The sequence below is a fragment of the Candidatus Kapaibacterium sp. genome (assembly GCA_023957315.1).
Lineage (GTDB): Bacteria > Bacteroidota > Ignavibacteria > Kapaibacteriales > UBA2268 > PGYU01.
The window spans coordinates 173,015-230,685 of record JAMLHE010000004.1; the positions used below are offsets into that span (position 1 = coordinate 173,015).

The window sequence follows — 57,671 nt, forward strand, 5'->3', positions numbered from 1 at the left end:
AACGTTTTCCAAGCTGTCACTCGGATGATTTTGGATTATCCGAACGGAATCCGCAAAATCACCGTGAATGGGCGCCCAACCTACGATTTCCAGCTTTTCCGCAAACCCGGAAAGCATATCGTCGGGATGTACGACGAAATTAACAGCTTGGTGTCCTTTGTCAAAGATGCGGCTGATGGCGGTTCTTCAGCCGAAATGGCGTTTGTGCTAATCGGCGAGCCCGGCAATGGCAAAACCTTCCTTGTGGATTACCTCAACCGCTGCTACCGCGAGTTTTGCTCCGAAGAGCCTAATAGGCGCTACACTTTTAAGCTGAAGAATCTCGACAAAATCGGCGGCTACGGCAAAATCACGTCTATCGAATCTCAAACTTTCGAAGACCCGCTGATACTGGCAATGAATCTCTTTGAAGACCGCGACAAGAATATCGAGTATTTCGAGAAAATGGGTGCAGACGAGGAACAAATCATGTCCTATTTCAAAAAGTTCAGACCTCTCGGGGCTTGCTCCGACTACATTTTCCACCAAATTCGCAACTATTGCGACGGCGACATCGAAAAGATGAAAGCCTTCGTCGAAATCATCCCGATTCCGATTAGCGAAACTCGTGGCACTCTGACCGGAAAATATGCCGCAAAGGACAAAATCACCTCGTCCGCAGTGGATTTGCTGGGCGATGAATCAATTTCACGCTTACTGCACATCACCGACACAAATAATCCATACAGATTCGACCTGCGTCGCGGAGCATTGGCACGTGTTGCAGGTGGCGGGATTCATTTCGCGGATGAAATTTTCAAAAACAAGCGCGACCTCGTCCAAGTCTATCTCGGCGTCATCCAAAATCGTTCAATCGAAATCGAAGGCTTCAAGTGGCCCCTCGACACTTTAATCATTGCAACAAGTAATAACGCGGAATTCCAAAGATTTTTAGAAGAAAAAGAACAAGCTCCAATCGTTGACCGTTGCCGTTTGTGTTACATGGCTCACAACACTAACTATCAATTGCAAAAGGAACTTACACGGCTTTCCATCGGTAGTCTCGAAAAAACTACTTTCGCGGGCGAAAAGCTGCACATTGACCCGAATTTGAATTACGCACTTTCGATTTCCTTCATTTTATCGCGTATGCCACATACGGACAAGTTGACTTCCATCGAGATGATGAAGCTCTCCGCAGGCGAAGTTGCGGGCGAAAAGAGCGTCAAAACTCTGTCGGAAGTGATTGACCAACTTAACCGCGAAACCGACATCACGAAGCGATTTGGGCAAAAGGGCATGGGGCACCGTAATTTGGGGCGTGCAATCCAAATTTTGCTCGAAAAATCCGAGACTCAAGAAGGCAAATGTATGTACGCCGGCGACGTGTTCCCCGCGATTGAAGCCGTGATTCTGGACTACGTGCAAGACCCCAACGACCGCGCCAAATACCTGAACGATTTGAAAATCGCGAAATCCTTGCACCGCGAAAATATCATGACCTCAATTTTCAACGCCTACATGGACGAGCCCGATGCCATCCAAAAGGACGTGCTGAATTACGTCAACATGATTATCGGGATTGATGCCAAAAACCTCAGCCCAAACAAGGTCTGGACTTATCGCGACCCGCAAACAGGCAAAATTATTTCGCTCAAAATTGACGAAAACTTCATTGACAGCGTCGAATCGCGGCTCGGGCTGAAAAGCAAAGAGCAGAAGCAGTCGTACCGCACCACGATTTCCAAAATCTACGGGCAGAAGATGATTCAAGACCCCAACTACGATTTCATGGACAACAACGATTTGGTCAAAGCGGTCACTGACGTCAGGCTCAAATCCGACATTGCCGGAGCAGGAAGCCTCGTAGGGGCGCTCTCCAACCGTACTAACGACGAAAACCAAAACCTTTACAATCGGATGATAAAAACGATGATTGAAAAGCTCGGCTACGACGTCACTTGCGCCGAAAAAACTATCGAATACTTCTGCACTCCGGAGGACGCTTCGTAGAGCCACTTAATATTTAATAAATGACGGGATGGGTAGTAAATAAACTTGTCCCGTCATTGTTAGAGAGAGGGGAAGGATTAAAATGAAAATTGAATCTGATATAAAATGGAATTAAAATGCTAGCAGTTAGTAATTATATAGTCTATTGGATAATGATTGTTATTAACCTTCTACATTTCATATTTTTCATAACTACCTGTCTTAGTGCATTAAGCTATTTCGGTTGGTATAATAAGGACTTCAATATTGATACAAATCATTTATTTTTCAACATAGGTAGATATTTCCTTATGATTACAATTATTGTTTTGATTATAAATATTTTATCGATATACTTTTCAAAGCATTCAAAATATATTTCAGTTTTTGGTTTCAATAAGATATTTAAAACATACATGTTATATTTTCCAATTTTAACGATAATTACTTGGGTTGCTTTTCTCATTTTAATGTTTGAGCCATAATTTAATATACTTGGAGATTCAACAATGAAAATGCGTTTAATTAAAATCATAAAACTATTTTGCTTGTACTCGATATTTTTGCTTCTTGTAATTCTGAGGAGTCAATTAAGTGAAACTATTAATGTTAATACTGGTATTCTTTCTACTTAAAGGTTGCAGTACTCAAGTCGAATTGATAGATTTTAAAGTTGTGAAAATTGGAATTCAAAAGGTTGATTACAACGGAACATATTGGAATTCTTTAAAGGTTATTGAAACTGAAGAAACGATACTCGCTGTGATTGAAACAATTAACGAAGCTGATGAATTCAAGAGGGATAGACTAACTAAGTATCCACCGGCTTTATACAAAGTCATTCTTAATGATAGTTTAGAATTGGGCTTTTTGCCCGATCAACGTATATTTTTTATCAAAAATGATTTTTATCAACTACGAAAACCACTGAAAATATTGGAAAACTTTAGTGCGGATGTAGTACTTGAAGAAATGATAGATTATAAGGAAAAATAAATGATAAGCAATACAAAAATGAAATATTTTATATTATATTTAATTACATTATCACTCTCATTTGTTGAAAATTATCCAAATGATAGAATTAGAGTTATAGAAGATGTAAAAGAATCTTCTATTAGTAGGACTGATAAATGCTATTTTGTCAATTCTTCAGCTTTTGATACAAATAATATTCATGGAATCGCAATTTCAAATCATGTAGATTTGAGAAGTGTTCCCAAATTTAAAAAATTAAAACTATATGCTGAAGAAGTGAGTAAAAATCATCCGTATTACTTAATAATTAATAAGGTAGCAGATAAGCCTACAACGATTTTTGGTGAGTTGAACAATGATTCGATTAAGATATTTGCGGAATATTGTTTTTTTATAATTGATACAATTGAAAAATGGAATCAACATCCAACTATTAAATTGATATATTACGATCAAACTGATTCAATTCAAATGGATACAACAACAGATACGAAATTGATGATAAAAATAATCAACAATGATGATCTAATTATTCAAATTGATGAAATTAAGCCGAATTTTATGTTCGATGTAAGTTTGATTCAAATTGAACCAGATAACGAAAAGTTGGTTTTTGATTTATCAAAATATTGGAGGTTTAAAGCAGAATGTGAATACATGGATATTGACTATTTATTTTATGAACATGATGCTTATTTCATTTTCGATTTTTTGAGGGAACTTGCAAGATATGAAATTTTCACACAAAAATTTGGACAGACAGATTACGATTATCCGTAATTGTAAATAAATTATTGATAATAATTTATTTACAAATAAGTAATAAAGGACACAAAAATGAAATATTTAATAATAATATTGTCCTTGGTTGTAATATATAACGCAGAGTCGAGTGATTATCGTTACAACATCCAAGATACAACTTACATACAAGAAATGAGAAGTTTACGATTCGTTGCACCTGGCTATTATATCATTATTAATATCAAAGATTCAAATGGACTTGCCAAATACACTATACCATATGGTCGCGTTTTAGTTACCGTAAGAGAAGAAGGACTTATAGTTGATGACTCGTGGGACAACAAATTTTTTCATTTATTAACTGACATATTAGTCAACAATGATACATTAGTCTTGATGAAAACAGCTATGAATAATTCGAAACCCTATTTCGAGCTTGATGATAAATACATTCAGGTAGTGGACAGCATTGCCCATTATGGTGTTAAACATTTTCTGGAATACTTTTTTTTGAATCATGAGAGATATGGAGACCAATACTTTAGCGGTAGTTACAAACTTCATATAAGTGGAAAAGAGCCTGAAACCATCCTTTTACGCAATGCTGTTATCGCAAAGCTAATATCTTGGAGGTTTTTTGTATTTCACGGTGGTGAGGGTGTTTTATTTTATCGAAAGAGTACTCCAAATCCTGAATAATTCCTTTCACCTCTTCTTCTTAAATGTGTAGGGTGCGCTTTCGTCGAGTACTAATGCTTCTTCGACGATTAAAGCGATTAGAGGCAGGTCTATTTTGTCGGGTTCGGTCATCATTATTCCGCCGACTTGGACTCTCTTGCCGAAAGTTAAATATTTTTTCGAGTACTCGAGTTCCTTTGCTCTCACAAAACATAATTCGACAGCCTTGCTTTTGATTGGGTTCATGTAGCAAATCCAGGTCTTGCGGTAATAAAAGGGAACTTTAAACCGTATTTTGGGGTCAATTCCGGGTATTTCAATCATTAAATTGTGAATTATTTGCATCACTTCTCGCTGATTGCCATCATAACTTTCTATAAATTCTTCTATTTCCATTTTTTTCTATTTTTAATTATTAGTGTTTACATTGCAAATATAATAAACTGAAATCATCAAGCAAAAATTATGAAGATAATTTAATTATTTTTCCGAATCAAGTACAATTTACAAGATAATTTCGTAAATTTGCACCTTGTTTTATGAATAAAATTGTAGATATTATGAAATATTTGTTATTGTTTTGCTTGTTCGTATTTGTAAATGCTGTCGGATTGAGGGCTTCATTAGATTCTGTCCGCACTGATGAAATCGTTGTGACAGCCAACAGAGCGCCTTCGCTATACTCCGAAAATGCCCGTATCATCCAAACCATAAGCAGGGCGGATATTGAGTCTGCACCTGTGCAAAGTTTGTCTGATTTGCTCGAATACACAGCGTCGGTTGATGTTAGGCAACGCGGCAATATTGGCGTTCAGGCTGATATCGGCATCAGGGGCGGTACTTATGACCAAGCTCTGATTTTGCTCAATGGAATTCCTGTAAATGACCCTCAGACCGGGCATCATAATATGAATTTGCCGATAGATATTTACGATATTGAAAGAATCGAAATTTTGGAAGGTCCCGGTGCACGTGTTCTCGGTGTGAATGCTTTTACGGGGGCAATTAATATTATCACAACAAATGCAGAAAATAATAATTTCCGTGTTAATTTGAATGGTGGCGAATTTGGCTTCTATCGCGTTTTCTCATCGGTAGCATTTAATATCAATAAATTAAAAAGTTATTTCTCTGTCTCAAAATCCGCATCAGACGGCTATATTGATAATACGGATTTTAAAAATTTAAATATATTTTCTCAACAAAGTCTTAATACTGATATTGCTGATTTTAACCTTCAAATTGGCTACAATGACAAAGAATTTGGTGCAAACAGCTTTTATACAGCGGCTTTTCCTAATCAATTTGAAGCGGTGCGGGGGCTTTTTGGTGCATTATCATTCAGCAGTGGTCACGATATTAATCTCACCGGAAATATTTATGCTCGCCAGCACACTGATAGATTCGAGCTTTTCAGGGATAATCCCGCAGAGTGGTATTCGGGACATAATTATCACAAAACAAATATTTATGGTGGTTTGCTCAAACTGAATATTAAGTGGAGTCCCGGGATTACAAGCATTGGTACTGATATTAGGCAAGAGGGCATTCTGAGCAACGTTTTGGGCGATTTAATGGATGAACCTGTTGCAGTAAGTGGCGCAAGCGATGAATTCTACACACGCGAGGCAAACAGGAATAATATTGGATTTTTTGTGGACCATACTTTGAGTTATAATAAATTTACTGCTTCGGCAGGTATCTTTATGAACTGGAACTCAGATTGGGATTGGAATACTTATTATGGAATAGATTTGAATTATAAAATTAATCCAAATTTAGCAGTATTCGGAAATATTAATCAATCAACGCGTTTGCCGAATTTTACCGATTTATATTACGAAGGTCCGACAAACAGAGGCAATCCCTCGCTAATACCAGAAAATGCAAATACTTATGAAGTTGGAGCAAAGTATTTTAATGACTATATGCGATTTAGTGCTTCCGTCTTTGCAAGATTTGGGGAAAATCTAATTGATTGGACTCGTCTATCTGATACACTGCTATGGCAAACAATGAATGTATCCGAAGTCAATACCAAAGGATTATCAATATCGACAAATATTTATCCGCATCATATTAATGAGTTTCCAAAGTTTTGGACAGGCATTAATTTAAGCTATCAATATTTACATTCGGAAAAATCAAGTGGTGAATATTTATCATTTTATAATCTTGACCATCTGAAGCACAAATTTGCAATTAGTTCGCAATTTAATTTTATTGAAAATTTATTTATGGACATCAGATTGAGCTATCAAAGCAGAGTCGGTACATTTTATAATTATAAACTCGAGCAAGAAGTGCCTTACGAGGACATTACTTTACTTGATTTCAAGATGTATTATAATTGGAATAAAATTAGAATATTTACAGAAGTATCAAATATTATGAATCAAATTTATCAGGATTTGGGAAATGTTTATTTGCCGGGTCGCTGGTTGAGATTTGGTGTAGAATTCAGAACGGGCTTTTAGTCAGCAAAATAAACTTTTGCTTTGGTGTCCATAACTTAGTTTGTTTGATAAGGAGTTGTGAAAAATGCTTGAAGTTAAGTACATAACGAACGATAAAGGCGAACGAACAGATGTCGTGATGCCTTTGTCCGATTACATTGAAATCCTTCAAGAAATCGAGGATCTTCGTGTGATTGCCGAGCGGAAAGGTGAAGAACTGTTCACCCATTCGGAAGTAGAAAAATTGCTCAAATCTGCCATAGCCGGTGTGCAGTAATCTTCGTAATGGCGCTCTCGAACCGCACAAACGACGAAAACTAAAACCTTTCCAATAATTTGTATATTTTTATATTTCAGTAATAAAATATATCTACTATTCTGTCTGTATCCTCAGACGAAAAAGTAAAATATATTTTGGATGTACCCGAAATATAATTATAATTTATAATAGATAAATCTTTTTTCGATATAAAAAGCAAATCCTCGGAATTTTCTAACCACAATGGTAGTATAGGCTCTGAACCAGCCTTAGACCATGCTTCTATAAGCTTTCCGGATTCGATGTTTAATATCATTAATTGGTTTGGCTTCTCATGGTCAAGAATAGGGTCAAGAACAAAAGCAATTTTTTTTCCATCCGGTGATAAAACGATATGATATATACCAGATAATTCAGAAGTTAATTTAGTGTTAACCATATCACCGAAACTGTATTTGTATAAATTGAAGTCGAAACTACTACTATATCCGGCTTGATAGACAAGAATTGAATTATCCTTAGAAAAGTGGAAGCGCCTTCTGTAAGAGTATGTTATAAGGGCAGAATCAGACACAAGTATTTTATCTGAACCATCAATATTTTGAGCATATAGATAATATCTATGCTCCCCCCCTTCAGGTTTATTCAAATTCATAATTGCGTAAGCTATTTTGCTACCATCATAGGAAAGCTCAATATCGCTAATCATATCGTCATTGCCGAGGTAGATCTTAGTTGCTGTTTTCGAGGCAACATCGAATAAATACGTTTCGTTTGTTTTATGATAGTAAATAATTCCCTTTGTCCCGCTTTTTGCAAGACGAAAGATAGAAACGTCTGTAGTGAATTTCAGTGAATTGAGAGTATCTATATCGTCAAGCCTTGTAATATAAAATTCATGCTTGTCCATAGAATTGTTATAGCTTTTCATCATATCGAAGAATAGCAGTCCATTATCTGTTACTTCAAACAAACGGGCTTTTTTATCTATGAATTTTTTTAATATGCTACCGTCGGTCGAATATATTCCATTACCACCAGACTTTTCTATTTTCCATATAAATACAGAGTTAGTCTTGTTAGGAGGATCCTTTGGGATTGGATTAGTAGAATTATCTCCACAAGAAACAATGAGAAAAACTAAAATTGTTATTGTTTGTATTATTTTAAATTTCATCGCCCCCAATCCTTATAAAATATTAATTAATTTCAAAAAATTTCTTACAAGTGCTTAATTAAATATTAAAAATCACATTTCAAAAAAGCAAATTTCCAGAGTACTTTCCGACACTTACTAACATAAAAAGACTTTTCGACATTTCCAAAAATATTTTTCAAAAAAAAAGGCAATTCATAATTAAATGAACTGCCTTTGTAAAATTTGATTTGGCTATTTACCAAGTTTCGGGATTTTTCAAGTATTCGTCAATTGCTTTGGCGGCAGTTCTGCCGGCACCCATTGCGAGAATCACCGTTGCACCACCCGTTACAATATCCCCACCTGCGAATATGCCCTTCATATTTGTTTTCATATTCGATTCATCAACCAAAATATTTCCCCATTTATTTACAATGAGTTCCGGGGTTGTTTGGCTAATAATTGGATTTGAGCCATTGCCGATAGCGATTACTACTGCATCAACCGGAATTTCTTCGATAGCATCTTTGATAGGCACGGGACGGCGACGCCCTGAACTGTCCGGCTCGCCAAGTTCCATTTGTTGCAATTTGATGGCTCTGAGTACGCCATTGTCATCGCCCAAAAGCTCCAAGGGCGCCACAAGCAGCATGAATTCTATGCCCTCTTCTTTGGCGTGTTTGATTTCCTCCACTCTGGCTGGCATTTCCTTTTCGGTTCGGCGATAACAAATCATCGCACGTTTAGCACCCATCCGCTTCGATGTTCTGACAGCATCCATCGCAGTGTTGCCACCACCAAAAACTGCCACATTTTTATCTTTCAAATCATAAATTGGAGTAACATTATTCGGGAAATCATATGCTTTCATCAAATTAACGCGTGTCAAAAATTCGTTGGACGAGTAAACACCGTTCAAATGCTCACCCGGAACATTTAGGAAATATGGCAAACCTGCACCGACACCGATAAATATTGCATCGAAACGGGCTTGAAGCTCTTCGATAGTTTCGGTCAACCCGATTACGTAATTAGTGACAAACTCGACACCAAGCTGGTGCAAAGCATCAACTTCGGCGCGTACAATCTCCTTTGGCAATCTGAATTCCGGAATTCCATAAACAAGCACACCGCCAATTTCGTGGAGCGCTTCGAAAACTGTGACGTCGTGTCCCATTTGGATTAAATCTCCGGCACAACTGAGTCCTGCCGGACCACCACCCACGATTGCGACTTTCTTTCCGGTTTTTTCTTGAACGTGAACATGTTTCAAATTTGAGTGGTTACGTTGCCAATCTGCCGCAAAGCGTTCCAAATATCCAATGGCAACGGGTTTGCCCTTTTTAGCAAGCACGCAAACGGCTTCGCATTGTTCTTCTTGGGGACAAACGCGACCGCAAACCGCAGGAAGTGCGTTATCGGTTTTCAAAATTTCAGCAGCTTCGTCAAATTTGCCATCGGCAATCATTTTGATGAATTCGGGAATATTGACCGAAACCGGGCATCCATCAATACATACAGGATTCTTGCATCTGATACACCTTTCGGCTTCTTCCATGGCGATTTCAATTGAATAGCCCAAATTCACTTCTTCAAAATTCGTCGCTCTCTCGTGTGGTTCTTGCTCAGGCATGTCATGCCTGGGAATTTGCATTCTCTCTTTAGTTTTCAATTCAGCCATTTATATAGACTCCGCTATTTTTTTATTTTTTAATTCTTCGTTATAAACTACATCAATATTACACATATGCGCTTCCAGAGCGGCTTGTTCTTGGATACCGTAAGTTCTGTTGCGTTGCTGCAAAATTTTGAAATCAACTTGGTGTGCGTCAAATTCGGGACCATCAACGCAGACAAAAACTTGTTTGCCGTCAACGTAAGCTCTGCAACCACCGCACATTCCGGTGCCATCAACCATAACCGGATTGAGGCTCACAACTGTTTTAATTCCATGTGGGCGAGTAACTTCAGCCACCGCCGACATCATCGGGATAGGTCCAATCGCGAGAACGAAGTCAATTTTTTCGCCGCTATCAAGCAATTGTTGCAATTTTTGGGTTACAAATCCATGGAAACCGTACGAACCGTCATCGGTGCAAGGATAAACCTCATCTGATGTCGCAGCAAGCTCATTTTCAAGTATCACGTGCTGTTTGCTTCTGCCGCCGATTATTGAAATGACCTTATTACCGGCTACTTTGAGAGCCTTTGCAGTTGGATAAGCAATCGCTGTTCCAACGCCACCGCCGATACTAACAGCCGTTCCAAAGTTTTCAATGTGCGAGGCTTGTCCGAGAGGACCAACGAGGTCGCGGACAAAATCACCCGCTTCGAGTTGGTTTAACGCCTTTGTTGTAGCGCCAATTCCTTGGACGATTAATGTAATCCAGCCTTCAGTTTTGTCTGAATCAGCAATGGTAAGGGGGATTCGTTCGCCATTTTCGGCTATCCTGAGAATAATGAATTGCCCGGCTTTCTGCTTGAGGGCAATCTTTGGAGCATCAATTTTGAATAATTTGATGTCCGGTCCTATAAATTTCGCTTCTAAAATTTTGTTCATATTGTTACTATGCAATGTTTATGTAATTCATTTAACACTACTAAATTACGACTTTTTTCGCTAATAAAAAAAGACGGCACGAAACAAAATGATTATGACACAAAATTCATAATTCCAATGCTTTTGCGAGAAAAGTTTCACAACATATTGGCATTTCTGCCCATTATAAACATGATAATCAGGCAGGGGAGAGAAGATTAATTGTTTTATTGTCCAAACTAATACATTTAACCGCAAAGAACAACGGAATAGGATTATCTAGTCCTGTCAGTTGTTACTAAGACGTGATAAAGCATAAAAAAAGCTCCCGAAGCTTTGGAATTTTCGGAAGCTTTAATGTTTTATAGTTATTTCGTCCTGTCAGTTGTAACAACTGACAGCCTCAACATTTAACCACTTCGTGGTAAAACCCCACGACCCAAACCCCACCCTTCGACAAGCTCAGGGAGCGAATGTCACGACCCTCAAAAAAAAAATCCTCTTCCAAATGTGACAAAATCAATTTTGACTTGTTATTATAAATATAGTAATGACAAATTTAAAAATTGTTTTTGAAAATATGGAGAGCATCATGAAAAAAATTTACTTGTTATTTATTGCTTTAACGTCGATATTCATTTGTAACGTAGCTGTTGCAATCATGCCTAACGAGATTTCCGAAGAAATGGAAATGAACGACACATTAGCACCCTTTGTGAAATATACTTTTACATCCGATTGTGATGTTGATGGGGTCGCTCTTGATGAGCCCTGGAATGACCCCGAAAATCGCTCAAACATGAGCTCCTTAATGATGGATATTTCACAAAGCTATAATTACACATTCCAAGTTGAAGCTTTTGAAAAGGGCGTTGATTCTATAGTCAATTGGTCGTTGAGAAGACGCGACTATACTTTAAATGCCAGAGCTGTTTTAATGTTTTTCGATGTTGCGGGTAACCGTCGAGATATTATAATAAATTGTCTCTCTACGGCATCAGTTGATGATTTGGAACTTTCAAATTCTATTAACTTATTCAATGATAACTACACTCTACATTTCTACTCAGATAATGATTACATAGTTGATGAAATTATGATTTACAATTTGACAGGGGAACTTGTACTTTCTGAAAAAGTTAATCAAGCAATCAATATGTTTTCCGTCAAGATTGCTGATTTGAATCGTGGTGTATATTTAATTAAATTATTCATAAATGGAACATGGATAAACAAGAAAATTATAATTTAATAATATTTACAGCTCAGAATGTTTCCGAAGCCGTGCCTGCTCTTCTCAAGAGGGGGTTAGGGGGTGTTACGACAATTTATTTTAGGACAAAGCATGGTTATAATTGGATTTTTAATATAGTCAAATTAATACATTTTAACCGCAAAGGACGCAAAGAAGATGCAAAGAACGCAAAGAGTAGTATCTGTCATTCTGAGCCGCAGGCGAAGAATCAAGTTTTAAAATACATGGATTCCTCACTTCGTTCAGAATGACGCATGTTTTTCATAACAACTGACGAGACAGGGATTTTAAATAAAATTTAATATCAGCCGTTTCTCAACTTACCTCTTTAACATTGGGGATTTAAAGTATATGGATGACATTAGCATTTTCCCGCATAAAGATTCTGAACCAACAGATGCAGAATTAAAAGTAGCATTGGGTGATTCGTACGATATTTGGATTCGTTTGAATGATTTCGTATTGGATAGGTATCCCAAAGGGCTCGTTGATTGGAACTATCCCGGCAAAAAGTATGGCTGGAGCTACCGAATCAAAGACAAAAAAAGAACGATTATTTACTTCCTGCCTCGAGAAAATTATTTCAAAGTCGCACTCGTGTTTGGGCAAAAGGCATATGATATGATTATGGATAGCGATATTTCGGCTGAAATAAAAAATGATTTGCAACAAGCTACAAAATATGCCGAAGGACGAGGAATCAGGGTCGAAGTCAAAAACGACAGCATTCTACCTGAAATTATGAAACTTGTTGAAATCAAATTACTCAACTGATTTTTTTATAATTCAAATATAATAATCACTGTCGTTGTACTGTTGTTTTCATTTAGCAATTTCCAAATGATGTTATTCTTCTTAATCAACGATTGATGCAAAATATTTGATTGAATCAAATTTGCTTTCAAATTTGGAGTTTATCATTTTTTTGCATAATTTTGGTGAAATTGCTTTATAAACAATAGCCAAAGGAGGCAAATTATGGAAGAGAAGAAACTCACAAGCGTATCGGGAGCACCGATTGCCGATAACCAAAATGTCATGACAGCCGGAAAACGAGGTCCGATGTTGCTTCAAGATGTCTGGTATCTGGAAAAATTAGCTCATTTCGACAGAGAAGTTATCCCTGAACGTAGAATGCACGCCAAAGGTTCCGGTGCATTTGGCACCTTTACCGTTACTCACGATATAACAAAATATACAAAAGCGAAAATATTTTCGCAAATTGGCAAAAAGACTGATATGTTTGCGCGCTTTTCGACTGTAGCCGGTGAAAGAGGAGCCGCAGATGCCGAAAGAGATATCAGGGGATTTGCGATGAAATTTTATACTGAAGAAGGGAATTGGGATTTGGTGGGCAATAACACACCTGTTTTTTTCCTACGCGACCCGCTCAAATTCCCTGATTTGAACCATGCCATTAAACGCGACCCAAAGACAAATCTCCGAAGTGCGCAAAATAACTGGGACTTCTGGACACTTTTACCGGAAGCACTTCACCAGGTGACTATCACGATGAGCGAACGTGGTATTCCATATTCATTTCGCCATATGCACGGTTTTGGTAGCCATGCTTTCAGCATGATAAACGCTCAAAATGAAAGAATTTGGGTGAAATTCCATCTAGTTACTCAACAAGGAATCAAAAACCTATCTGACGCCGAAGCTGAAGCAATCGTTGGTAAAGACAGAGAAAACAATCAAAGAGACTTGTTTGAAAGCATCGAAAGAGGCGATTTCCCAAAATGGGACATGAAAATACAAGTTATGACCGAAGAGCAAGCAAGCAAATTAGATTATAATCCATTTGACCTCACAAAAGTTTGGTATAAAAAGGACTTTCCGCTGATTGATGTCGGAGTCATGGAGCTAAATCGCAATCCCGAGAATTATTTTGTCGATGTTGAACAAGCGGCTTTCAATCCTGCGAATATAGTTCCGGGAATTGGCTTTTCGCCCGATAAAATGCTTCATGGTAGATTGTTCTCCTATGGCGATGCACAACGTTATAGGCTTGGTGTCAATCACAATCTCATACCCGTTAATAAGGCGAAATGCCCTGTGACAGGCTATCATCGTGACGGACAAATGAGAGTGGACGATAATTACGGCTCTACTATCGGTTACGAGCCAAACAGTTATGGTGCTTGGCAAGAACAAACCGAGCATCGCGAACCACCTCTGAAAATCGAGGGTGATGCTTATCATTTCGACTTTAGAGAAGATGACGACGATTATTACACTCAACCCGGAAAACTTTTCAGATTGATGAACCCTGAGCAGCAAAAAGTATTGTTCGAGAATACCGCTCGAGCTATGGGAGATGCTCCACGGGAAATTAAGCTGAGACATATTTCAAATTGCATGAAAGCTGATACCAATTATGGAAATGGAGTAGCTGAGGCTTTGGGACTGAACACCAACGAAGCATAATTATTTTTCTGATTACCAAGCAGACTTTCGGGTTTGCTTGGTAATCAATTTCTTTTGAATATATTATTTATTTCACGTTCTGTCTTCTAGTGCTGTCAGTTGTAACAACTGACGAGACAGGTATTTAACCACTTCGTGGTTTAAGTGGGTGCGTGTGTTTGTTTCCCCGCATTTCATACGGGGTTATTCACATTTAACCACTTCGTGGTTTAAGTGTGTGCGTGTGTTTGTTTCCCCGCATTTCATACGGGGTTATTCATATTCAACCACTTCGTGGTTTAAGTGTGTGCGTGTGTTTGTTTCCCCGCATTTCATACGGGGTTATTTCTATTTAACCACTTCGTGGTTTAAGTGGGTGCGTGTGTTTGTTTCCCCGCATTTCATACGGGGTTATTCATATTCAATCACTTCGTGGTTTAAGTGTGTGCGTGTGTTTGTTTCCCCGCATTTCATACGGGGTTATTCATATTCAACCACTTCGTGGTTAAACCCCAAACCCCGAGCTCCAAACCCCGAGCCCCAAACCCCAAACCCCAAACCTCAAACCAATTATCCCCGACATTATGAAACTTGTTGAAATTAAATTACTGAACTGATTTCTTATGCGAAACTATTTTATTTTCGCATCGTATAAGATTCTATGCAGAAAGCAAATCAAAATTGAATTTTGTGCCTTAACGTTGAACTGTATTGGTTTTTCTGCTTTTTTTAAGAAGGATTTACTTAATTTTAAATTGGAGTTTTCATGAAATTTTCATTGAAGTTTTTGTTGGTGTTAGTTCTTGTAGTTTTTTTGATAAGCCCTGTTGTGGCTGCTGATATCAAAGATGATGGTCCTGAATTGCAAATCATCGGCGGAGTAAACGCTGATATTGAGGATTATCCCTGGCAAATAGCCATTTTTACTGTGGATGCTGATGGAAATTTGGAAGAGCAAATGTGTGGCGGCTCTATAATTGACCCATTTTGGATACTAACAGCAGCACATTGCGTTCTAGAAGATGCTCATAAAACGCAAAAGATTGTTGCTCATATCACTCGACGCTCTCAACCCGACCAAGGGCAAGTTATTGAAATTTCGGATTACATTATTCACGAGGGTTTCGATACCGAAATTATTCAAAATGATGTAGCATTGCTCAGACTTGCTTACCCTATTGACACATCAAAATTTGGTTCAAAACCTATCCGACTTCTTTCGCCTGATGAAGAACAAAATGGATTAATTTCTCCCGGAACGATGGCTACAACTACAGGATGGGGAATGACAACCTACGGAGGGGATGCATCAGAATGGCTCCAAGTCACATCCTTGCCGATTATTTCTTTAGAAACTGCAAATCAATGGTTCTCAGAAACTAATGTGCCAATTGAAGTAACCACAGATATGTTACCTTGCGGATACGAGGAAGGCGGGAAAAGTAGCTGCCATGGCGATAGTGGTGGTCCATTATTTGTCAAAGATAATACAGATACTTGGGCACTTGCCGGCATCACTTCTTGGGGTGCAATTTGTGCGGGAGTAAAGCAACCTGCTGTTTATACCCGAGTTCCTTATTTTTATGATTGGATTATTTCTCACTCCAAACTTGGCATTGATGATGTGCCAACCGAAAACGATTACGTCGAAAATGTTAGAATGATTATTCCAAAAAATGTTTACTCGTGCGATGATTACACAAATTTTGGAGATGTTCTTATCAGAAATATGGGTTTGAATGATTTATCAAGTTTTGAAATAATTGTCAAAACCGGCAGCTCACCTGATAATATTACAAAAACCGAAAGTCAAGTTATTACTTTGGAAAAAAGTTTACCTCCGATGGGTTCTAAAAGAATTCCACTCCCAAATATTCATCCTGACGATGTAGGTAGAAACTATATCGAAGTCGAACTCAGTAAACCTAATGGTAATAATGTTGTCCCAAATTCTTCTAAAGGTCAATATTTTAATTATTCCGGAATCACCCCCCTTGTACTTAGTATTGATTTGGAAGAAGTATCACAGTTGGAAATTCAGGTGTTTTCTCTTGACAATGAGTCATCGAAAAGTCTTGCAACATTTATGTCTGATGATGCCGGTAAAAAGCACCAATTTGATAATTGTCTTCCTGAAGGTGAGTATCATTTATTTATAGACGGTGATGCAAAAGGCTCCTTTGAAATGAAGATAAATCACGAAGGAACTGACTATTTAATTGGAGAATCTTTTTTAACTGATTATTTACAATTTAATTTAACTTTACCTTTCGTTCCGTCTTATGATATTGTTGTCGAAATCCCTACTGATTTAGAAAACGACACAACTTTCGTTTGTGACATCAATGAATTTAATAATGTCGAATACTTATTATTGTATAATATTGGTTCGCTGCCCAATCAAAACATTACCATTAGGACTACCATCAACGGTGTTGTGTCTGATTCGCTACTTGACGGAAAACTTTTCTATCAAAAATACATAGGAATACCATTAGATAAAAGTAAATGGCGAATTGGCGAAAACACTATAAGATTTGAAGTTGTTGATTATGATAACATAGAAAGTGATTTAAATCCGGAAAATAATTTTGCTGAAAGGAAATTTCATATCGTCGAAACTCCACAAATAGCAACTATTGAATGGAAAGGCGACGACTATCACTGGAGTAAAAGTTTTTATATTCTAAACTCTAAAGGGGAAATAGTCATGATGCAAGATGAGTTACCCGAAGATAGTTTTGATTATACAGTTTGTCTTCCGGACGGTTGCTATACATTTATTCCAATAGATTATTTTGAAGAGGAAGCTACTAATGAAACGGCTTTAGTCATGAAAAGAATGGATGGTTCCATCATTTTCGAGATTAGCGGGCAGGATTTTGTCACAGGTAAAATAGTTGATTTCTGTACCTCGCCAACAAGCGTGGAAGATTATTCGCCCGAAAAATTATTAATATACCCCAATCCGGCATCGGAGTATATAGAAATTAATGCTACTATCAACCCTACGGTTAACCGTAGGGATGATGAATCTTTTGACATCAATATTTTCACCACACTTGGCGAAATTGTAATGACAGCCCCTTCGACAGTGAACTATAATGGCTCAGGGAATCAAAGTGTGAGAATTGATATATCTCATCTGCCAACGGGATTGTATTTCGTTAGGATAGGCGACCGTTTTGAAAAGTTTGTGAAGTATTGATATTAATGTGCTGTCTTTGTTACAAAGGCAGCACGGCAGGAAACGCAAAGTTCGTAAATAGTTCTATTCGTCATTCTGAACCGAAGGTGAAGAATCAAGTTTTAAAATACATGGATTCCTCACTTCGTTCAGAATGACGAGTAAGTATTTTCGTCTTTGTAACAACTGACCTGACAGGGACAGGAAGTTAGATTGCTCATTAGCAAAGAGGTGATTTGATGTTGAGAATAAGTTTGCTTACTTTAATTATTTTAGTGGCATTGAACGGGTGCTATTCTCCCAAGCCTGTTTATCGCTTGCAAGTCGCTGACCAAGAGCATATCAGCTGGAGATACGGCTCGGAATACCTTACGATGAATTATAACAGATTGCATCTCGAAGCTGCCTATATCGAATCCTACGACGGTTTTCATGTTTTCTTTGTTACTGTAAGTAACGAATCAGGCTTGAAAGCCGTTGTTGACCCTGCAAATTTCTTTTATGTAGTTGATAAAATTGACCCTTACCTTGAAAAGAAACCGGATATTCAAGAGGGCGATATTGTTTTGGCAGACTCGCCGGAAGAAAGACTGTTAAAAATCGAAATGGATTTGTCGAATCAAATTGCATCGGACAAAAACATTGTTGCTCGCCAAATACTTACCGGCATAGTTAGCTCTGTAGCCGATGCCGCTATAGCAAATGCTGTTGGGGGCGATGATGAAGACATAGAAGAGACCCTCAGTGAGCGACAAGCCCAAAGAATGGAAACCTACAGAGTGGATAGAGAGAACAGCAAATTGCTCATAGTTTCTATGGCGGAAAGGAAGCAATTTTGGGCTACCGAAGTTCTCCGAAAAACAACTTTATTTCCCGGTTACGAGGTCGGTGGCTATGTCTTTTTCAAACATTATGATGAAATTGAACGAATGACAATCAATTTCAAAATCGAGGGAATCAGCTACCCGATTACATATTTGCAAGTGGTATATAAACCGTAATAGACGCTAAAAGAAGATTCTCAGCATATTAGATTTTCTCAATTTCAGTGCTGTCAGTTGTTACAACTGACAGCATTGAAATATTTCGTCTTTGTAACAACTGACGAGACAGGGAGTTCGTAAATAATTCTATTCGTCATTCTGAACCGCAGGTGAAGAATCAAGTTTTAAAATACATGGATTCCTCACTTCATTCAGGATGACGTATGATTCTTTTTTTATCAAAATCTTTTGTCAATCTATTTCATGATAAAAACGTCATGTATTTATGAAACTATTTGTCAAAAATATGGTTTGCAATCGTTGCATAATGGTTGTCAAAAACGAACTTGATGCAATCGGCATTATGCCATTAAATGTTGAGTTAGGTGTTGTGAATTTTGACAGAGATTTGACAAATTCGGAGAAACAATTAGCGAGTGAAACTCTGTATAGATTCGGTTTTGAAATTATTGACGATAAAAAAAGTCGTTTGATTGAGCATATCAAAACCTTGGTAATTGAATTGGTACACTACAAAGACAACGATTTGAAAACCAATTTGTCGGAATATTTGAGCCGTCACCTCAATCATGATTATAATTATATAAGCAATTTGTTTTCGGAAGTCGAAGGCAAAACTATCGAAAAATATTTCATAGCCCAAAAAATCGAAAGAGTCAAAGAATTGATTGTATATGATGAATTGTCATTGAGCGAGATTGCATTTCGGATGAATTATTCAAGCGTTGCATACTTGAGCAATCAATTTAAGAAAGTAACAGGGCTAACTCCAAGCCATTTCAAAAATATTAAAACCATAAAACGTAGTCCTTTGGACAAAGTGTAAATCTTACAAATCTTTCAACTAAAATTGTAACATATTTAGCTCTCTATGAGGCTAAATTTGTATCAAGATTAAAATCAATTTTAATATTTACATTTTTCAAAGGCACGAAAATGGGAACAAATCAAAATAAATCGTTTTTTATTCCATTGGAACAAGTTGAGAGCGAACATTGCGCACTCATTGTTGACAAAGGGTTAGATCAACTAAAGGGCATTGAAAGCCACAAAGTTGAACTGAACAATCGCAGAGCCGTTATTGAAACCGGTGACGGAAGCGAAGCTCTAAAAAAAGCCGTTAGCAAAATACGGGACTTGGGCTATGAAGTCACAACGGTTAAGCATACATTCCCTGTGTTGGATATGACTTGTGCCTCATGTGCAATTAGTGTCGAGAGCATGCTCAAATCGCAAGACGGTGTGATTGACGCATCCGTTAATTATGCTACGCAAACTGTTGCCGTAGAATATCTCCCTAATATCATCACAACAAACGAACTCCGCAAAACCGTTCAATCTATCGGATATGATTTGATTGTCGAATCTGATGATGAATTTTCCGAGTCTGTGGAGGAAATTCAAGAAATGAAATTCGAGGCATTGAAACGGAAAACCATCTGGGCTATTGCCTTGTCTATACCAATTGCCGTGATTGGCATGTTTTTTATGAATATTCCTTATGCAAACGAAATCATGTGGGTACTTTCTACACCCGTTATCTTTTGGTTTGGTAAGAATTTCTTCACCAACGCATGGAAACAAGCAAAACACCGCTCGGTGAACATGGACACATTAGTAGCTTTGAGCACCGGTGTTGCTTATGTGTTCAGCGTTTTTAATACGCTATTTGCCGAATTCTGGATTGAGCGGGGTTTAGAAAGCCATGTTTATTTCGAAGTTGCTTCGGTGATTATAGCATTCATATTATTAGGGAAAATGCTCGAAGAAAAAGCAAAGGGAAACACTTCCACTGCAATTAAGCAATTAATGGGTTTGCAACCCAAAACTGTAACAATCATCGAAAGCACCGGCAATCAAGTTCAAAAGCCAATTGAAAATGTGAACAAAGGTGATGTTATTTTGGTCAAACCGGGCGAGAAAATTGCGGTTGACGGCGTTGTGCTTAATGGTAGCTCATATGTGGACGAAAGTATGTTGAGCGGCGAGCCTGTCGCAGTCCTTAAACAAGAAAAAGAAAAAGTTTTCGCCGGTACAATCAACCAAAAAGGTGTATTTCAGTTCAAAGCCGAAAAAGTTGGGTCTGAAACAATGCTTTCGCAAATCATCAAAATGGTACAAGATGCGCAAGGTAGCAAAGCTCCGGTACAAAAATTAGTTGACAAAATTGCAGGCATTTTTGTACCGATTGTTATTCTTATTGCATTGCTTGCATTTGGTGCATGGGTAATTTGGGGTGGAGAGGATGGATTCACACACGGTTTATTAGCATTCGTAACTGTGCTCGTGATAGCTTGCCCTTGTGCATTAGGATTGGCAACTCCTACGGCAATTATGGTCGGCGTCGGCAAAGGTGCAGCTCAAGGCATACTAATTAAAGATGCAGAAAGCCTCGAACTTGCCAGAAATATCAATGCAATCGTTTTAGATAAGACCGGAACTATAACCGAAGGAAAACCGGAAGTCACTGATATTCATTGGCTTAAAGGTGACAATAGCAGGCAATCTGCATTGTTAAGCATTGAAAAATTATCCGAGCATCCATTAGCCGATGCAATTTCGAAGCACTTACAAGACACTGATTTGCAAGATGTTAAAGATTTCGAGAGCATTACCGGGCAGGGAGTCAAAGCAAAAGTTGGCGACAATTTCTATTATGTAGGCAATAAACAATTAATTACCGAAAACAATATTCCTATTAATTCAGATTTGTCTCAAAAAGCAGAAGAATTGAGCAAAGAGTCTAAGACCGTGATTTTCTTTGCAGATAAAGAGAATACTCTGGCAATAGTTGCAATTGCGGACAAAATCAAGAGTACATCAATTAATGCAATAAAAAATTTACAAGAATTGGACATCGAAGTTCATATGCTGACCGGAGATAATGAATCAACAGCGAATGCAATCGCCAATTCGACCGGCATAAAAAATTATAAATCTGAAGTTATGCCCCAACAAAAAGCTGAATATGTCAAACGCCTACAAGAGCAAGGCAAAATTGTCGCTATGGTTGGTGACGGCATTAACGACAGCACAGCTTTGGCACAAGCTGATGTCAGCATAGCTATGGGCAAAGGCAGCGATATTGCAATGGATGTAGCTAAGATGACCATCATATCATCGGATTTGAATAAAATACCTCTTGCAATAAAGCTCTCAAAGCAAACCGTTGTCACTATCAAGCAGAATCTATTTTGGGCTTTTATTTATAATATAATCGGAATTCCGATTGCAGCGGGTTTGCTTTATCCGATTAGCGGATTTCTGCTCAATCCTATGTTAGCCGGAGCAGCCATGGCACTAAGTAGTATCAGTGTAGTGAGCAACAGTTTGAGATTGAAATGGAAGAAATAGTACAGTAAAACTTACAACTTAATCAATGAATTATGTAATTTATTGGTTAATCATTTAAGTATTTTTGTTATAAGAGTTTAGTTCTTTTTAATATTTATTTACCAACAATAAGGGATGTATTATGATATATTCAATTTTAATAAGCGTAGCAATGTTCTTTTTCGGAAGTATAATTGCCCATACACATGATGGTGACCATACGCAAAAAACAGAGTTTATGGTATATGGGAACTGCGGTATGTGCGAAGCCAGAATTGAAAAAGCTGCAAAAATAGAAGGCGTCAAGTCTGCTGATTGGGACCAAAGCACTAAGATGCTTACCGTCGAATATGATACCGAGATTGTCGAACTCAAGACAATTCATGAAAGCATTGCGGCAGTAGGACACGATACAGAGCTTGCGAAGGCTTCCGATAGTGTTTATGCAAAACTACACAAGTGCTGCAAATACGACCGACCCGAGTAAAATCAACTTGAATAATTGACTCTGCAATCATGCAGAGTCTTTTTTTTGCCACTTCGCTATTAAGCATTCATTTCAACACACTTACAATATAATAACAACATATACTTTAATGTATGACTTGTTACTACATAATATAAAAGTTAGAAAATTCTGATGAATAAACAAAATTTACGCAATATAGCGATTATTGCTCACGTTGACCACGGCAAGACTACCTTAGTGGACGGCATGTTGAACCAAAGCGGTACATTCCGTGCTAATCAGCATGTGGACGAGCGAGTCATGGATTCGATGGATTTGGAACGCGAACGCGGCATTACCATTATGGCAAAAAATACTGCCATTTGGTATCACGACATTAAAATCAACATCATTGATACTCCCGGTCACGCCGATTTTGGCGGCGAAGTGGAACGTAGTCTTAGTTTGGTGGATGGTGCAATTCTTTTGGTAGATGCCAGCGAAGGTCCTTTGCCTCAAACCCGTTTCGTAGTCAAGAAAGCTTTGGCAAAGAAATTACCCATTATTGTGGTAATCAACAAGATTGACCGCTCTGATGCAAGGATTCAAGCTGTGACAAATGAAATTTACGACTTGTTTATCGACCTCGATGCCTCTGACCAACAAATTGAATTCAAAATTTTATATACTATTGCCAGAGATGGGATTGCTCATTACGAAATTGGCGACGATTGTACTGATTTGCAACCTCTCTTCGATACTATTGTCGAACAAATCCCCGGTCCAAAGTCAGTTGATGACCACGAACCACAATTTTTGATTACAAATCTTGATTATGATTCATACGTCGGGCAAATTGCAATTGGCAGGCTCGAAAACGGCGTTCTTGAAATGAACAAGCAATACACACTTTGTGCCGAACATGGCAACCGCAACAATCTCAAACTTTCTGCTCTATATACTTTTATGGGCTTGAAGAAAAAAATGGTTGATAGAGTCGAATCAGGAGATATTATAGCAATTGCAGGTATTGACGGTATTAGCATCGGTGATACTCTTACAGATAATGATAACCCAAAACCCTTACCGAGAATAACAATTGATGCTCCAACTGTTTCGATGATATTTTATATAAACAACAGTCCATTTGCAGGGACTGAAGGCAAATTCTTGACTACTCGCCATTTGAAAGCGCGTTTGGAAAAGGAAATGCTCCGCAATGTATCGCTCGAAGTAGAACCAATCGCTGACCGTGCAGACGCTTTCGAAGTTAAAGGTCGCGGAGAATTACAAATGGCGATTTTAATTGAAACTATGCGTCGCGAAGGCTTTGAATTCATGGTTTCAAGACCAAGTGTAATTACAAAAGAAGTAGACGGCAAGCTACACGAACCTGTCGAAAGAGTTTACCTGGACGTTCTGGAACAACATGTTGGTGTCATTACCGAAAAGCTTTCAACACGCAAAGGTGTTATGCAAAATTTGATGAATACCGGACACGGACGCGTTAATATGGAATTTTTGATTCCATCTCGCGGTCTAATCGGTTTCAGAAGTCAGTTCCTAACTGATACAAAAGGTTCCGGCGTAATGAATACTTTGTTCGAAGGTTATTCAGAATCCTTTGGCACTATCCCGCAACGCAGTTCCGGTGCTTTAGTTGCTGATAGGTCAGGCAGAACTACAGGTTATGCAAGTTTGGCTATGGAAGATAGGGGAGAGCTCTTCATCGAACCGGGTACCAAAGTATATATAGGAATGATTATCGGCGAACGCAACAAAACTACCGATTTACAGGTAAACATTACAAAAGAGAAGAAATTATCAAATATGAGAGCGTCGGGTTCGGATAATACAATTCCATTACGTCCACCCCGCAAATTATCGCTCGAACAATCAATTGAATTCATTGCCGATGACGAAGTAGTAGAAATTACTCCCGAATCAATCAGATTGCGTAAAATGGAGTTAGACCCCAATAAACGCAAATCTTCAATGAGAGACGAACTTTAATCTTTCAGATTTAAGTCCCAATACCCTTATACAAAATTCCTGCCTTGATAATATTTTCTTTGTCAAGGCAGTTTTTGCCATCTATAACGATTCTGATATTATATTTCAACAAGAATTCAGGCGTTAATTTTTCTTTGAATAAATTATGGTCTGTTGCCAACACTACTGCATATGAATTTTCAAGAGCCATTTCGAGCGAATCAACATTAGAATGCTCGGGGAAATACGGGTCATATACAAATGTGGCAGCTTGCTTTTCGTGCAAAATGCTCTTCAAAATCACCGATGGAGATTCCCTCAAATCACCCACATTTGCTTTGTAGCTCAATCCCAATAATGCAATTGGAGTATTTTTGATTGGTCGCTCTAAAATATTTAGAGCATCTGTCAACTTCTCAACTGTGTATTCGGGCATCGAATTATTGATTTCGCGAGCTAATTTGAGTAATTTATGGTCGAAACCACTTTGCCTAGCTCTTTCAATCAAATAATATGGGTCAACCGGAATACAATGTCCGCCGACTCCGCATCCGGGAAAATGTGGCAAAAATGCAAAGGGTTTGTTGGACGCACCTTTTATCACAGCCATCAAATCAATATTCAACACATCAAATGATTTTGCCAATTCATTTACAAATGCAATATTAATATCTCGGAAAGTATTTTCGATAATTTTTGTAGCTTCGACAGTCTTGAGATTTGGCATTTCATTAATTTCGCCCGATATAAAACTTCTATAAAAATCGGCTAAAACTTTAGTCGCTTCAGGGCGAGTAGAACCGATATTTCGCGGAATATTATATACATTCCAAAATGGGTCACCGGGATTGATTCTCTCAGGGCAATGTGCAACATCAAAGTCAATTCCTGCTTTCAAATCTATGCTATCTTCAATCATCGGGATAACGATTTCATCGCAAACTCCGGGATTAATAGTTGATTCGACCACTACATAGCAGCCTTTTTTGATATATGGCAAAACGGCTTCAACACCTGATTTCAGCGGCGTCAAATCCGGTGTATAATCGTTTAACACAGGTGTAGGCACACAAATGATAAATATATCCGAATCCGTCATTATATCAGCTTGGTCAGAAACAAGAAATTTCGTTATTTTCAAATCTTCACTACATTGGACATCATCAATCGGGCATTGTCTGTTGCGAATTTTATTGACTTTTTTTGATTGGTAATCATAGCCTACAACTTCGTGAGACGTTTTCAAATCAATAGCACATGCTAAGGGGAGCCCCACATATCCCAATCCGATAATCGCTATTTTCATAATTTTTCTCCTATTACTCTACGGTAACGCTTTTTGCTAAATTTCTGGGTTTATCTATGTCGCAATCCAGCTCTAATGCTGTATAATAAGCTAATAACTGAAAAGGAATGACGGACAAAATCGGGGTCAGCATCGGCAATGTTTCGGGTATGTATATCACGTTGTCTGCGACAGATTCAATCCTTGTGTCGCCTTCGGTAGCAATAGCAATGATTTTACCTTTGCGAGCCTTGACTTCCTCTATGTTCGATATTATTTTTTCGTATATTTCATCTTGAGTGGCGATAAATACAACAGGCATATTCTCATCAATCAATGCAATCGGTCCATGCTTCATTTCTGCTGCCGGATAACCTTCTGCATGGATGTAGGAAATTTCCTTCAATTTCAAAGCACCTTCGAGAGCTACGGGGAAGTTATATCCGCGACCAAGGTAAAGGAAATTTTTGGCTTTTGCATGTTGCTTGGCTATCTCTTGAATTTTGTCGGCTGACTCGAATATTTTATTGATTTTATCTGGAATTTTGAGCAATTCCTTGGCGATTTTTATACCTTCATATTTGCTCAAAGTATTCATCCTGCCTAACATAATCGCAATGAGGGTCAATACAGTTAGTTGCGATGTGAAAGCTTTGGTCGAGGCTACTCCGATTTCCGGTCCGGCATGAGTATAGACCCCGGCTGATGTGTAGCGAGCGATTGAACTGCCCACAACATTGACGATGCCCAAGACAGTTGCACCTTTTTGCTTTGCTTCACGAACTGCTGCCATTGTATCGGCAGTTTCGCCACTTTGCGAAATTGCAAGCACAATATCATTTTTCTTAATTACAGGGTTTCGATAGCGAAATTCTGACGCATATTCGACTTCTACGGGTATATTTGCCAAATGTTCAATAATGTATTCGCCTACAAGCCCTGCGTGCCATGAAGTGCCACAGGCTGTGATTATAATCCGTTCTGCTGAACGAAGCTGCTCATGAATATGTCGCAAGCCGCCAAGTTTTACATCGCCTTCATCAACAAGCAAACGCCCGCGGAATGCATTTTGAATCGTTTCCGGTTGCTCGAAAATCTCCTTAAGCATAAAATGCTCGAATCCACCTTTTTCAATTTGCTCCAAATCGAATTCGATTTGCTCAATTTTCGAAATCGTCTCAACGTTGGAAATTGTCTTTGTATGATAGCCATCGCGAGTGATTACGGCGATTTCATTATCATTAAGATATATTACTTGCTTGGTGTATTGGATAACAGCTGCAGCGTCAGATGCTGCCACAAATTCATCGTCGCCGATTCCAATCAGCAATGGGCTACCACGACGTGCAGCAATCAACATATCGGGATGGTCTGCTGAAAGCACAAGCATTCCAAAAGTGCCGTCCACCTCCGAGAGGGCAAATCTCACTGCATATTCCAAATCGCCGAATCGCTCGTACAATGCACCTATGAACACTGCCAAAACTTCAGTATCAGTTTCCGATTTGAACTTATATCCGTCTAAAGTCAATTTTGTCTTAATCGCAGTGTAATTTTCGATTATACCATTATGCACAATCGTTATCTTATTTGCTTGGTCGGAATGCGGGTGAGCATTGATGTCGTTCGGGAACCCGTGAGTTGCCCAACGAGTATGTGCAATGCCGATTGTGGAGCTTTCTTTGCTCAAATCTACCATTCTTTCAAGCTCCGACACCTTACCTTTTTTCTTCGTCGTTTTGATGATACCATCGTTCAGCACTGCAATTCCGGCTGAATCATATCCGCGATATTCCATCCTTTTTAAGCCGTTGATAAGTATGTTCGCAGCCGAACTTTTTCCTAAATATCCTACAATTCCACACATAATACTCTTTTTTAATTTTAATTTAACAACAAATATAATTAATAATCAGTAAATCTCGGACATTAATCATCTCTTTAACTTAAGTGCTTTATTTCAATCGTCATATTTTTCGTATTTTTGTATGTTATACTATAAATGAATAAGACGAATATGTACGAAAAAATAAAATCAATCATCGAGAGATTCGAAAAAATTGAGGAAAGCCTGAACAATCCTGACATTATGAATGATGTCAATCGTTACAAGCAAATTTCTCGCGAACGTAAGCAACTCAAAGTTCTTGCTGATATTGGCACGCGTTATATCAAAATGAGTGACGAATTGCAATCCAACAAGGAATTGACCCAAGAGAAAGCCCTTGACCCCGAAATTCGCGAAATGGCTTACGAAGAAATAGAGATGTTGACCGCAGAAATCGAAAAACTTGACGATGAACTCAGATTTTTGCTCATTCCCAAAGACCCGAACGATTTGAAAAACTGTATCGTCGAAATGAGAGCCGGCACAGGTGGTGACGAAGCGGGAATTTTTGTCGGAGATTTGTTCAAAATGTATCAATACTATGCCGACAAAGTTGGTTTCAAACTCGAAGTAATTGATTTCAACGAAAGTGAAAAGGGCGGATTTAAGGAAATTATCTTCTCTATGTCCGGCGACGACGTTTTCGGCACACTCAAATTCGAGAGCGGTGTGCATCGCGTCCAAAGAGTACCCGAAACTGAAGCAAGTGGTCGAGTTCATACTTCCGCAGCAACTGTTGCAATACTCCCCGAAGCTGAAGAAATTGATGTTGAGATTCGCGAAGAGGACGTCCGGATTGACATCTTCAGAGCAGGTGGCAAAGGCGGACAGAATGTGAACAAAGTCGAAACAGCCGTGAGATTGGTCCACAATCCCACCGGAATCGTTGTCCAATGCCAGGAAGAGCGTTCGCAGTTGAAAAATCGCGAAAGAGCTATGAAAGTACTTCGCTCGCGAATCTACGAACTTGAACTCTCGAAGCAACAAGCTGAAATGTCCTCATCGCGAAAAATGATGGTCAAATCCGGAGACCGTTCGGAGAAAATTCGCACTTATAATTACCCTCAAAATCGGGTGACAGACCACCGTTTGGAAGGCGACGCCAAAAATTATTCGCTTCATTCAATTATGAACGGCGACCTCGACGTCATTATCTCGAATCTGAAAGTAGCCGAAAAAGCCGAATTGCTCAACCAGGGCGTTTCACAACTTTAATTTGAACTTATTGCACCTTTTTGTTATATTGTATATTATTTACTAATAAATTTCAAAAAATGATTGACGAAATAAGAAACTTGCGAAACCAAATTGCCACCGAAATCGGCGAAATTACAAGCAAAGAATTGCTCGATAACTTCCGTATGAAATACCTCGTGAAAAAAGGCGAAATTCAATCCTATTTCGAGAAAATGAAAACAGCCGCTCCGGACATTAAGCCAATCATTGGCAAAGAGCTCAACGAATTGCGGCAATTTGCAGAGCGTGAATTCAAGGAGCTGCAAGAAAAATTCACAACAGCGACCGAAACAACTGTTGACATAGATATGACTTTGCCCGGGCGACGCAACTTCAACGGCACATTCCACCCCGTTTTGCAGACTTTGGAGGACATCACAGAAATTTTCAGGTCAATGGGTTTCACCGTTGCCGAAGGACCCGACATCGAGGACGGCTACCACAACTTTGACGCGCTAAACTTCGCTCCGGACCATCCTGCACGCGATATGCAGGACACTTTTTTTGTCAAATCCGATAGGGAACTTTTACTCAGAACCCATACTTCGCCTGTGCAAATTCGAGTAATGCAATCTCAGCAACCTCCAATCCGCTCAATCATGCCCGGACGCGTTTATAGGAACGAATCTATCAACTCCCGCTCGCTCGCAGAATTTCACCAAGTGGAAGGGCTTTACATAGACAAAAACGTCTCCTTAGCCGAGCTCAAAGCCACAATCATGGCATTTGCAAAGCGCATGTATGGCGAAAAATCAAAATTCAGATTCCGTCCCTCATACTTCCCATTCACCGAACCATCGGCAGAAGTTGACATAAGCTGCTACCTATGTGGCGGAACCGGATGCCGCATTTGCAAATATTCAGGTTGGCTTGAAATCGCAGGATGTGGAATGGTGCATCCAAACGTGCTACGCGCCGGCGGAATTGACCCCGAAATTTACAGCGGATATGCATTCGGATTCGGCATCGAGCGAGTCACACTACTACGTACCGGCATAGACGACATCCGATTGCTCTACGAAAACGATTTGAGGGTACTCCGACAATTCTAAGAAATTTTGCATTTTTCGCTAAAAAAGATTTTGTCAATTCAGAAAAAAGTGTTACTTTTGAATTCTTTGTGAATCCGACGGTCCCATCGACTAACGGTTAGGTCACCAGCCTTTCACGCTGGCAGTAGGGGTTCGAATCCCCTTGGGATCACAGAAAATATTTTTTTGCGACTTGAAACCCTGATTATGTCAGGGTTTTTCTTTTTTGCACAAAATAAACGTGTCTAATATGTGTGCTATTTTGGATAAATTTGTCATTTATTGACAAGTTTTTCAATCACTTTTCCGCCCAGAGCCGTTACATAATGTTCACGCTGAACAACTTGGGTATGCCCTAACAATTCGGCTACAATATGCGGAGCTATGCCAACCTCTTTGATTAGATGATTCTCTCGCCAAGCTCGAATCGGGTGGAAGCCCTTTTCCACCTCAATACCTAATACTTTTTTGGCAGTTTTCAAATGTTCATGCGGATGCACACTCGCAATCCATGGAAACATCTTTCCCGTCGTTTTATCCATACAAGTGTCTCTAATTCCCTCTACGATGTCAAATAACTCTGGAAAAATTGACATAGGGAATTCCCGTGACATTATTTTCATATTGGCAGTACCTTTGCCATGGATTGTAATAATGTCGTTATTTATATCTTTATTAAAGAAACGAAGGATTCTATAAGTCTTACGCCTGTTGTGGCGTGATAGCGAACCAAATAGTACATGTCATACTTCTGCTTTTGCCTTGAAATAATCTATTATCGCTAAAACGTGCTCTGTCGTGTAACTAATCTTTTTCGATTTTACCACTTCCGGGATGCTATCCAACAACACCGGATTATATTTAATCATTCCCCTGCTATGAGCATATTTGAAAATCCTTGATAAATTGCTTGTTAGCTTGCGAATGTAATTGGGATGATATTGCCGTTTTATATCTGCTAATTTATTCTCAATATGATTCCGGATTGCATCAATATCATCCAAATAGAAATCTGAATCCGAAAAGAAGTATTTGAGAGTTCTATCGGTCAAGTATTTGGTAACTTTCGGAAATTCATGATAAAACAGCTTATAATATCTATCTACCAGGTCACTTAACATCACAGGTTCAGTTGAACCGTCGTTCGGTCCGTTAACAGTTTTGACTGTAAAATGAGTATGTATTGCTTTTTCAAGCTCGGTTAATGCGTAATCTTTATTGCCGGCACTCCAAGGAATACCCAAACTAAAGCGTAATCGAGTTGGATTCAATGCAGATTTGACAATATCCAAGTGTACACGGTCATTGCGACGGTAACAGCAACCAAAGTTGTAGTATATGTGACCCTTGCGAAGATACCAACGGTCACTTGTTTTAGTTCTTGGACGTGACATTGCTCATTTGGCTTGTTTGATAGATAACTATACCTGCATTGTTGAAAGCATACATTCCATTTTCACCACTTAATAACCAATCGAGTGAACAGCCTGTATTGTAGATTTTAACCAAATCTTGCAATGTTGGCTCGGTAACACCATCGAACCAAGATTTCAGGTCAGATAAAGGAATCCCGGACTTCACTGCATAAGTGTTGAAGTCTGTGTAATTCGCTTCTATAAAGTTCAAAAGTCTATCAATCATGACAATTCCAATAAAAATACTGCAAAAAATAAATAAAAAATCTATGCAAATTTATATATTTTTAAGCATAGATTAATAAATTTTCTATATTATTTTAGATTATAATGTCAGAAAAGCAGAGTTTACCCCGGGAACATTGTATCTTGATTGACAGGATGGTAACGGCTGAGTACCGGTAATGGATTTTTATTAAGTAGCTTTGCACTAAGCAACTCATCTATCATTTTGCGTAATGTAGATTCTGCAAGTCGAGTTTCCATTACCAATTTTTGCAGAAGATGTGTAGTGTCAACGCATTCATTGATGCGTTTGATGACATAAGGTCGTACCAGCTTTGGATTATCCAAGCGTGGCACGTAAACAGTTAGTCCCGGTATGCCTATAATTAGTTGTTTGACTGCTTGAAGTCCTGCATTATCGGCAACAAATTTCAGGTTGTCCGGTAGGTCTTCGTAAGTTATTAAATTGACAATTTCATCTTCTTTCATGCTGATAATCTCTGTTGTGGTTTTGCAAATATAGTAAAAATAGTTTAGTATGCAAATTGAACTCTTATCGGAAATAGTATTTAATACAAACACTCGCTAAATAGCATATCATTAACTACTCTGTATTCATCAATGATTTGATTGTTCTTTTTAGCGATTTGATATGCTTCTTTTCTGTCAACAAATCTGCCGAAACTTGTTAAGAACCCCTGATGATGGAGCTTCCTTGATACTGATTTTGATTGCCATAGAATATTACAGTGCCTTAATCCGCAGTAAATCAATGGCTGACCTGCCAAATCTTTTTCGTCAGGATTACGTATTGCAGCACAAAGTATTCTTTCAGGCAAGTTTTGTAATTTTACTTCAGGTGGAAGTATGATATTTTTCATTTATGTCCATCATTAATTGATTTAGCATTATCCATGCTTCCGGTTTGTCTAAATCCAAATCATGTGCCGTTTCGGACTCTGTTGTGATTTGGATTGCATAGAATTCCGCTTTTTTGGTGGGAATCTCGACTTTTAGAGATACTTCGTAATCGTTTACACTCCACTCAAATTGAATGTTGCCTTCCGGAGTTGGAAATGTGGCGGGCAAAGGGAGCGCCTCGCTATTGTAATTAGTTTCAAATGCTTCTATTAGCCATTCCAGACCATCTTTATCAATAGCATTGCCTATTTCACCATCAAGCCAACCCGACTTCAAAAACGACAATTCAGTAAGACGAGATGATAAATCTAACGGTTTCTCGCTTTTATGAGTCAGCATAATGCTTTCAACTATCGCTTTAGCCTCCGACAAGCTCCGAACAAAGGGGAAATTAACATCGTTTATTTGCTCATCTTTATAAAAAACGGCATACCACCACTCATTATCATCCATTTGCTCAACTCTTAAATGGTAATCGCCTATTTTGATACAGAAATCATCTTGCTCTGAAGTGGTGGTTTCCCAATTGATAGCGTTGCTCATTTTGTTTGATTTCCATTTTTTCATTTTCGATATCTTCGATTCGCTCTAACGAACCTTTGTTTTTAATAAAATCGTAAGCTTGCCTTTTTGCATTTTCCGAACTATCAATAGAGCTGAAAGAAATGCAGTTTAAGCAATCATCATTTGTTTTCGGGTCAAATGGCAGGAAAGTCCTTATGTCTATATAAATAAGCCAAGTTCGTCTTAAAATCGGTCTGTTGTGATAGCGAACTCTACAGCCATAGTCATACTCTGACGATACAGAGCATCTAAATTTTTTAGAAAACTCTTCGAATGTCATTCTACAGTTTCCGGGATTGGCTTATTAAAATCTTCAATATGCCCGAGAGCGAATGTCCGAGCTTCTTTTTCGGATTCGCACCAATGAGAAACTTCGACATCACCGCAAAATGCTTTGTAGCCTGTGCTGATTTTTGCGTCGCCAACTTTCGAGTCCTTGTTTAAAAATGTTTGGCTCTTAATAACCAAATCATTGCTTTTGAGATAATTATATTTTGCTTGATTGGACATTTCGTCCCATGTTTTTTGAGTAAGGCTCATTTTAATTCTCCAAAATAGTTAATGAATCTAAATTGACATTTTATTGTCAATCGAGGTTTAAATTTTTAAAATACTCTATTTGTTCTTTGCAATAATCGACGGAATATCTTTTTTTTTCCGACCAATGGTATATCCCGTTCATTCTATCAGTCCAGCTTGAAATGGCGTTTTGTTTCGCCATTTCGCCACTTCTTTTGTTTTCCTGTTTCAAAGCCTCTCTTCTTTTTCGTTGCTCTTCAAAAGACTCTTGGTCCCGAAGCTTTCTTTCCTGAATAGTTGTTCTTTTAGTCATTATGATACCTTTAAATTATATTTGGAAATTTCTAAACTATATTTGGAAGTTTCTAAATTGCTTATTTATCAGACTCTGTGATATGTTTGTAAGTCCTCTCTAAATGAACTGTAGCGAAGTCTTTTGAATTGTAATTACTATGCTTTGTAAAAAAATCCGGCAAGTCCTTATTGGCTTTTATATCGTAATACACCCCGTTTTTACAAGAGTAGGCAATAGAACAACTTTCCAATTCAATGCCGTATTTAGTAGCCAAGTAACGTTTCAGTAAAGATTTGAACTTCTTTTTCGCCGTCGCAACATCGAAATAAGTATCATCCGCTACTTTTTGTTGAATTAAGTCGTAGTAATGCTTCGAATAAAATTCATATTTTTCTGAGGCTAATTGGATATGATTCATCCTGCCGTCAATTCTCATCAAAGTTTCATCGTCAATCGGTTCCCCCGATTCAATCAAATCATCATACCATTGCTCGAATTCTTTGGCATTTTTCATTATTTTGAAATTCTCTTTTAATCTGTTTTCGAGATATGAAAGGCTGGATAATTCTTTTTGCGTGGCGGAGATGTTGAGTTTCCTCGCTTTTTCCTTAAAGTATTCAGCTTTATTGATTTCTGCGTAACCTTTCTCATGCCTTGCAACTACTCTATCTCTTTGTTTTGCGAATGCTCTTCCGCTCGAAGTGTTGACATTAGGTTGAGTAATCCAAGCCCAATCTTTGCGTAACTTGTTAAATTCCGACTGCAAACTCTCGGCTCTTTTTTTGGCATTTTCCGAGTATCCGGAGTACTTATCAGCTTTTCGCTCGGCTCTCTGGATTTTCGCTTCCAATTGCTCTTCGAATGAATTAAGCTCCTCTTTGCCTTGATATTTGATTTTATATTTGCTCATCGAATAAGGTACATATCCGCCTTTGCTTCGAGATACCCACGCCCCTGAATAATTACTCCACAAGAAACCTCTTTTGATGTCGGATTTCACTTCGTTAGGGAGCTTTTGATAAAATTCTTTTCCGGGTAAATGTAATTCTACTTTGTTATTGGCATTCAATTCGTAATAAGCACCCTCGAATAATGGGTCATATTCTGAAATCGGATCGGATTTTGGATTGGCGATTGTTTCAATATCGCTATTTTCGGTGATTTGATTTTCAGGCATTTAATTTAACTCCACCCTGAAATAACCTTTCTCTAACAAGTGTTCGCATTGCCTCCATCCGGATAAATATTCTTTTGCAGATGCCGCGAAAGCTTCATTATCTGCTTCGGGCGGATGAACGCACCAAATATCATAACGACCCTCGTCAGTCATTTTATAAGCATTCTCCGGAACACTATCAACTTTTTCAAAAGAATGAAAGCTGAATGTATGGAATGGGACAATACATTTTTCCTTTTCCAAATATTGAACTTGGACATAGAATTTGAAGTCTTTCCCGTCTGATATTTTGACATAATCACCGAGATTCAACTTATTTCCTATTCTGTCGAACAATTCTAATCTAAACATTGCTTTCTCCTGTATCGGTGATGGAGTGTGTTGTGTTTGGCAGGTTTTGAGGAATCGTAAATACGTTCATCTTGGGTCCCGGATTGGAGTCGGGGTTTAACCTTTGATTCAATCTTTCAATTTTTCTATCAATGCTCAACTGAATTATCTCTTTATTCAAGAGTATTTTTAGTTGATTAAGCATTATTTCTACATCAGCAACTTCACTACAGAGGTTGTGATATGCTAAAGCCGAATCGGTTTTCATATTGGAATTTGGTTTCTCAATCTCCGAGATTCCAATCAAATCCGACCGTTTGACTTTGTTTAAGGCTTGAATCAATTCGGCGCATTCTTCAATTGCCATATCAAATTGGTTCGCTATGCCATAAAATTGTATTGCTTGTTGCAATACAGCGATTTGTTTTTCATTCATCATTTGCTACTCCGTTTATATTAATTTTTGTCTGGTCTTCCCAGGATGGTGAATCTTTATCGTCGAATCCTGATTGCTCTCTTGATGCTTCAATTTGGCTGAAGCTGAGGGCTCGTTTTTTTATTGCAGTAGATACGTTGTTGGTGTGTACGTTAGAAGTGGGTGTAGGCGAAATGCCGTTATCAGCAAGCCCTGATTGCGCCCTTGATGCCTCGAGGTCGCTGAGCTTTAGCCCTCGTTTTCCTTTCGCCGTTGGTCCTTTGGGGGATTCGATTATTATTTCGTCATTCCAAGATTGATTTCGTAGGTATGTTTCCGGGTTCTTGCGGAACTTTTTATCAGGTGTGCTTTCAACGTATTTCGGAACATGGTCAAGAAGCTTAGGCAATTCGTTTTCGGGAATCTTCGAGAATAGCTCCATGCTCTTTTCTTTGCCGGTCTTTTTGTCGTATAAATTCCAAAATTGCTCAAATAATTCTTTTGCGTGTTGATAATCCGCTGTATTATATTCTTCTTTTATTCTTTCATTCTTATATTCTTTAGTTGTTGTCCTTTGTTTGACTTTTGTTTGTCCTTTGCTTGACCTTTGTTTGTCCTTTTTTTCTGTTTCAATTTGATAAGTGTCGTAATTTGAAACACTTATAACGGTATATTTGTTTGTCGTTTTTATAGAAATTTCACCCGTTTTTGATAGACAATTTAAGGCACGCCTAACTTGTTTTACAGTTAAGTTTACATCGTCGGATAACTTTAACAAAGAAGTAATAAAACTCCCTCTTTTTACAATGACATCGCGCCAAACCTTCTCGGTATGATTCGCAACTAAAACACAGTGAAAGAATACCCTGAAAACATTATTATCGTGATACCATTGCCACTCTAAAATGCTTCTGTAAATTTTAATCCAACCTATGCTCATTTTCAAGCCATTATTTGTGAATCAAGCAGTTTTTTCCATTCCAAAAGTCTTGGAGACCAAAAATACTCGCCGTCAGTATCAAACAATCTTTGCTCAATACAAAGCGAAACAATACCGTCAAAAGTGTCATTAGGACAGCCCAACGATGCCGCGATACCCTCAGTTTTGTCATGCCTTAAATGAGTTTCTTTTGACTCCAACATCATCTCTAACAGGCAATAATAAGTGCCATACCCTTCCATCCGGTATTCAGCACGTAACATCAAAATTTTATCATCACTCCGGGCGTATTCATCGTGGGGGAAATAGCGTTTCTCTCCAATCATGATTTTGCCCTTATATTAGATTATTTGATTTTGACTTAGATTCATTGTCGAAGTATTTTGCGATACTCATCTCAAGAACATGAGAAACTTTCGGCACGTAATCAGGGTATTTCGCCTGGAGCTCTTCCAAACTGTCTCTGAACTTCTTAGTGAATGAGAAAAAATTACTCTTTTTCTTATATTTCTTGAAGTCATCTTCTGTAAGCTCCTTCAATCCTTCTGTGGCGATTATTTCTACCATTGTAGGAAAAGGTACGCTCGGGAGCTTGTTTATCCGCGTGTCCTCTATCATTTCGAGCAATTTGGTAGGCAATAAATAAGTTGAAGTTACTTTAGGGATTGTTGTTGTTTCTGAATTTTTCATATATTTGTCCTTATATATTTTGTAAAATAATATAAATAATTTGTTAAATTTCTAAAGCAAATATATAAGTTTTTTATATAATATCCAAGAATAATATTAGTTTTCTATATTTTTTTTAAATAATATGAAAAATAAAATGATTAAAGACAAAAACACGCTCAGCAAAGAGTTTGGAGAGCGGTTAGAAGACTGGATGAGACCAAATTGGGAAAGGCAGAAAGATTTTGCAACTTACATCACAGAGACTTACGACAAACATTATTCGCCCGCTACGATTAACAGTTACTGCAAGGGCAGGTCATTTCCCGACCAAGTGTTTCTATACATAATACATGACCTTGGAGCAGACCTCAATGCTATGATTACTGGAAAAAATGTCGAACCGACTTACCATTCAAGCTCAATGCCGCATGTCCAACGCTTGAATCGCTGGATTGCCAAGTATTGCGGAACATATGATGATTTGTTTAACATGCACAAAACTCTAATTGACAGAATGCAATTAGATACGGCGGATATTTTCGCATACGCCTATGGCACACTTTCATATTCTCCTAAGGTATCGGATTTCTTTAAGGCTATTGGCTGCAATATGCATTGGGTAATGACAGGCACAGGAACTGAGCTTGTATCATCTCAATCTAAAACCGAACCTGGGAAGCCCCTTGCTTCGAACCCTAATCCAGAAAGCCCCCTTGATTCTGACGCCATAATAGATGCTGCAGCAGACAAGATACTTTCAGACCCTGAACTTTCTGATAAATTATCGAAACAAATTTTAGAGAAGCTCGTATCAAATCTGTCGAAAAAGGACAAATGAGCCGTCAATCTGCTATCTTCTCCTCAGAAGCAAAATGTAAAAAACTTATATATTTCAAAAAAATATACAAGTAATATATAAATTTCTTATATTTGTTTTGTGAATTTCAACAATAAAAATATTAAAAATTTAAATCTACATGGAAAACTTATGTATGATAAAATCTTAAAATTAAAACTCGCCGTATTGGTATTGATGCTTTCAATAAACCATGATTGCCACAGCAAAGATTACAGCAAAGCGATTCAAGAACAGCTTGAATACAACAACTATGACAAAGCCTTCCAGCTTGTCTCAACTCAAAAAAAACAAGCCAAAGCAACCGCAGATACAATCGAGCTTATCAAGGCTAATAATTCACAAGGATTGATTTACAAACACATGTTATCGTACGAATTGTCAATTCCCTTTTTCGTTGAGGTTGTTCAATTATCGGAAATAGTAAATTACTACAAAGGCGAATATTCAGGGCGTATGAATTTAGGCTATTCATATTCTCTTATTGGCAAGTATGATGACGCAATTGAGCATACAATTATAGCCTATGATTTAGCTGTCGCAAACCATGATACTTCTGCTATGGCACGTGCTAAAATGGCAATTGGCAACATTAATTATAATATGGATGATTACGAACAGGCTGACCGTTATTTTAGTGAAGCTTTCGCTTTAGCTATTGATGATACGGTTTTCAAGGTCAAGTTATTAGTCAATACGTCTGTTAATGCTATTGAATTAGGCGAATATGATAAAGCGAGCAACCTGCTTGATATAGCGGAAAGTGCTTGCATATTGCCGATGGACAGGATTGATGTTAAGTTGGCGCAAGGCGAACTTGGGTATAAAAAGGGCGATATCCAAGTTTCTATATTGAGATTTCAAGAAGCATTGAAACTCGCCAAAACCTTAAAAGACAAAGACAGAGAAGCTATATCGCTTTACGGTCTCGGTAGAGTACTTATGAATACTGATTTCTACAAATCAGAGTCGTATTTGAAAACTGCCTATTCTATGTTTGAATCAGTTAACAGAGCCCTTGAAATGGTGAAGGTAGGGGATGCTCTTTTCTCGCTCTATATGGATAATAAAAAATACGACGAAGCAACTGCAACAATGGAGTTGCTGACCGAGATAATCATAAAGCCTAAAGAGTTGGCGCCTGGAATGTCTATCTTGCTAAATCAAACCGCGAATTTGCATGAAATCAAAATTGAACTTGAAAATTCACTGGCGGAGGAAAAGCTTCGAACACAATCGAATATGTATATTTCGGCAATTATAATCATTGTGCTTTTGTTCATATTCGCATTCGTTTTCATGTACTATCGGCGTGAAATCAAAGCAAATTTAAAGCATACTTCAAGTGTTTGCGAATCTCGCAGAAAACTTAAAAAAGACTTGGATCATATCCGGAGCAAATCGAATCAAGTCAAATCCAAGGCAATTGAAATCAATGCTTTTGCAGACCTAAAAACCACTCAGCATTTGCCACGAATCAAAAAGAATTCTATCGAAATTCTTCAAATTCTGGACGATAACAGTTAATGTCTGCATTAGCGCATAGTAACTTATAATAATTTATCATTAAGGGGGATTTATGCAATTAAGCTATAACAGCACAAGCAAGAAACTTGAATGGACGCCCGGAGAGGGTGAAATTCACTTCCAAATCGAATTGAAAGTAAACGACGGAGATTATGCCGTTGTTTATGAAGGTCCGGCTACTGAATATCAATTAGAATTTCCAAATCCATGCACCGTAAGGGCAAAAGGCAAGGGAAGTGGGACCACCACCGGGCACGATGAATGGCTTCTTATTGAATCTGTTCCATGCTCTACAGACCCAATCCACTACATGCCGTTATAATACACCTTCCATTATAACTCAGAGGGCTTGCCATTTTCATTGGCGAGCCTTTGTTGTTTCATCCCGGCTTGAACTACTCAAACGCTATCAATCGAACACCGGAACAGCCAAAAAATATTTTTTTTGTTATAACAAATTGGTATTATATTTGCAAATCAATATGATGCATTTATTAAATCGTTTAAATTATCACATACACTATATAATAATGATTTCGATACGTCCTTAGTTATATTACATATTTATAAATTGAAACATCATGGACCAAATTTGCTATAAGAAAAATTTCATAACAGCCGCTATTGCAAGAATTGATTTCCTAAACCCGATTGACGAAATTGACAACAAGTTGCCGAAAGCATTTATAGATTCTTTAAAAAACAATTTTCCAATTGCCGAATCAAATCCTATCAAAACAGATACATTTGCTATAAGCCACATTGAAACGAAGCAAAGTACCGAAAGCATGATTGAATGGAAATTTTGGAACAAAGAAAGAAATCGGCTCATTGTTTTGACAAAGTTTTCGCTTGCACTTTCACAAAATTATTATTCAACATTCGAAGAATTCACATATGAATTTGAAACCGCCTTAACGTCAATTTGCAGTGTATATAACAACCCAGAAATTAGAAGATTTGGTTTGAGATATGTGAATGAAATTAATATTTCTGAAGATAAGCCATTGAAATGGACCAACTATATCAACAAAAATTTAATCGCCACTATTAATTTCCCTAAAGAAAAGGAAAAAATAAGTAGGACTTTCCACAATCTTATCATGAATTATGATGAATTTGAATTGAAATTTAATTTCGGCATGCACAATGCGGACTACCCCGCTCCAATTAAGCAGAAAAATTTCATATTAGACTTTGATGCGACACATCACGGCATTTTAACTCGAAACGGTGTTTTGGAATTACTGCCCAAGTTCCATGCTAAAATACAGGATTTATTTGAAGATTCTATTTTAGACAAATTGAGGGATAAATATTTGAATCATGACTAATGACCAAGGATACACCAAAAGCTTAGATGATTTTTCAACTATTGATGATGATTCTAAATCTTATATTGCAACAATAGTTTCGACAAAACAAAAAGGGGGTATTGATTATGGCGGGAATAAAGAAGCGTGGCTTGAACGAATACCGGCAATTGAAATCGGCGAATACGGTTCTGGTAAGCCTGAACGCATCGAAACCATAATAACCTTTAGAGTCAAAGATGATTAAAGCCGATGTTAGTAATAAAATTGCAAGACTATGCCAAGGCGACATCATCAGGGATGTTGAGCTTATTGAAAAAGCTGAAATCCTGGATACCGGGCTTTATATTTCTAAAATCGTTTTCCCATATATTATAGTTCTTACTCAAGATTGTGATTTAGAACAAGATTATAACAATCGCACTTCCAAAGAAGTAAAAAACCAAGATAAACACATTCTTTCGGTAATAGTTGCCCCTTTGTATAACTTGGCGCATGTTTATAATGGAGAGCATCTCTCTGAATTAAAGCTCGTAATGCATAATTTCAACGATAATTCAAAAACTCACAAAGGATTCTTGGAACAAAACAACAACCCAAGGTACCACTATATGGAATTTGCCCAAAGCGTCCGGATTGTAAATTCCGTGATTGATTTCAAGCATTATTTTACTGTCAATAATGAGGGATTGAAAGAGAAAAAAGCAAGTAATTTTGTATGCAAAGTGAGCGAACTATACAGGGAGCAAATCTCTTTACGCTTTGCAAACTATTTATCCAGGATAGGTCTACCATAGAATTCTGATCTAAACAAAAAGAGCCTGCTATAAACAGGCTCTTTTCTTATATTGGATTTTACTTAGTTGCGATGTAGTATTGCCCGTTTTCTCAATTCGATTCGCTTCTCAGCGCATAGCGTAATTAAAGCATCTTTCATTTTCAAGAATGCCGGGACGGGAGCCAAAATACAAATATCATCAATCATTTTATCCGTAAGGTAATAACTATATAGAGATTCTTTTATATCTCCGGAAATTGATGCCAACACTGAGCGTTCGTAAAGGATGTAGATGATGATATCGGGGTCAAAGGCGATGTAGCAAGTGTAGCTTTTGCCATCCTCGAACTTGCCGTGTTCGACAAATCCCATTTCCGCCAGCCACTTTTGAGTAGATTCGAGTTTCAAATCTTTGTTATTCGGTTCTGTGGTTATCGTCACCACTTTTTTAACTTCATCGTAAGAAATCAGCTTTTCGCTTTCTAATTGTTTCACCAATTCTTTTACTTCCACTTCTTTTAAGTTCGAATAATACATCATATCTCGATAAGAGATTTGATAACTTCCGTCTTTTATTTGTTGAGCTTTCCGGTTCGTCTTTAGCATCAGAAGGAAAGCACCCGCTTTGAATGCGTGCTTCTTCTTGTCTTTAAAGAAGTATTCCCAGAAACGTATATCAATTTTGTTTTTCATAAATAATTCCTTATTTTTGTACTTCAATGGTGTTTAGTTGTTTTGGACTCAGCCCCCTGCCAGGGGCTTTTTCCTTTTGTACCTTTTTTGTATGTTGAATGTTTGTCATAAGCAAGAAAGCTCCGTTCTTCTGTCTCTAAATTTTCGCTTTACCGGCGCAATATCAAGCAAACCATCAATCACCTCGACATTTTTATTGGAATAATCGCCTAATATTGTCAAATTTCCGATAGTTCTATCCAGCACAATTGTATAGTCAGCTATTTTGTACAAAGTGTCGAGTTCTAATACTAGATTATTCCCTTCCTGCTGTTCTTTTGCTATTTGAACGAGTATATTTTTGTAGTCTTGCACGAGCTCAATAAGGTCTTTTTTTGACCATTTCATCATATTCTTATGATGCTCGTCCTCAGAGAGCACGGCAAGGTTTTCAGCTTTTAATAAATTTTGAAGAATTATTTTGGTGTTCATTGTTTTTTCTCCGATGTTAAAAATTTTGTTATATTTGTTAGTTGATTTTGTTAGTTTTATTGTTATGTTCTCTGATAACCAGTTCGAATGTGCGTTTATCGTCCTTGAACATCGCGTGTCCGGCAAGCATGCAGTATTGAGCAGCAACGCTTAAATGAGGAAGCAGATAGAGTTTTTGCACTTCTTCCATCTTTGTTTTTAAGGCAGAATCAATCGCTAAGGTCGTTCCGCCTCTTGTAGCCGGAGAAGGTCTCCGAGTCGAGTTTTGATTTTTGTTATTAGACATATGTAAAACCTTTAATAAGTTGATAAAAAATATTGTTTATTATAAATTGTAAATAAACACAGTTCAAATATAACAAAGATTTTATTATAAACAAGTAAAAATTTTATTATTTTATAATTTTTTTGAAAAAAATGTTAGATACACCACAAAAGCGTCTTGAACACTATATAAAAACACAGTATGGTACCAAAGTAGCCTTCGCGAAGGCAATAGGCATCTTACCTACAAGTGTTACTAAGTATGCCGGTACAAAAGCCAAATCTATTTTCGGGCATGAATACCAAGTCAAATTGAATTCTCTTGGTCTTAATATCGCATGGTATTTGACAGGTCAAGGCGAGATGTTAGAAAGCGAGAAGGAATCTGAAGTAGTAAAGTTAACTCGATTAGATGAAATGACAATATCCCAGATGAGATCCGTTTTGAATTGGATTGATGCAAATTACGAAACAATGAAATCTATTGTTAGCAGTTTAGATGATAAATAATTTTGAATATACCTGGAGCTTTAAATGAGAAAGTTTTTGTTAACCTTTGCTATTTTTTTGTTATATTCACTTACGATATTCGCCAAGGATGGGCTCGATTACACCTATGTCGATTTTGTAGGTAAAAAGAAAGCGCAAGTCCGTGAAAGCATACTCAAAACCGAGTCACAAGAGTTGCTTGATACGCTGGATAAGATAATTGAAGGTATCATCCTTGTGAAAAAGCAGGATAAATTCAAAAAGAAAAAACTTAATGCCATACTCAAGGAATACCGTGAAAGATTTGAAATAAACAAACTTTACTTTGAGGTAGCCGTTGAAAGTTTGAAAAAAAAACATTTTAATCAAGAGGTGACACGCAGGCTTTTAGATAAAGAGCAGAGACGCTTGATACTACCTATTTTAACGATTGAGGATAATTCTACAATCCTTATTACGACACAGAAAGACGTTGAAACATTAATATATAAAGACCCAAAATACAAGTTAGTTGTGTTTTTATTCTGGGAAATGATAGGTGATGTTAAGACTGAAAGCGTATATGTTAGCGACGTGTCGCCGGATTCAACGGGTAAATTCGTAGAAACGTTCGGCTACATCGATAATTAATTACAACTCCTCAAAACACAGGTTCTTCCAAAGCTACTTATACAGGTAGCTTTTTTTTTGCCAAATCCTTGCTTCAAAGAGGGGGTGTCGCGTTTCACGATACCCTTGACCCTTGACCCTTGAATCATTTTATTGCCTTTTGTTCTTGACCTGCTATCGGTAATACCGATACTATTTTTTTACACAAAAAACACTTAACACTTTAGACACTTTAGAGATGATTTCAGGTAGGCAGTTTGATTTGATTACATCTGTAAAGATAGTATGGGACTATCTCGCTTATTTGTACTACAAACAAAAGACAAACAGTATCACCTAACACAACTTGTATTCATCGGCATATCAAGATGTGTGATGTTAAAAAAGGACAAACAAAAAACATTGGAAAATATGAATTTTTTCAAAAAATCGGAAAAAGGACAAACAAAAAACGCTTGATGTAGCTTTTATTCATGCATGATTTCAATGTTTTGATGTTTAAAAAGGACAAACAAAGGACAAACAAAAGACAAAGAAAGGGCAAACAAAGGACAAACAAAATAAGCCTGAAAACTCGCTATTAGCATAGTGTTTCAGGTTTGCACTTAGCAAAAAGGACAAACAAAAAGCGATAAAAATTGAAAATTTGATAGCTATTTTGATTTTTTTGGTGTGGATTTTTCACAACGCAAGGACAAACAAAATAAGCCTGAAAACTCGCTATTGATAAGTGATTTCAGTTTGTAAAATTTACATTAGGACAAACGAAGGACAAACAAAAAACGGCTGAAACTTGGCTATTGGTAGGTGTTTTCAGGTTCGCACCTTGCAAAAAGGACAACAACTAAAGAATAATATAATACAAAGAATTAAAGAAATAAGAAGGGAATTTTTGCTGATGCAAAAAAGTGATTATACTTTTTTCTTATTGGAAATTGTGTTGTTATAAAAACCTTATAAATGCCCCTAATTTCAATTTTTACACAAAAGGCGTAAAAACATACCTTTTTAGGAGTAGAAATTCAACCTACCCGACAAAAAATCGGAAATTTATTCAATTTTTGGGCTGTAAAATATGCAATTTTCAAACCTTATTTTGACAAAGTATCAATAGTTTTCTTTCCAAGAACATCCAATACTAAATATAACTCTTCTTCACCGATTACAATATAAGGTCGTGCCGGGATGTGTATTTTGTGCGGTCCGGTTTTGCCAAGTACCTTATAACCTCGTCCCTTTTTCAAGAACTGTATTTTGCGGTCTTTCATATCCTTTTTGAATTTGTAACCGTATTCAGTCCCCCCGGGATGGTCTATTGTGCCACCCCATTGATGAATTGCACCATACGGTGAGTTGACAGAAATAAACACTTTACCACTTCGACCAAAAACGTCAATTGAAGCCCTTAGGTTCTTGTTTCGGTTCAATGTTGCTTCCTGAGAATAGCCCAAAGTTTTATATCGTGCTTTGGTATTATCTGCCAATGGCGCCCATTTCTTTTCACCTCCGGAAAACAGACCAATATCACTTTCTTTGCCGTCCCAACGTCCACCCATATCAAAGTTTTTGGCTATTGATATTTCGATGATATCGGCAACATCAGTCAATATCTCTTTGTCAATCGGTGGTTTTAACCGACCCAAACGTTGATTAATAGCTTTTAGAATATCTTTGAATGACTTGTTGCTCATGCTTTTACTACCTTTTTCTTATTTAAAACAGCCTTTACAACTTCTTTCCTTAGCTCAGGGCTATACTTTCCCATATCAGGTTTATAAACCTTTCCCGGCTCGAAGTCAAATGCTTCACGTTCGGCTTTGAGAGTAGCTAATTTCGGATCACTTAATATTTTGTCAGATGTTGATAGCTCGTAACCACCTTTTTGAAACTCAGCTTCTGTCATCGGAACAGCTGAGCAATCACAACCAAATCCAACAGGCGGAAACAGTTTAGCATCTTCTACCTTAAACACTTTGCCGTCCAATTCGCTATGTTCATGCCGTTTAGTGTTTCGTTGAATTTGACTCCAACGCCAATACGGATGAGTGTCTTTTCGACGATTTAAAGTCTCGTAAAAGCCTTGTGAATGGGCTACTTTCATATTTGTGTCAAGAGTAACCTTAAAGCGATTGCCAGACCCCGTCCACCCTCTTTTTTGTAGCTTTTCAGTTAACATAGCATTCGCCTGAGCAAGCGGAATTCCCTGCTCTTTCATTTCAACAACTGCATTGAAAATATCTTGCAGAAAATCTGCTCTTACAATCCCTGCCACAGTAAAAGCCGTATCATGAGAAGCATTTCTAATCTTTAGCCATTCATCGGCAGTAACCAGATTACGCCCTCTAAGCAACAAATACTTTAATGCTTTTTCAGGTTTACTTTTCAACAGTTGAAATAACAATTTTTTATTTAACATTTCCACCGCCTTCAACCCTGCCCAAACCCTCACTAACAAATAACAGATGCTCTAACATCTTGACTAATTTATCATTTTCCAAGTCAGGATATAATTTAAACAGCTTACTTTCAACTTCTTCATAGCTATTTGTCCCCTCAAACACTTCAGAAACAACTTTTAACATTTCTTCACCTATTACACCCAATTCCTCAGCTTGCTCATCATGTTCGTTAAAAGCGGGTGTTTCTTGCTTAATTTCAGGTGCTTTTGGTTCTTCCGGAATATAAAACTCATCTTCTTTCAAACCGTATTTTTTGTAATGTTCCTTAGTGAAAACAATCTTACCTGTACTAAGCAATTTCGAATCCCTTTCGGCTAATGCCAAATTTACATCGTCTTCCTCGTACATCCCGAAATATGGCATACGCTCAACATTTTCAAAGTTATAATCAATTAGCCATTGAATAAGCGTATTAAAAGTTTGTTCAATCAAACGCATATCACTTTCAACAATTTCTTGCCTTACGTCCATATGAACTTTTCCAAGTGCAAATGTACCTTTATCGCCTTGCTCTGTACTTAGCGTTTGTGACAGAATCGCTTTGGAGATTTCAGCATTCATAAAAGCTACTAATTGCTTATAAGTTTCACCCGATTGAGTACTGCCGGCATTAATAGCCTCAATCTTTTCACCTGCCTCATCATCTAAAGTGAATACTCCAGAACCACCACCGATTAAAGAAGCTAAAGACGCTGCCAAATCTTCAGCAGCATAACTCGGATTCGTTTTATCCAATATACCAATCAAGTACGGAGCTCCAAACTTTTCAGAGTATCTCGTCCAGAACTCCATAACAGCTTTTTTATAAGTCCATGGCCAAAAGCAATTAGCTAACACTCCCCGACCGTAAGGATTCCCGCCTGTATCGCCATGTTTAACAACAATAAACTTCCGCGAGTGCGGTACAGTTCTTTGAGCGTTTTTTGAATATACGAGATTCTCGTCAGGGTCGAACTTAAACCAATGTGGTGGTTTGCCGATAATAGCACTTGGGATAAGGAAATTCCCTTTCCAAACCTCATTTTCTACATCCAACGTTCCGACTTCATGCCAATATACTTCCATTGGTTTGAAGCCATACAAAACAGCATCAAGCATCTCATCAATCACTTTGTACAGATTTAGCTTAGAGAACAATGCTTTGATGAACTTGCTTTCCTTTGTTGGTTCTAAACCTCTGTCAATATCCCATTCTAAGCAAAGATTACCCGCTTTTCGAGATTCAACACAACTCCTGATATGGCTATCATACAGCAGATTGTAATAAGCATCAATACCTAACCTTTTTTTATTCAATACTTCATCAGGATTTTGCAATTCGCCAAATGCCATTTCGACGAAGTCAACACTTGCAACAACACCCAACATACCATCAGTTTTTGTCGGTTCTCTTTTGGCTTCTTCTTTTGTTGGTAAGTTTTTCTTTCCAAAAATATCTGAAAATTTCATTATAATTGCCCTTGATAAATTGATTCTTCTTGTCTATAATTTGTTAATTGTCTGGTAGAAACCTTATTAGTATTCGCCTGTAAAGCTCTGAAATGAGGTTCAAGCCTTTGTAGCATGATTGTTAGCGTATCAACTTGGTCTTTGAATTTAGAACCCGGAAACTCAGCATGTTCGGATATGAAGTCATCTAACCAATCAGCACCGTCAGGTAAAAACACTAAGCCTCTTTCAACTTTAGGCGATTGTTGATGCGCTCTAACCACCTTATCCATAGTTCCAACTTCTTTGATTGGTAGCTTAGTTTCACGTTTTAAACTCTGTATTAAACTCCGTCCACTCGCTGCTTTTTCAATGGCGATATATGTAGGGTCATGTTTAACATATTGCACTTTTGCCTCTTTCAACAAGTCAGGATATAACAGCCTTCTTTTGAATCTATCCAAGATGTAAAAGCCGTTGATGTTTACTCCACCTGTCAGACAGACCGAATAAGCGTTGTTTTCGCCTTCTTCGTATGCAGTATCCCAAACTTGTATCACCAAATCCAACGGCGGTGCAATTTTGAAACGTCCCCACCAAGCGGGATTGAATATCATGCTTTCCGGGTCAACAGGATTTTGCTTAATTTGCGCCGAATAGCCATAACTACCCATTTCATCCCTAATGTCATTCAGAGCAATACGATTCATTCTTACAGGGTCAAACAACCCATCAACATAATGGCTTCTTAATTCAGCGGGTTTTACATCTTCGGTTAGCTCTCCGGGTAAGCATATATGTTTAACATTCGGTCGTTTTAACATCTGTGCCGTAGGGTCATCTGCATGTAAACGTTGCATAACCAAGATTGTCAAGGTTACATCATTGTTTCGCTTACGGCGTGGCAAGGTTTGTGATAATACTCGATTAGCTTTATTTCGCTTTGCAGTTGAATGAACTTCTTCGGCACTTATAGGGTCATCACCTACGATTATATCAGCGTGCTTACCTGTAATTGTGCCATAGATACCTGTTGCTGTTCGAACGCCAAAGTGATTGTTTTCATATTCTGCTTTAGTATCTCTATCCAAGCGTAATACTAAATCAGGGTACATAGCCCGAAACAAATCCGAACGAAGTATATCACGAGACTTCAAAGCAAAATCTACTGCCAAATTTGCTGAATAACTTGCTGTTAAAACTCGCATTGATGGGCGTAAAGTCCAAGCCCATACAGGCAGGTATATTGAACAAATACGGCTTTTTGTCGAACCCGGAGGCACGTTAATACACAAGTCGTACAACTTCGGTTTACCCTCAGCAACTCGCTTAACAGCTGTTTGAATTTCATCACATAGGTATTTGATATGCCAATTGTCAACTAAGGGAGAATCTTCGATTGTGTCCCAATAATAGCGTAGGAAGCTGTAAAAGTCATCTTTGAAGATTTCAGCTAACAGCCTGATTGAAACATCTGATATTTGCATTATTTTATCAAGATGCAACATTGACACGCTCCGTTAGCTTAGCCAATATCATAAGTTCATTAACATTTAATTTCATGATTTGCTGTATTTCTTCTTCCGTCAGCGGTGTTTTATTGCCTTCGTCAATAACAACTCCACCATAGCCTCTATCTTTCGCCTTAGCTCTCAGAAACTCCATTAATGCTCTAAGGTCCGGTTTATGTTCAATCTCAGTTATTTCTAATAGCTTTACTTTCTTTCCTTGTGGTGTTATTACTTCTCTGGTCTTAGTTTGCGTTGTCTTGATGCCTGTAAACAGCTTAATCAGAGTACTTTCACCTAAATCTATCAAACTTTCCTTTATTTCTTCTATCTTTTCGGCAAATTCCTTATCGTCTTTCATCCAAATGTAGTAAATGGTTCTGCTGATACCTGACTTACGGCAAGTAACAGCGACATTTAAGGCATTCTTAGGAAAGAGTTCGAGAAATATTTGCTTTAGCTTATCAGTTGACATTTTAAACACTTACAGTATTTAGTTAATAAATTATGTTTGACAGTTGTCATTTTATCCGCTTGACAGTTGTAAAAAAGTATTGTATATTTGTAACAAGTAAATCACTAAGGAATAAAAATGATATTCAAAGCAAGTAGCACTATAACACATGAGCATTTTCAAGGTTCAATCAGCAAAGTTTACAAGTACTTAAACAATCATCACAACAAAGAACATTTTGAAGTTAAGCTACCCGATGAAACTCTGGTTGATGCTATCAAATTCATCGAAAATTATGATGAAATTAGGTTGAAATTTCCCTCAAAACCGAAAATTTAAGCAGAAAATGAGCATAAAGATTGATTAAATCAGTTAAAACAGTTAATTTCGTATTTAAAGAATGAACTCAAATACGGATTATGCGATACACACAAAGTCAAATTATCAAAGAATTGGCGTCGAGAAATGTTTTCATCACTCGACAAGCACTTCACGCCCACAAAAAGAAGTATCTTAAGCCCAAAACACACTACATTGAAGATACCGTTACCCTGTTTACACAGCGTGGTTACAACAAAGTGATTAAGTTTTATACTGAGAGTTGGAATCATAATAAAGACCGCATTTCTGACGATTAATCTTGTAAATAACATTGTTGTCATCATCTTTACCCACAGGATATAACACACCCTCAAAGTAGCTGTACGGTGATTTGTGATTCTTTGGAGTATTCCAAATCTCTTTCACATATTCGTACAAGGTTTGCGTATATCTCTGAGCTCTGACTTTGTTTGAATTAGTATTAAACCCTTGTGCATTGTAGAATTTCACGTCATATGCGATGTTTCGTAAGTCTTTTTCAATGTCTTTCCAATACACCAATCCATTTTCACGATTCCGGGCTACAATCAAGGCTTCTGTAAATTGTCCTTGACTTACATTCCATTCCGGAGGAACTCCACAGCAGCTTGTAAAATCACATTTTTCTTTATGATGAGCGTCTGACACATAGAACCGCATACCTAAGCTATGGGCTATGTTTCGCATATCTTCGATAATAGGTCTCTTGAATTGATAGTTTAACCGCCTGTAGCCTGAACCTTTGGAATTTTCTTTGTAGAAATCCCATAAGTCAACACCAGCCCACTTTGACATTTCCTTATACTTGCTTTTTAAACGTTCATCTGCTCTTGTTTCCAGACAAAAGAATTCGGTTGTGATGCTATCTGCACCGGCTTGGCTTGCTCTTGTGATTGTTTCTTTGTAATCGTCTGATATTCCAACGATGTAAGGTCTTAACCTTAATGTAACTTTTATGCCTGCATCGCTTAGTTTCTTGATAACTTCAAACCGTTCTTTCGGACTTGCAACTCCCCTTTCAATGGCTTTTGCTTTCATGCTGTCAGAAGTGATAATACTGATTTTGAAATGCCAATTATGAGCGTGCCGTTTGATAATATCAAAATATCGGTTGTCATTGACAAACCAAGTGCCTTTTGTCGAGAATGACAATGGGTAATCGTATTGGTCGAATATCTTCATGAACTCCAGACTTGTACCGTACCGCTTCTCAAAACCGTCAAAAGCATCTGCCAAACCACCCCATTGCATTACTGTTTTATTTCGGACATAGTTGTAAAATTGCAGATTATACTTAGCAAGTTTTTCAGGTGTACCGTTTAGGGAGTGTTCAAGGAGTGTAGCCACTTTTCGGGGACTTGCTGACTTGACTTGTCGTTGTAGATACATCTTCGAACTGTGGCTTTTCTGATTGAACGAAAAGCAATAAAGGCAGTTGAAACTACAGCTTGAATAAGTGTCAAATGTCATCGGCATTGAGCAATCACATAACTCGGCTGACCAACGTGGAGATTCGTAATCTTGGGGTATCAGGTTTTTATTATTTGGCATTTCTGACCCTTGCTGATTAACCATTTTACGTTATTTAGTGTTTTTGTGCGAGTAGCTTTTAGAAATTTTAGGCTAATTTGGCTTTTTGCTTGTTTCAAACGTTCAAAACTTACCGAAATAGGGCAATATATAGCCACTATTGATTTTTTATAGCTTAGGGTAAGTAAATAGGCGAAAAAACTATTATTGTTAATTCTATCCCCCTCTACGACGGTTTTTTTAAAACCCCTATTTTCACTAATAAACTGTTTAATTTTGGGTAATGAGTTATACGCCAAAGTGTCTGTGCCTTTGCAACGGTCTTCGATTGTATAGTCTCCAATAAGGCACGTCACGCCGTCCGTAGTGTGCTTAATTGGTTCAGTCACTAACTTCATTTTGTCATTAAAGTAATTCTTCATTACATAGTCAGTTTTGCCTGCTCCGGCTTGACCTATCACAACTTCAATTGTCATTCAGATACCTGTAACATATCGGACTTAATTTCTATGTCGCCGTTGATAAGCCGTGAATAGCCTTTGATTTTTGGTTCAGCAAGTCCGATGTTAGCTAAGAAAGTTTCTGCAATTTCTTTGGTACTGAATGCAATCTCGCAAAGTATGCTTCTACCGTCCTTGTCACCCTCTACGTGTTCCATGTCACTTGGTTCAATGTCAGTTCCATCATCGAAACTGAAATTATCATCCAAGTCAAGCAATACGTTAATTTCGCCATCTTCAAAACCTGTCAGAGTTAAATCAACACCTAAATCCCTTAAGTCTAACAATTCAGCTCTTAACTTTTCCATATTCCAATCTGATTCGCCTGCTTTGTTGTCTGCTATTCGAGCCGCTTTCTTCTGTTCTTCAGTCATATCATCGCGTACAATAACAGGTATTAAAGGCTTTTCTAAGTAGATTGAGGCTAACTTGCGCTTATGCCCTTTAATTAAAATTTTATTTTCATCAACCACCACAGGTACATCAAATCCAAATTCTTTGATTATATTTGCTAAGGTGATTATTTCTTCATCAGTATGAATTTTTGCGTTATTCTCGTAATCAATCAGTTCATGCGGGTCTAAGTATATAAGTTGTAATCCCATTCCTACTCTCCAATAGTTGTAAATACTGAAAAGTACAACAAATTAAACTCACAATTAAATGCGTGGTTTTCTGCGTTAAACACTAATCACAACTTAGTTTCACACTTTGATTATTGCCGTTCATATCCCCTACATTCGTAGTGAATGTAAATTATAATTTGGACAATATTATGAGTTGGATACCAATTTTCAAACCCGGTACTCATACCGATGCGGCAGGCAATACACGGACTTGGTCTGATGCTGATGTACGCAACATGGTAAAAATGTACAATGAACAATCACCTGCCGAAAAGCATGATGCACCTGCCGTCAAAGGACATCCTAAAACTGATGACCCAGCACTCGGTTGGGTGGATTCGCTAAAATACGAAGGTGGTCAACTTTGGGCGAAACTCCGTGACATGCAAAAATCATTTGTAGAAGAAGTGAAAAGCGGAGCTTATAAGAAAGTTTCTGTTAGACTTTATCCAAATAATATGCTTCGTCATGTGGGATTCTTAGGTGCTGTTCCCCCCGCTATCAAAGGTTTAGGTGATGTAGAATTGGCAGAATATGAAGGCATTTTCTTTAATGAAGAAGATGTTGCACTAAGTGATATTGCTTTTTCAATTGCTGAACCAGAACCTGAACCAAAAACTGTTGTGGTTACTCCTAATGAGAATCAACCACCTGCACCACCAACAAACACAAAACAAGAAAATAACTTTAATCAACATGGAGATTACGTAATGGATTTTAATGATTTAAAAGATTCGTACTTCGCAAAGCTGAAAGGTCAAGTAAGTGATGATACATACGCTAAAGCATTCGCAACCTTCTCAGAAGTGTTTAGCGGATTTAAGCCAAAAGCAACTACTGAAAAGCCTAAAGATTCCGCTTTTGCTCAATCTGACGAATACAAAGCGATGTTAAAGCGACAAATGGAACTCGAATTAAAAACACGAACACATGATATCGCTGATTTTATCGCGAATGAAACACCACTTGCAGGCATTGCTAAAACGAAGGCTTTCCCTGTGATAGAAATGGCTTATAGAATTGACAATCCGGGCGACTATCAAGACTTCCCACTTGACTTGAATTTCAGTGAAGAAGACAAAAAGAAACCGGCAAATGAATTAGTCAAGGACTTTATGAGAAACCTACCTAAAATTGTTGAATTCAATGAATTTGGTAATGGTGGTACTGACAATACAGGCAATCACAACGAAGATATTGAAAATGCAGTTGCAACAGCTCAAGGAGTGAAATAAGATGGCTTTAGATTTAGGAATAAATACTTTAGGGACTCAAACTCACAAGAAAGATATTTTTGCGAGTTTAGCCCAGACCAAAGAGATTAGCGATATTATAATCGCATCAGGTCAAAACCTTGCACGTGGCGCCATGCTTGGTAAACAAACAATCGGCGCATTCGATGCAGTAACTGCTGAAGCAGGTGCAGGTAATACCGGTAATGGTGTTCTTACACTCGCAGACCCCGCTCATGCGGTAGGCGTAAAAGCAGGCGTTTACAAAGTAGTGTTTGTTCAACCTGTAACCGACTTAGGTTCATTTGTAGTTGAAGACCCTGACGGTATCATTATCGGTTCGGGTGTTGTAGGAACTGCTTTTGATGGTGTTGTGAAGTTCACAATTGCAGATGGTTTGACTGACTTTGTAGCAGGTGACAGCTTTAACATCACCGTTGCTTATTTAGCAGGTAATAACAAATATTACCTCTGGAATCCTACCGCAACTAATGGCGTTCAAAACCTTGTTGGCATCCTTGGATGTGCTGTAGACGCAACCACAGGTGACGAGGGTGGTTTCTGTTACGTAGAGGGTGAATTCCTCTTATCTACACTCACCGCCGCCGCTGGAGTTACCATTACGGCAGGTGTTTATAATGGTGGTTCTATTGTAATAAAAAAGGAGACTGATTAATTATGTCTATTATGCTTGATATGTTTGACTCGCGTTCGATGACCGCAGCAGTTAATAAAACAAAAGTATTTGACCCGTTTGTCTTGAATATGCTTTTCGGCAAACCCGAAGGACATGCGGCTGATAAAATTGACCTTGAAGTGATTTCACATAGTGATAAATTAGCAAAGTTCGTGAACCAACATGAGGGTCCGAGATTGCTACAAAAAGACAATCGCGTGTATCAAACAATTTCACTTCCGCGTACTTATGAAGAATACATCTTCACAGCACAAGAACTTGCAGATTACAACGCTTTTGGTCAAATATACGACCAAAATCCGGGACGTAAAGCTGAGGAAGCTAATAAGTTTGTTGTACGCCATTTGGAATATCTCAAATCAAGGGCAATGCTTAGACGTGAATGGATGGCTTGTAAAGCTATCTCTACAGGCGAAATCGCAGTTGCACAAACTAACATTTCATTCAACATTGATTATCTATTCGAAGATAATGTTCATTTGACTGATTTGGGTGCTGGTAACTATTGGGATGATGTAACAGGTGATATTTTGACTAACATCCGTGCATGGAAACGTGATATATTACGCCGTTGTGGTCAATCCCCTGACATTGCAATTTTGGGTACTGATGCCTCTGATGCGTTTATGTCAAATGAATTAGTCAAAAAAGCACTCGACACAAACAACTATAAAATTGGCACGCTTGACTTGAATACTAATCAATCCGGAGCGGCTAACTTCTTAGGTCGTATTATGGGTGTTGACTTCTTCGAATACAACCAACAGTTCAAAGCTGACAATGACACATCAACTGACTTAATTCCTACGGATAGAGCTATTGTTACTTTCCGCAAGAATAATAACAACCGTGTGCATTATGGTCCGGTGTTCAATCTTGTAAACAAGAAACTTCAAACTATCATTTCCGAGTTTCACTTGGATGTTGAAGAAAAGAACAAAAAAGCTATGTCTTGGACTTTGGAGCAAAAATCATTACCTGCAATTCATAATGCAGATGCTTTCATTTCATGTAAAGTTATTGGTGACTAATTTGGGTATGGGGTATATATGGGGTATGGATAGGGTATCCATAGGGTATATCAAAATATGGGTATCGAACTATATATATTGTATTAGTATATTATATTATATTAGTTTAATGTATATTATATTAAGGATTACCTATCCATAGGGTATGGATACCCTATATATACCCTATCCAAAGTAGCCACAGTGGCGACGCTTTCCAAAATTAGAAAATGTTGATATTTCAATCTAAAAAATGAAAAAATTCTAATTTTACCGTAAAATATTTTTAAAATGATGAAAAACGGGTTGGAAAAACTTTAGAAAAAACGAAAAACGATTCAAAAAGTACAATGATTGATGCAAAAATGATGCAAAATTGATGTTAAAATCATCAAAAACGATGCAAAATTGATGTTAAAATCATCAAAAACGATGCAAAATTGATGTTAAAATCATCAAAAACGATGCAAAATTGATGCAAAAATCATCAAAAACGATGCAAAAAACATACGAAAAATTGATTTTTAACCTAAAAATTGAGCGAAAAAACGAATATGCCTTATTGCGATGTTGCCGATATTGTAGAAAATTTGTCAGAAACTAAGACAAAAATGCTATCAAATGATGCCGATGCTTCAAGAGTTGATGAAACAGTTGTTTTGAAGTGTATTGAAAAGTCCGCATCACTCATTGACGGCTATTTGAGAGGTCGCTACGAAGTGCCGGTAGAAGAAAATCAAGATGAACGCATACTAAAAGACCTAAACATCGAACTTGCTGTTATTGATTTGCATGAAAGGCGTGGAAAGTTAGCACCGGAATTGATTAAAGAGCGAAAAACAAAAGCTCTGGAAAGATTACACCTTATTCAAAGAGGCGTAATATTGATTTCGGTAGTTGAAAAACCTGTCAATCATAGAGTTTCAATGGCGGTTTCTGTGCCTAAACAAAAGTTTACAAGTGACTTTTATAGTGAGATGCCGTAATGGAATTGGAAATCGTAGATGCAGTTGTTGAATATCTCAAGACTAAGATTAGTCCTGATGATGCTTGTACCCAAGAAATGCCTGAGATGTATAACGAAAATGAATCGGAAGAGAATTATTTAACACACCCCCATGCTGATATATTTATTTATGATAACGGCAGTCGGGGTGGACGTAGAGACATCAGTTCGCATAGCAACACAATTGCCATTGGATTCACGATTTACAGCATTTCCGAAAGACATCCGCGATATGGTGCAAAGGTTTTAGCTCAAAAAATCAGGAAAGAACTAACTGTCTTTTATCCGGAATTAGAATCAGGGATTATTGAATCTGTAGAATGGGTTTCAACGGACCCACTCCCATCAATCAAAGATGGAACAATTCTCTTGGGAATGATAATTAACTACAATGGAATATACTTCGACGGACAATAACTATGACATTAGAATATATAATTTACGCAGTAATAGGTATACTACTAACAACAGGATTTTCTATCGTAGGGACAAGGATTGCACAAGCATGGGGAGAATCTGGGGGAAAAACCGAAAAACTAATCAAAGAACATGAAGAA

General features: G+C 37.8%; 64 protein-coding genes and 1 tRNA gene (2 of these 65 running past the window's edge). 33 read left to right on the forward strand and 32 right to left on the reverse strand.

From position 1 onward, the window contains the following. The 4 genes from M9949_05845 to M9949_05860 all read left to right on the forward strand — a co-directional run. Nucleotides 1-1,992, forward strand: the 3' portion of a protein-coding gene (locus M9949_05845; GenBank protein ID MCO5250927.1) for a serine protein kinase PrkA. Its footprint begins 87 nt before the window's first position; the window shows 1,992 of its 2,079 coding nt (coding positions 88-2,079); the start codon falls outside the window, past its left edge; the stop codon is at nt 1,990-1,992. A 573-nt stretch (nt 1,993-2,565) separates the two neighbouring features. Continuing rightward, the gene (locus M9949_05850) at nt 2,566-2,967 is read left to right on the forward strand and encodes a hypothetical protein (GenBank protein MCO5250928.1); all 402 of its coding nucleotides are present in this window, start codon (nt 2,566-2,568) and stop codon (nt 2,965-2,967) included. After that, the gene (locus M9949_05855) at nt 2,968-3,729 is read left to right on the forward strand and encodes a hypothetical protein (GenBank protein MCO5250929.1); all 762 of its coding nucleotides are present in this window, start codon (nt 2,968-2,970) and stop codon (nt 3,727-3,729) included. 57 nt (nt 3,730-3,786) lie between these two features. Beyond that, on the forward strand, nt 3,787-4,392 hold the full coding sequence (locus M9949_05860) for a hypothetical protein (protein ID MCO5250930.1): 606 nt from the start codon (nt 3,787-3,789) through the stop codon (nt 4,390-4,392). A 6-nt stretch (nt 4,393-4,398) separates the two neighbouring features. On the opposite strand, the gene M9949_05865 is transcribed toward M9949_05860, so the two are convergent. Then, entirely contained in the window at nt 4,399-4,767 is a 369-nt protein-coding gene (locus M9949_05865; GenBank protein MCO5250931.1) for a DUF1801 domain-containing protein, read from the reverse strand. A 164-nt stretch (nt 4,768-4,931) separates the two neighbouring features. Here M9949_05865 and M9949_05870 point away from each other — a divergent pair, with 164 nt between their 5' ends. Together M9949_05870 and M9949_05875 are read left to right on the forward strand one after the other, a co-directional pair. Then, on the forward strand, nt 4,932-6,848 hold the full coding sequence (locus tag M9949_05870) for a TonB-dependent receptor (protein ID MCO5250932.1): 1,917 nt from the start codon (nt 4,932-4,934) through the stop codon (nt 6,846-6,848). Between the two features lie 64 nt (nt 6,849-6,912). Continuing rightward, nucleotides 6,913-7,104 carry a hypothetical protein gene (locus M9949_05875; protein ID MCO5250933.1) on the forward strand — a complete coding sequence of 64 codons (192 nt, stop codon included), beginning with the start codon at nt 6,913-6,915 and terminating at the stop codon, nt 7,102-7,104. 76 nt (nt 7,105-7,180) lie between these two features. Here the strand turns inward: M9949_05875 and M9949_05880 are convergent, their stop codons facing one another. The 3 genes from M9949_05880 to M9949_05890 form a co-directional block, all read right to left on the reverse strand. Then, nucleotides 7,181-8,059: a hypothetical protein gene (locus M9949_05880; protein MCO5250934.1), complete on the reverse strand. Its 879-nt coding sequence runs from the start codon at nt 8,057-8,059 to the stop codon at nt 7,181-7,183. A 421-nt stretch (nt 8,060-8,480) separates the two neighbouring features. Next, nucleotides 8,481-9,905: an NADPH-dependent glutamate synthase gene (gene gltA / locus M9949_05885; GenBank protein MCO5250935.1), complete on the reverse strand. Its 1,425-nt coding sequence runs from the start codon at nt 9,903-9,905 to the stop codon at nt 8,481-8,483. Continuing rightward, the gene (locus M9949_05890) at nt 9,906-10,784 is read right to left on the reverse strand and encodes a sulfide/dihydroorotate dehydrogenase-like FAD/NAD-binding protein (protein ID MCO5250936.1); all 879 of its coding nucleotides are present in this window, start codon (nt 10,782-10,784) and stop codon (nt 9,906-9,908) included. 571 nt (nt 10,785-11,355) lie between these two features. On the opposite strand from M9949_05890, the gene M9949_05895 reads away from it, so the two are divergent. From M9949_05895 to typA, 9 genes are all read left to right on the forward strand, one after another. Then, nucleotides 11,356-12,015: a T9SS type A sorting domain-containing protein gene (locus M9949_05895; GenBank protein MCO5250937.1), complete on the forward strand. Its 660-nt coding sequence runs from the start codon at nt 11,356-11,358 to the stop codon at nt 12,013-12,015. 354 nt (nt 12,016-12,369) lie between these two features. After that, complete coding sequence (locus M9949_05900) at nt 12,370-12,792, forward strand: DUF3788 domain-containing protein (GenBank protein MCO5250938.1); 423 nt, start codon at nt 12,370-12,372, stop codon at nt 12,790-12,792. 204 nt (nt 12,793-12,996) lie between these two features. Further along, nucleotides 12,997-14,448: a catalase gene (locus M9949_05905; protein ID MCO5250939.1), complete on the forward strand. Its 1,452-nt coding sequence runs from the start codon at nt 12,997-12,999 to the stop codon at nt 14,446-14,448. 745 nt (nt 14,449-15,193) lie between these two features. Further along, nucleotides 15,194-17,635: a trypsin-like serine protease gene (locus tag M9949_05910; GenBank protein ID MCO5250940.1), complete on the forward strand. Its 2,442-nt coding sequence runs from the start codon at nt 15,194-15,196 to the stop codon at nt 17,633-17,635. A 218-nt stretch (nt 17,636-17,853) separates the two neighbouring features. Next, a complete protein-coding gene (locus tag M9949_05915; protein MCO5250941.1) occupies nt 17,854-18,615 on the forward strand; it encodes a hypothetical protein in 762 nt (253 codons plus the stop codon). Between the two features lie 268 nt (nt 18,616-18,883). Further along, on the forward strand, nt 18,884-19,444 hold the full coding sequence (locus M9949_05920; protein ID MCO5250942.1) for an AraC family transcriptional regulator: 561 nt from the start codon (nt 18,884-18,886) through the stop codon (nt 19,442-19,444). A 110-nt stretch (nt 19,445-19,554) separates the two neighbouring features. Further along, nucleotides 19,555-21,972, forward strand: a complete 2,418-nt coding sequence (locus tag M9949_05925) for a heavy metal translocating P-type ATPase (GenBank protein MCO5250943.1) — start codon at nt 19,555-19,557, stop codon at nt 21,970-21,972. 121 nt (nt 21,973-22,093) lie between these two features. Continuing rightward, nucleotides 22,094-22,438: a heavy-metal-associated domain-containing protein gene (locus tag M9949_05930; GenBank protein MCO5250944.1), complete on the forward strand. Its 345-nt coding sequence runs from the start codon at nt 22,094-22,096 to the stop codon at nt 22,436-22,438. A 153-nt stretch (nt 22,439-22,591) separates the two neighbouring features. Beyond that, the gene (typA, locus tag M9949_05935) at nt 22,592-24,412 is read left to right on the forward strand and encodes a translational GTPase TypA (protein ID MCO5250945.1); all 1,821 of its coding nucleotides are present in this window, start codon (nt 22,592-22,594) and stop codon (nt 24,410-24,412) included. Between the two features lie 10 nt (nt 24,413-24,422). Here typA and M9949_05940 read toward each other — a convergent pair whose 3' ends face one another. After that, a complete protein-coding gene (locus M9949_05940; protein MCO5250946.1) occupies nt 24,423-25,697 on the reverse strand; it encodes a nucleotide sugar dehydrogenase in 1,275 nt (424 codons plus the stop codon). A 13-nt stretch (nt 25,698-25,710) separates the two neighbouring features. Next, nucleotides 25,711-27,543: a glutamine--fructose-6-phosphate transaminase (isomerizing) gene (gene glmS / locus M9949_05945; protein ID MCO5250947.1), complete on the reverse strand. Its 1,833-nt coding sequence runs from the start codon at nt 27,541-27,543 to the stop codon at nt 25,711-25,713. Nucleotides 27,544-27,693: 150 nt separating this feature from the next. Between glmS and prfA the strand changes: the two genes are divergently transcribed. The 3 genes from prfA (at nt 27,694) to M9949_05960 (ending at nt 30,003) form a co-directional block, all read left to right on the forward strand. Beyond that, complete coding sequence (prfA, locus tag M9949_05950) at nt 27,694-28,779, forward strand: peptide chain release factor 1 (GenBank protein MCO5250948.1); 1,086 nt, start codon at nt 27,694-27,696, stop codon at nt 28,777-28,779. Nucleotides 28,780-28,838: 59 nt separating this feature from the next. Further along, complete coding sequence (pheS, locus tag M9949_05955) at nt 28,839-29,852, forward strand: phenylalanine--tRNA ligase subunit alpha (protein MCO5250949.1); 1,014 nt, start codon at nt 28,839-28,841, stop codon at nt 29,850-29,852. 79 nt (nt 29,853-29,931) lie between these two features. Then, nucleotides 29,932-30,003, forward strand: a tRNA-Glu gene (locus M9949_05960). Nucleotides 30,004-30,106: 103 nt separating this feature from the next. Here M9949_05960 and M9949_05965 read toward each other — a convergent pair. The 15 genes from M9949_05965 to M9949_06035 form a co-directional block, all read right to left on the reverse strand. Beyond that, nucleotides 30,107-30,427, reverse strand: coding sequence for a hypothetical protein (locus M9949_05965; protein MCO5250950.1), 321 nt, complete (start codon nt 30,425-30,427; stop codon nt 30,107-30,109). Nucleotides 30,428-30,574: 147 nt separating this feature from the next. Further along, the gene (locus tag M9949_05970; GenBank protein ID MCO5250951.1) at nt 30,575-31,225 is read right to left on the reverse strand and encodes a hypothetical protein; all 651 of its coding nucleotides are present in this window, start codon (nt 31,223-31,225) and stop codon (nt 30,575-30,577) included. Continuing rightward, nucleotides 31,206-31,472: a hypothetical protein gene (locus tag M9949_05975; GenBank protein MCO5250952.1), complete on the reverse strand. Its 267-nt coding sequence runs from the start codon at nt 31,470-31,472 to the stop codon at nt 31,206-31,208. The genes M9949_05970 and M9949_05975 overlap by 20 nt, the downstream gene beginning before the upstream one ends. A gap of 122 nt (nt 31,473-31,594) precedes the next feature. Beyond that, entirely contained in the window at nt 31,595-31,960 is a 366-nt protein-coding gene (locus tag M9949_05980) for a hypothetical protein (GenBank protein MCO5250953.1), read from the reverse strand. Nucleotides 31,961-32,040: 80 nt separating this feature from the next. Continuing rightward, on the reverse strand, nt 32,041-32,352 hold the full coding sequence (locus tag M9949_05985) for a hypothetical protein (GenBank protein MCO5250954.1): 312 nt from the start codon (nt 32,350-32,352) through the stop codon (nt 32,041-32,043). Next, on the reverse strand, nt 32,327-32,935 hold the full coding sequence (locus M9949_05990; GenBank protein MCO5250955.1) for a hypothetical protein: 609 nt from the start codon (nt 32,933-32,935) through the stop codon (nt 32,327-32,329). Before M9949_05990 ends, M9949_05985 begins: the two co-directional genes overlap by 26 nt. After that, nucleotides 32,889-33,236: a hypothetical protein gene (locus M9949_05995; protein MCO5250956.1), complete on the reverse strand. Its 348-nt coding sequence runs from the start codon at nt 33,234-33,236 to the stop codon at nt 32,889-32,891. Before M9949_05995 ends, M9949_05990 begins: the two co-directional genes overlap by 47 nt. After that, entirely contained in the window at nt 33,233-33,496 is a 264-nt protein-coding gene (locus M9949_06000; GenBank protein ID MCO5250957.1) for a hypothetical protein, read from the reverse strand. Before M9949_06000 ends, M9949_05995 begins: the two co-directional genes overlap by 4 nt. A gap of 46 nt (nt 33,497-33,542) precedes the next feature. Next, nucleotides 33,543-33,788 (reverse strand): hypothetical protein, encoded by a 246-nt coding sequence (locus M9949_06005; protein MCO5250958.1) that lies wholly within the window; start codon nt 33,786-33,788, stop codon nt 33,543-33,545. Between the two features lie 61 nt (nt 33,789-33,849). Next, nucleotides 33,850-34,947, reverse strand: coding sequence for a DUF3560 domain-containing protein (locus M9949_06010; protein ID MCO5250959.1), 1,098 nt, complete (start codon nt 34,945-34,947; stop codon nt 33,850-33,852). Further along, nucleotides 34,948-35,298: a hypothetical protein gene (locus M9949_06015; protein ID MCO5250960.1), complete on the reverse strand. Its 351-nt coding sequence runs from the start codon at nt 35,296-35,298 to the stop codon at nt 34,948-34,950. Continuing rightward, entirely contained in the window at nt 35,291-35,716 is a 426-nt protein-coding gene (locus M9949_06020) for a hypothetical protein (protein MCO5250961.1), read from the reverse strand. The genes M9949_06015 and M9949_06020 overlap by 8 nt, the downstream gene beginning before the upstream one ends. Next, entirely contained in the window at nt 35,706-36,632 is a 927-nt protein-coding gene (locus M9949_06025; protein MCO5250962.1) for a hypothetical protein, read from the reverse strand. Before M9949_06025 ends, M9949_06020 begins: the two co-directional genes overlap by 11 nt. Before the next feature lie 2 nt (nt 36,633-36,634). Next, nucleotides 36,635-36,958 (reverse strand): DUF4373 domain-containing protein, encoded by a 324-nt coding sequence (locus M9949_06030; protein MCO5250963.1) that lies wholly within the window; start codon nt 36,956-36,958, stop codon nt 36,635-36,637. Between the two features lie 10 nt (nt 36,959-36,968). Next, complete coding sequence (locus tag M9949_06035; protein ID MCO5250964.1) at nt 36,969-37,322, reverse strand: toxic anion resistance protein; 354 nt, start codon at nt 37,320-37,322, stop codon at nt 36,969-36,971. A gap of 136 nt (nt 37,323-37,458) precedes the next feature. Here M9949_06035 and M9949_06040 point away from each other — a divergent pair, with 136 nt between their 5' ends. From M9949_06040 to M9949_06065, 6 genes are all read left to right on the forward strand, one after another. Beyond that, a complete protein-coding gene (locus M9949_06040; GenBank protein MCO5250965.1) occupies nt 37,459-38,142 on the forward strand; it encodes a hypothetical protein in 684 nt (227 codons plus the stop codon). Between the two features lie 150 nt (nt 38,143-38,292). After that, nucleotides 38,293-39,687: a tetratricopeptide repeat protein gene (locus tag M9949_06045; protein ID MCO5250966.1), complete on the forward strand. Its 1,395-nt coding sequence runs from the start codon at nt 38,293-38,295 to the stop codon at nt 39,685-39,687. Nucleotides 39,688-39,739: 52 nt separating this feature from the next. Beyond that, nucleotides 39,740-40,009 carry a hypothetical protein gene (locus M9949_06050; GenBank protein ID MCO5250967.1) on the forward strand — a complete coding sequence of 90 codons (270 nt, stop codon included), beginning with the start codon at nt 39,740-39,742 and terminating at the stop codon, nt 40,007-40,009. A 259-nt stretch (nt 40,010-40,268) separates the two neighbouring features. Beyond that, nucleotides 40,269-41,021 carry a TIGR04255 family protein gene (locus M9949_06055; protein MCO5250968.1) on the forward strand — a complete coding sequence of 251 codons (753 nt, stop codon included), beginning with the start codon at nt 40,269-40,271 and terminating at the stop codon, nt 41,019-41,021. Next, on the forward strand, nt 41,014-41,247 hold the full coding sequence (locus tag M9949_06060) for a hypothetical protein (protein MCO5250969.1): 234 nt from the start codon (nt 41,014-41,016) through the stop codon (nt 41,245-41,247). Before M9949_06055 ends, M9949_06060 begins: the two co-directional genes overlap by 8 nt. Further along, nucleotides 41,240-41,797 (forward strand): hypothetical protein, encoded by a 558-nt coding sequence (locus M9949_06065; protein MCO5250970.1) that lies wholly within the window; start codon nt 41,240-41,242, stop codon nt 41,795-41,797. Before M9949_06060 ends, M9949_06065 begins: the two co-directional genes overlap by 8 nt. Nucleotides 41,798-41,859: 62 nt before the next feature. On the opposite strand, the gene M9949_06070 is transcribed toward M9949_06065, so the two are convergent. From M9949_06070 to M9949_06080, 3 genes are all read right to left on the reverse strand, one after another. After that, nucleotides 41,860-42,471, reverse strand: a complete 612-nt coding sequence (locus M9949_06070; protein ID MCO5250971.1) for a hypothetical protein — start codon at nt 42,469-42,471, stop codon at nt 41,860-41,862. A 105-nt stretch (nt 42,472-42,576) separates the two neighbouring features. Continuing rightward, complete coding sequence (locus M9949_06075) at nt 42,577-42,942, reverse strand: hypothetical protein (GenBank protein ID MCO5250972.1); 366 nt, start codon at nt 42,940-42,942, stop codon at nt 42,577-42,579. A gap of 37 nt (nt 42,943-42,979) precedes the next feature. Beyond that, nucleotides 42,980-43,228 (reverse strand): hypothetical protein, encoded by a 249-nt coding sequence (locus M9949_06080; protein MCO5250973.1) that lies wholly within the window; start codon nt 43,226-43,228, stop codon nt 42,980-42,982. 131 nt (nt 43,229-43,359) lie between these two features. Here M9949_06080 and M9949_06085 point away from each other — a divergent pair, with 131 nt between their 5' ends. Both M9949_06085 and M9949_06090 read left to right on the forward strand, forming a co-directional pair. After that, nucleotides 43,360-43,716, forward strand: a complete 357-nt coding sequence (locus M9949_06085) for a hypothetical protein (protein MCO5250974.1) — start codon at nt 43,360-43,362, stop codon at nt 43,714-43,716. Between the two features lie 24 nt (nt 43,717-43,740). Next, nucleotides 43,741-44,325: a hypothetical protein gene (locus M9949_06090; GenBank protein ID MCO5250975.1), complete on the forward strand. Its 585-nt coding sequence runs from the start codon at nt 43,741-43,743 to the stop codon at nt 44,323-44,325. Between the two features lie 1,070 nt (nt 44,326-45,395). Here the strand turns inward: M9949_06090 and M9949_06095 are convergent. From M9949_06095 to M9949_06115, 5 genes are read right to left on the reverse strand one after another with little or no spacing between them, the layout of a single operon-like run. Continuing rightward, entirely contained in the window at nt 45,396-45,995 is a 600-nt protein-coding gene (locus M9949_06095) for a phage virion morphogenesis protein (GenBank protein MCO5250976.1), read from the reverse strand. After that, entirely contained in the window at nt 45,992-46,720 is a 729-nt protein-coding gene (locus tag M9949_06100) for a phage head morphogenesis protein (protein MCO5250977.1), read from the reverse strand. Before M9949_06100 ends, M9949_06095 begins: the two co-directional genes overlap by 4 nt. Beyond that, nucleotides 46,710-48,212 (reverse strand): DUF935 domain-containing protein, encoded by a 1,503-nt coding sequence (locus M9949_06105; protein ID MCO5250978.1) that lies wholly within the window; start codon nt 48,210-48,212, stop codon nt 46,710-46,712. Before M9949_06105 ends, M9949_06100 begins: the two co-directional genes overlap by 11 nt. Continuing rightward, nucleotides 48,212-49,699, reverse strand: a complete 1,488-nt coding sequence (gene terL, locus M9949_06110) for a phage terminase large subunit (protein MCO5250979.1) — start codon at nt 49,697-49,699, stop codon at nt 48,212-48,214. The genes M9949_06105 and terL overlap by 1 nt, the downstream gene beginning before the upstream one ends. Next, nucleotides 49,686-50,174, reverse strand: coding sequence for a hypothetical protein (locus tag M9949_06115; protein ID MCO5250980.1), 489 nt, complete (start codon nt 50,172-50,174; stop codon nt 49,686-49,688). Before M9949_06115 ends, terL begins: the two co-directional genes overlap by 14 nt. Nucleotides 50,175-50,291: 117 nt before the next feature. Between M9949_06115 and M9949_06120 the strand changes: the two genes are divergently transcribed. Beyond that, nucleotides 50,292-50,492, forward strand: coding sequence for a hypothetical protein (locus tag M9949_06120; GenBank protein MCO5250981.1), 201 nt, complete (start codon nt 50,292-50,294; stop codon nt 50,490-50,492). A 243-nt stretch (nt 50,493-50,735) separates the two neighbouring features. Here M9949_06120 and M9949_06125 read toward each other — a convergent pair whose 3' ends face one another. The 3 genes from M9949_06125 to M9949_06135 are packed head-to-tail and all read right to left on the reverse strand — an operon-like array spanning nt 50,736 to nt 53,148. Next, complete coding sequence (locus tag M9949_06125; GenBank protein ID MCO5250982.1) at nt 50,736-52,064, reverse strand: hypothetical protein; 1,329 nt, start codon at nt 52,062-52,064, stop codon at nt 50,736-50,738. Further along, nucleotides 52,043-52,519: a hypothetical protein gene (locus M9949_06130; GenBank protein MCO5250983.1), complete on the reverse strand. Its 477-nt coding sequence runs from the start codon at nt 52,517-52,519 to the stop codon at nt 52,043-52,045. The genes M9949_06125 and M9949_06130 overlap by 22 nt, the downstream gene beginning before the upstream one ends. Then, a complete protein-coding gene (locus M9949_06135; GenBank protein MCO5250984.1) occupies nt 52,516-53,148 on the reverse strand; it encodes a ParB/Srx family N-terminal domain-containing protein in 633 nt (210 codons plus the stop codon). The genes M9949_06130 and M9949_06135 overlap by 4 nt, the downstream gene beginning before the upstream one ends. A gap of 170 nt (nt 53,149-53,318) precedes the next feature. On the opposite strand from M9949_06135, the gene M9949_06140 reads away from it, so the two are divergent. The 6 genes from M9949_06140 to M9949_06165 form a co-directional block, all read left to right on the forward strand. Beyond that, a complete protein-coding gene (locus M9949_06140; GenBank protein MCO5250985.1) occupies nt 53,319-54,404 on the forward strand; it encodes a hypothetical protein in 1,086 nt (361 codons plus the stop codon). A 1-nt stretch (nt 54,405) separates the two neighbouring features. Beyond that, complete coding sequence (locus M9949_06145; GenBank protein MCO5250986.1) at nt 54,406-55,077, forward strand: head decoration protein; 672 nt, start codon at nt 54,406-54,408, stop codon at nt 55,075-55,077. 2 nt (nt 55,078-55,079) lie between these two features. Continuing rightward, a complete protein-coding gene (locus M9949_06150) occupies nt 55,080-56,129 on the forward strand; it encodes a major capsid protein (protein ID MCO5250987.1) in 1,050 nt (349 codons plus the stop codon). Between the two features lie 533 nt (nt 56,130-56,662). Then, the gene (locus M9949_06155; protein ID MCO5250988.1) at nt 56,663-57,094 is read left to right on the forward strand and encodes a DUF1320 domain-containing protein; all 432 of its coding nucleotides are present in this window, start codon (nt 56,663-56,665) and stop codon (nt 57,092-57,094) included. Next, nucleotides 57,094-57,531 (forward strand): hypothetical protein, encoded by a 438-nt coding sequence (locus M9949_06160; GenBank protein MCO5250989.1) that lies wholly within the window; start codon nt 57,094-57,096, stop codon nt 57,529-57,531. Before M9949_06155 ends, M9949_06160 begins: the two co-directional genes overlap by 1 nt. 2 nt (nt 57,532-57,533) lie before the next feature. Next, on the forward strand, nt 57,534-57,671 hold the beginning of the coding sequence (locus M9949_06165; protein MCO5250990.1) for a hypothetical protein. Its footprint extends 258 nt past the window's final position; 138 of the gene's 396 nt are visible here — the first part of the coding sequence; its start codon is at nt 57,534-57,536; its stop codon lies off the right edge, out of view.

Excerpts from the sequence above, each read along its gene's own strand:
- M9949_06095 (MCO5250976.1), bottom strand. The coding sequence starts at position 45,995 with ATGAGCAACAAGTCATTCAAAGATATTCTAAAAGCTATTAATCAACGT.
- M9949_05860 (MCO5250930.1), top strand. The coding sequence starts at position 3,787 with ATGAAATATTTAATAATAATATTGTCCTTGGTTGTAATATATAACGCA.
- pheS (MCO5250949.1), top strand. The coding sequence starts at position 28,839 with ATGATTGACGAAATAAGAAACTTGCGAAACCAAATTGCCACCGAAATC.
- M9949_06075 (MCO5250972.1), bottom strand. The coding sequence starts at position 42,942 with ATGAACACCAAAATAATTCTTCAAAATTTATTAAAAGCTGAAAACCTT.
- M9949_05870 (MCO5250932.1), top strand. The coding sequence starts at position 4,932 with ATGAAATATTTGTTATTGTTTTGCTTGTTCGTATTTGTAAATGCTGTC.
- M9949_05920 (MCO5250942.1), top strand. The coding sequence starts at position 18,884 with ATGAAACTATTTGTCAAAAATATGGTTTGCAATCGTTGCATAATGGTT.
- M9949_06090 (MCO5250975.1), top strand. The coding sequence starts at position 43,741 with ATGAGAAAGTTTTTGTTAACCTTTGCTATTTTTTTGTTATATTCACTT.
- M9949_05865 (MCO5250931.1), bottom strand. The coding sequence starts at position 4,767 with ATGGAAATAGAAGAATTTATAGAAAGTTATGATGGCAATCAGCGAGAA.
- prfA (MCO5250948.1), top strand. The coding sequence starts at position 27,694 with ATGTACGAAAAAATAAAATCAATCATCGAGAGATTCGAAAAAATTGAG.
- M9949_05900 (MCO5250938.1), top strand. The coding sequence starts at position 12,370 with ATGGATGACATTAGCATTTTCCCGCATAAAGATTCTGAACCAACAGAT.
- M9949_06130 (MCO5250983.1), bottom strand. The coding sequence starts at position 52,519 with ATGACAATTGAAGTTGTGATAGGTCAAGCCGGAGCAGGCAAAACTGAC.
- M9949_06100 (MCO5250977.1), bottom strand. The coding sequence starts at position 46,720 with ATGTTAAATAAAAAATTGTTATTTCAACTGTTGAAAAGTAAACCTGAA.
- M9949_05910 (MCO5250940.1), top strand. The coding sequence starts at position 15,194 with ATGAAATTTTCATTGAAGTTTTTGTTGGTGTTAGTTCTTGTAGTTTTT.
- M9949_05930 (MCO5250944.1), top strand. The coding sequence starts at position 22,094 with ATGATATATTCAATTTTAATAAGCGTAGCAATGTTCTTTTTCGGAAGT.
- M9949_05975 (MCO5250952.1), bottom strand. The coding sequence starts at position 31,472 with ATGATTGATAGACTTTTGAACTTTATAGAAGCGAATTACACAGACTTC.
- M9949_05925 (MCO5250943.1), top strand. The coding sequence starts at position 19,555 with ATGGGAACAAATCAAAATAAATCGTTTTTTATTCCATTGGAACAAGTT.
- M9949_06140 (MCO5250985.1), top strand. The coding sequence starts at position 53,319 with ATGAGTTGGATACCAATTTTCAAACCCGGTACTCATACCGATGCGGCA.
- M9949_06005 (MCO5250958.1), bottom strand. The coding sequence starts at position 33,788 with ATGACTAAAAGAACAACTATTCAGGAAAGAAAGCTTCGGGACCAAGAG.
- terL (MCO5250979.1), bottom strand. The coding sequence starts at position 49,699 with ATGTTGCATCTTGATAAAATAATGCAAATATCAGATGTTTCAATCAGG.
- M9949_06000 (MCO5250957.1), bottom strand. The coding sequence starts at position 33,496 with ATGAGCCTTACTCAAAAAACATGGGACGAAATGTCCAATCAAGCAAAA.
- M9949_05970 (MCO5250951.1), bottom strand. The coding sequence starts at position 31,225 with ATGTCACGTCCAAGAACTAAAACAAGTGACCGTTGGTATCTTCGCAAG.
- M9949_06080 (MCO5250973.1), bottom strand. The coding sequence starts at position 43,228 with ATGTCTAATAACAAAAATCAAAACTCGACTCGGAGACCTTCTCCGGCT.
- M9949_06055 (MCO5250968.1), top strand. The coding sequence starts at position 40,269 with ATGGACCAAATTTGCTATAAGAAAAATTTCATAACAGCCGCTATTGCA.
- M9949_06040 (MCO5250965.1), top strand. The coding sequence starts at position 37,459 with ATGATTAAAGACAAAAACACGCTCAGCAAAGAGTTTGGAGAGCGGTTA.
- M9949_06065 (MCO5250970.1), top strand. The coding sequence starts at position 41,240 with ATGATTAAAGCCGATGTTAGTAATAAAATTGCAAGACTATGCCAAGGC.
- glmS (MCO5250947.1), bottom strand. The coding sequence starts at position 27,543 with ATGTGTGGAATTGTAGGATATTTAGGAAAAAGTTCGGCTGCGAACATA.
- M9949_06030 (MCO5250963.1), bottom strand. The coding sequence starts at position 36,958 with ATGATTGGAGAGAAACGCTATTTCCCCCACGATGAATACGCCCGGAGT.
- M9949_05855 (MCO5250929.1), top strand. The coding sequence starts at position 2,968 with ATGATAAGCAATACAAAAATGAAATATTTTATATTATATTTAATTACA.
- gltA (MCO5250935.1), bottom strand. The coding sequence starts at position 9,905 with ATGGCTGAATTGAAAACTAAAGAGAGAATGCAAATTCCCAGGCATGAC.
- M9949_05915 (MCO5250941.1), top strand. The coding sequence starts at position 17,854 with ATGTTGAGAATAAGTTTGCTTACTTTAATTATTTTAGTGGCATTGAAC.
- M9949_06050 (MCO5250967.1), top strand. The coding sequence starts at position 39,740 with ATGCAATTAAGCTATAACAGCACAAGCAAGAAACTTGAATGGACGCCC.
- M9949_06060 (MCO5250969.1), top strand. The coding sequence starts at position 41,014 with ATGACTAATGACCAAGGATACACCAAAAGCTTAGATGATTTTTCAACT.
- M9949_05965 (MCO5250950.1), bottom strand. The coding sequence starts at position 30,427 with ATGTCAATTTTTCCAGAGTTATTTGACATCGTAGAGGGAATTAGAGAC.
- M9949_06150 (MCO5250987.1), top strand. The coding sequence starts at position 55,080 with ATGTCTATTATGCTTGATATGTTTGACTCGCGTTCGATGACCGCAGCA.
- M9949_05875 (MCO5250933.1), top strand. The coding sequence starts at position 6,913 with ATGCTTGAAGTTAAGTACATAACGAACGATAAAGGCGAACGAACAGAT.
- M9949_05890 (MCO5250936.1), bottom strand. The coding sequence starts at position 10,784 with ATGAACAAAATTTTAGAAGCGAAATTTATAGGACCGGACATCAAATTA.
- M9949_05895 (MCO5250937.1), top strand. The coding sequence starts at position 11,356 with ATGAAAAAAATTTACTTGTTATTTATTGCTTTAACGTCGATATTCATT.
- M9949_05905 (MCO5250939.1), top strand. The coding sequence starts at position 12,997 with ATGGAAGAGAAGAAACTCACAAGCGTATCGGGAGCACCGATTGCCGAT.
- M9949_06020 (MCO5250961.1), bottom strand. The coding sequence starts at position 35,716 with ATGATGAATGAAAAACAAATCGCTGTATTGCAACAAGCAATACAATTT.
- M9949_06035 (MCO5250964.1), bottom strand. The coding sequence starts at position 37,322 with ATGAAAAATTCAGAAACAACAACAATCCCTAAAGTAACTTCAACTTAT.
- M9949_06010 (MCO5250959.1), bottom strand. The coding sequence starts at position 34,947 with ATGCCTGAAAATCAAATCACCGAAAATAGCGATATTGAAACAATCGCC.
- M9949_05940 (MCO5250946.1), bottom strand. The coding sequence starts at position 25,697 with ATGAAAATAGCGATTATCGGATTGGGATATGTGGGGCTCCCCTTAGCA.
- M9949_06155 (MCO5250988.1), top strand. The coding sequence starts at position 56,663 with ATGCCTTATTGCGATGTTGCCGATATTGTAGAAAATTTGTCAGAAACT.
- M9949_06085 (MCO5250974.1), top strand. The coding sequence starts at position 43,360 with ATGTTAGATACACCACAAAAGCGTCTTGAACACTATATAAAAACACAG.
- M9949_06105 (MCO5250978.1), bottom strand. The coding sequence starts at position 48,212 with ATGAAATTTTCAGATATTTTTGGAAAGAAAAACTTACCAACAAAAGAA.
- M9949_05995 (MCO5250956.1), bottom strand. The coding sequence starts at position 33,236 with ATGACATTCGAAGAGTTTTCTAAAAAATTTAGATGCTCTGTATCGTCA.
- M9949_05985 (MCO5250954.1), bottom strand. The coding sequence starts at position 32,352 with ATGAAAAATATCATACTTCCACCTGAAGTAAAATTACAAAACTTGCCT.
- M9949_06125 (MCO5250982.1), bottom strand. The coding sequence starts at position 52,064 with ATGCCAAATAATAAAAACCTGATACCCCAAGATTACGAATCTCCACGT.
- M9949_06070 (MCO5250971.1), bottom strand. The coding sequence starts at position 42,471 with ATGAAAAACAAAATTGATATACGTTTCTGGGAATACTTCTTTAAAGAC.
- M9949_06115 (MCO5250980.1), bottom strand. The coding sequence starts at position 50,174 with ATGTCAACTGATAAGCTAAAGCAAATATTTCTCGAACTCTTTCCTAAG.
- M9949_06025 (MCO5250962.1), bottom strand. The coding sequence starts at position 36,632 with ATGAGCATAGGTTGGATTAAAATTTACAGAAGCATTTTAGAGTGGCAA.
- M9949_06145 (MCO5250986.1), top strand. The coding sequence starts at position 54,406 with ATGGCTTTAGATTTAGGAATAAATACTTTAGGGACTCAAACTCACAAG.
- M9949_06120 (MCO5250981.1), top strand. The coding sequence starts at position 50,292 with ATGATATTCAAAGCAAGTAGCACTATAACACATGAGCATTTTCAAGGT.
- M9949_06045 (MCO5250966.1), top strand. The coding sequence starts at position 38,293 with ATGTATGATAAAATCTTAAAATTAAAACTCGCCGTATTGGTATTGATG.
- M9949_06135 (MCO5250984.1), bottom strand. The coding sequence starts at position 53,148 with ATGGGATTACAACTTATATACTTAGACCCGCATGAACTGATTGATTAC.
- M9949_05980 (MCO5250953.1), bottom strand. The coding sequence starts at position 31,960 with ATGAAAGAAGATGAAATTGTCAATTTAATAACTTACGAAGACCTACCG.
- M9949_05990 (MCO5250955.1), bottom strand. The coding sequence starts at position 32,935 with ATGAGCAACGCTATCAATTGGGAAACCACCACTTCAGAGCAAGATGAT.
- M9949_06160 (MCO5250989.1), top strand. The coding sequence starts at position 57,094 with ATGGAATTGGAAATCGTAGATGCAGTTGTTGAATATCTCAAGACTAAG.
- M9949_06015 (MCO5250960.1), bottom strand. The coding sequence starts at position 35,298 with ATGTTTAGATTAGAATTGTTCGACAGAATAGGAAATAAGTTGAATCTC.
- typA (MCO5250945.1), top strand. The coding sequence starts at position 22,592 with ATGAATAAACAAAATTTACGCAATATAGCGATTATTGCTCACGTTGAC.